Genomic DNA, 57,671 nt, shown 5'->3' with positions numbered 1-57,671 from the left:
GAGAGATTTGTAAAGATTGGTTTCCACTGTTTTGTTGGACTTCATCAGCGTCAAACAAGCTGAAATTCCGGCCAATAGGACCAATAAAATCAGAAATAAAATAAAACTTCTCAGTCGTTTTCTGCTGACATAAGCCCAAGCTCTTTGGATTGGATTCATTTGTCACCTCCATATTTGTAAGACTATTATAAAATCCAAATATGAAATGTTTATGAAATCGAAAAAAATTTTTGATTTATTTGTTGAAAAAATGAAGAAAGCTAGCAAGAGCTAACTTTCCTCATATTAGAACACGTTTTACCAATCAAAAATCGACTCCATTCTATAATTGATAGTTCTTGATGCCGATAGCTTTCGATATCCAAAATGCTTTCTCTAGTCTTCTTTAGAAAAACAAAAAGAGCTAGCCAAAGCTAACTCTTACCCTATGCGGAGAGAGGGACTTGAACCCTCACGACCTAAAGCGGTCACAGGATCCTTAGTCCTGCGCGTCTGCCAATTCCGCCATCCCCGCGTCGATTACTTTACTAGTATATCAACTTTCAAAATCTTTGTCAACACTTTTTTCAGATTTTTTTCATTTTTCCAAGGGAATCATTCTTTAATTTCATCAAGATTTTCATCCAATAATTTGGCTCCCAGAGTGTTCTTAAAATGCCCAAGAGCAAACTGATGATTTTCTGGCCAGATAGAAGCAACCGCAGGTTTGACAACCTCGATTTTATAACCTAGATTATAGGCATCAATAGCAGTATGAAGAACACAAATATCCGTCAAAACACCAGTTAAGATGACGGTATCGACCCGACGTTCTCGCAAGCGAATATCGAGGTCCGTTCCTGAAAATGCTGAATAGTGACGCTTGTCCATCCAAAAGACGCGACTATCGTCCTTATTTTCCGCATAGAAATCAGCTAGGGGGCCATAGAGGTTACGGCCACTAGTCCCAATGATGTTGTGCGGTGGAAAGAGTTTACTCTCAGGATGAAAATCATCCCCTTCCTCATGAGCATCAATGGTGAAGAAAACATAGTCTCCACAATCAAAAGCCAGTCTGGTCACCTGATTGATTGCCTCTGATATTGCTTGAGCAGGTGCTCCAGCAGTTAGCTTTCCGTTGTCTGCTACGAAATCCTCTGTATAGTCAATCGAGATTAAAGCCTTTGCCATTAGTAGTCCCTCTTTTTCACTTCCTCAAAAATATCACCAATTAGAACTTTGAGATAAGTCCCCTTCATTCCGAGCGAGCGACTCTCAATAATTCCTGCCGACTCTAGCTTACGGAGAGCATTGACGATTACTGAGCGCGTGATTCCGATACGGTCAGCAATGACAGATGCAGTCAATTGTCCTTCATTCCCATCCAACTCAGCTAAAATAGCTGATACGGCACGAAGTTCTGAATAGGAGAGAGTATTGACCGCCATGGTAACAGCCGTACGACGGCGAATATTTTTTTCATCTTCTTCACGTTGGAAGTTCAAGAGTTGAATCCCTACCACCGTGCTCGCAATCTCAACGAGAATCAAATCCTCATCTTCAAATTTCTTATCATTACGCCAAATAATCAAGGAACCTAGGCGAATCCCTGATACATGAATGGGAGCAATGGTTGTCAAACCATCTGGAAAGTCCGCACGGCTCTCAACAGGGAAAATGGTCAAATCATGTTCAACAGGAAGATTGGCTTCCGTGTCATAGATCATGTTTGCCCCTTGTACATAGTCATCTGGAAACGTCTTGGTTTGGAAAAACTGCTCTACGCGATCGGTATTGGTTTTATAGCGCATAAAATAGCCCAAAAGTCGTCCCTTGCTATTGACAATACAGGCATTGCAATCAATAATGTCTGCTAGTTGACGTGTAATGGCATTGTATGGAAGTTCATCCTGCATTTGCTCTTCAGAGCGTTTCAAAATTGATGTAATTTTTCTTGTCTTTTCTAATAAATGTGCCATTTTTCACCTCGCATTTAATCGCTACCATTATAACATAAAGAACCTAAAATTTCAATAATTATCTGAAAATTGCTTATTGAATTGCAATTTTTAAAAGCAAAAATATTTTAGAAAAAATCATTATTTTTCATTGACAAGACTTCATTTTTTTGATATTATAACATTATAAGAAGATGAATTAAGGATCCCTTCCCATCTCACCTTTCCTTTACTATTATCCATCTTCTTTTCCCCTTGGTCTCCTTATATATAAAAGCGATTCACATTGTGAATCGCTTTTTCCTATTTATCTCCCTTGTTACGAATAACAAAGCCTGTTTTCTTTTCGCTTGAAGTGTTGCGAGGTTTTTTATTGTCTTTATTTCGGTAACGTCTGTCTTTATCAAAACGATCGTTCTCACGACTACCTTTCTTGAACTCATCACGACGACCATTGCCACGGCGATCACGGTCTCGACGATCCTCCCCACGACGGCCTCCACGACCTCCCTTAGCTTTTCCACCGAAGCCATTACCTGATGGTTTAAATGGTAGTGGTTTTTCACGTGCAATCTCAACTTCCGGAAGACTGTCAGGATCTTGGACAGTCAGACTCAAGATATACATAGCCAATTCTTCAGGACTAAATTCAGCAGCCAACTTACGAGCATCTTTAGCAAACTTCTCAAAGTTGGAACGAACGCTTTCATCTGCGAAATCACGTTCGATTTTCTTGAGAGCCACTTGCTTTTTAGCTTGGAAGGCTTCGTCTGCTGTCGCTGGTTTGAGACCTTTCATGCGTTTCTTAGTCAAGTTTTCAATAATTTGAAGGTAACCCATTTCATTTGGAGAAACAAAGGTAATAGATTGACCTGACTTACCAGCACGACCTGTACGACCGATACGGTGAACATAACTTTCAGGATCTTGTGGAATATCGTAATTGTAGACATGGGTCACACCTGAAATATCCAAGCCACGCGCTGCTACGTCTGTCGCAACCAAAACATCGAGATTCCCATTTTTAAAATCACGTAGGACACGAAGACGTTTGTTTTGGTCCAAATCACCATGAATGCCTTCTGCACGGAAGCCACGGATTTTAAGTCCACGAGTCAATTCATCCACACGGCGTTTGGTACGACCAAACACGATAGCGAGTTCTGGTTGTTCCACATCCATGAGACGGGTCATGGTGTCGAATTTTTCTTGTTCTTTGACACGAATATAGTATTGGTCCACCAGTTCTGTTGTCAATTCCTTAGCAGCAATCTTCACATGCTCAGGTTCTTTCATAAACTGAACACCGATACGTTTGATAGCATCTGGCATGGTTGCTGAAAAGAGTAAGGTTTGACGACTTTCAGGAACACGAGAGATAATAGCTTCGATATCTTCAAGAAAGCCCATGTTGAGCATTTCGTCCGCTTCGTCAAGGATAAGCGTTTCAATATCGTGCAATTTCAAAGCCTTACGTTTGATCAAGTCCAAGAGACGGCCTGGTGTTCCTACCACGATATGGGCACCCGATTTAAGGGCTTTGATTTGTTTTTCAATGCTTGAACCACCGTAAACTGAGCGAACTTTCACTCCCTTGCTACGGCCAAATCGGAAGAGTTCTTCTTGGCTTTGAACAGCGAGTTCACGGGTTGGAGCGATGACCAAGGCTTGGATGGTCGCTTCTTCTGTACGGATTTTTTCAAGGGTTGGCAAGCCAAAGGCTGCAGTTTTCCCTGTACCAGTCTGAGCTTGACCGATAACGTCTTTTCCTTCGAGAGCCAAGGGAATGGTCTGTTCTTGGATGGGACTGGCTTCTACAAATCCAGCTTTTTCAATCTCTGCTAGCAATTCAGCAGACAAGTTAAATTCATTAAATTTCACGTTATTCTTCTTTCTAAAGGTGGTGCGAAGCCACCCTATAGGGCTTTAGTTTATACTTTTCTTTTCATGACGTATCTTCAACAAAAACGAGATACCGTGTTGCTTCTTTTCCACGAAAGAAAAGTACGAGTTTCTTTGCAACTTATCTAGTATAACACAAGAGCGGGGCAAAAGATAGTAGAATCTTTAAGGAAAATCATGTAAACGATTTTTCTATTTTTTGAACTTGATTCCCGAAAGCTTTCGTTAGACTATTTTAGTCCAATATTTTTTCCCGTAGCAGATTTGTGCAAAAGTTTTTTTCTTGTGCTAGAATTAAATCAAATAGGAGGATTTAAAAATGTTAACATACGATTTAATTGTCATTGGATTTGGTAAAGCCGGTAAGACTTTGGCTGCTAAGATGAATGCGGCTGGAAAAAAAGTTGCTGTCATCGAGCGCAGTAAAGCGATGTATGGTGGTACTTGCATTAATATTGCTTGTATCCCAACCAAGACTATGATTGTAGCGGCTGAAAAGGGCTGGTCATTTGACGATACCATGAAAGAGCGTGGTGCGGTGACTGGTCGTCTTAACGCTAAAAATTATAAAATGTTGGCCGATAATGGCGTTGATGTCATTGATGCAGAGGCACATTTCGTGTCAAATAAGGTGATCGAGATCCAGGCTGGTGACGAAAAACAAGAAATGACTGCTGAAACAATTGTCATCAACACTGGCGCTGTTTCAAACGTCTTGCCAATTCCTGGACTTGCTACAAGTAAAAATGTCTTTGACTCAACAGGTATCCAAAACTTGGACAAATTGCCTGAAAAACTTGGAGTCCTTGGTGGTGGAAACATCGGTCTTGAATTTGCTGGACTCTACAACAAACTTGGTAGCAAAGTCACAGTCCTAGATGCCTTGGATACATTCCTTCCTCGTGCAGAACCTTCCATCGCAGCTCTTGCTAAACAATACATGGAAGAAGACGGTATTGAATTGCTTCAAAACATCCATACTACTGAAATCAAAAACGACGGTGATCAAGTCCTCGTCGTAACTGAAAAGGAAACTTACCGTTTCGATGCCCTTCTCTACGCAACTGGACGTAAACCGAATGTAGAACCACTTCAACTTGAAAATACAGATATTGAACTAACTGAGCGTGGTGCTATCAAGGTCGACAAACATTGTCAAACAAACGTTCCTGGTGTCTTTGCAGTTGGGGACGTCAACGGTGGACCTCAATTTACTTACATTTCACTTGATGACTTCCGTGTTGTTTACAGCTACCTTGCTGGAGATGGCAGCTACACACTCGAAGACCGGCTCAATGTACCAAACACCATGTTCATCACACCAGCTCTTTCTCAAGTTGGCTTGACGGAAAGTCAAGCAGCTGATTTGAAACTTCCATACGCCGTTAAGGAAATCCCTGTTGCTGCGATGCCTCGTGGTCATGTAAATGGCGACCTTCGCGGTGCTTTCAAAGCTGTTGTTAATACTGAAACCAAAGAAATTCTTGGTGCAACTATCTTCTCAGAAGGTTCTCAAGAAATTATCAACATCATCACTGTTGCTATGGACAACAAAATTCCTTACACTTACTTCACAAAACAGATCTTCACTCACCCAACCTTGGCTGAGAACTTGAATGACTTGTTTGCTATCTAAGTTGAGACTGATTTGTTAACCAACAGCCCTCTTTGGGCTGTTTTTGTTTCTGCGAAATCTCAAATCTGTCTTTTCCCTCTTTTATGATATAATAGAAACATGAAATTAAAAACTACTTTGGGCCTTCTTGCTGGGCGTTCATCTCACTTCATCTTGAGCCGTCTTGGCCGTGGAAGTACGCTCCCAGGGAAACTTGCCCTTCAATTTGATAAAGATATTTTACAACATCTAGCGAAGAACTACGAGATCGTCGTGGTCACTGGAACCAACGGAAAAACCCTGACAACTGCCCTCACTGTCGGCATTTTAAAAGAAGTTTATGGTCAGGTTCTGACCAATCCTAGTGGCGCCAATATGATCACAGGGATTACGACAACCTTCTTGACGGCCAAATCCTCTAAAACTGGGAAAAACATTGCCGTTCTAGAAATTGACGAGGCCAGTCTATCTCGTATCTGTGATTACATCCATCCTAGCCTTTTTGTCATCACTAATATTTTCCGTGACCAGATGGACCGCTATGGTGAGATTTATACGACTTATAAGATGATTTTGGATGCCATTCGTAAGGTGCCTACGGCTACTGTTCTCCTCAATGGCGACAGTCCGCTTTTCTACAAGCCAGCTATTCCAAATCCTGTACAGTATTTCGGTTTTGACTTGGAAAAAGGACCAGCCCAACTAGCTCACTACAATACCGAAGGAATCCTCTGTCCTGACTGCCAAGGTATCCTCAAATACGAGAACAATACCTATGCCAACTTGGGTGCCTATATCTGTGAAAATTGTGGCTGCAAACGTCCTGAATTGGACTACCGTCTGACAGACTTGGTTGAGTTGACCAACAATCGCTCTCGTTTTGTCATTGACGGCCAAGAATACGGCATCCAAATCGGTGGGCTTTACAATATCTACAATGCGCTAGCTGCGGTTGCCATCGCCCGTTTCCTCGGGGCTGATTCACAACTCATCAAGCAAGGATTTGACAAGAGCCGTGCTGTCTTTGGTCGTCAGGAAACCTTCCATATCGGCGACAAGGAATGTACTCTCGTCTTGATTAAGAATCCAGTCGGTGCAACTCAAGCCATCGAGATGATTAAACTAGCTCCTTATCCATTTAGCCTATCTGTCCTCCTCAATGCCAACTATGCAGACGGAATTGACACTAGCTGGATCTGGGATGCAGACTTTGAACAAATCACTGACATGGACATTCCTGAAATCAACGCTGGTGGTGTTCGTCATTCTGAAATCGCTCGCCGTCTTCGGGTGACCGGCTACCCAGCTGATAAAATCACTGAGACAAGCAATCTGGAGCAAGTTCTCAAAACCATTGAGAACCAAGACTGCAAGCATGCCTATATCCTAGCTACCTATACTGCTATGCTTGAATTCCGCGAACTACTGGCTAGTCGTCAGATTGTTAGAAAGGAGATGAACTAATGGTTTATACTTCACTTTCCTCAAAAGCTGGCAACTACCCTTATCAGCTTAACATCGCCCACCTCTATGGAAACCTCATGAATACCTACGGGGACAATGGAAATATCCTCATGCTCAAGTATGTGGCTGAGAAACTCGGAGCTCATGTAACAGTTGACATCGTTTCTCTCCATGATGACTTTGATGAAAACCACTACGATATCGCCTTTTTCGGTGGGGGTCAAGACTTTGAACAAAGTATTATCGCTGGCGATCTTCCTGCTAAAAAAGAGAGCATTGACAACTACATCCAAAACGATGGTGTTGTTCTAGCCATCTGCGGTGGTTTTCAACTATTGGGACAATATTATGTTGAAGCTTCAGGCAAGCGCATCGAAGGTCTAGGGGTCATGGGCCACTATACCCTCAACCAGACCAATAACCGCTTTATCGGTGATATCAAGATTCACAATGAAGAATTCGATGAAACCTACTATGGATTTGAGAATCACCAGGGTCGTACCTTCCTCTCAGATGACCAAAAACCACTCGGTCAAGTTGTTTACGGAAATGGGAACAACGAAGAAAAGGTCGGTGAAGGGGTTCATTACAAGAATGTCTTTGGTTCCTACTTCCACGGACCTATCCTCTCTCGTAATGCCAATCTAGCTTATCGCCTAGTCACTACTGCTCTCAAGAAAAAATACGGTCAGGACATCCAACTCCCTGCCTATGAAGATATTCTCAGCCAAGAAATCGCTGAAGAATACAGCGACGTCAAAAGCAAAGCTGACTTTTCATAAATTAATACTCAATGAAAATCAAAGAGCAAACTAGGAAGCTAGCCGCAGGTTGCTCAAAGTAACGCTTTGAGGTTGTAGATAAGACTGACGAAGTCAGTTACATATATCTACGGTAAGGCGACGCTGACGTGGTTTGAAGAGATTTTCGAAGAGTATAAGAAAAACTATATCAAAGAACTCCCCTATCTTGTCGGAGTTCTTTTTGCCTGTTCTTTTACCCTTCTCCCTTGCATTTTCTCTCATTTTTTGCCAAAATAGAGGGGTAGAAAGAAGGTAGCATATGTCTAAATTACAACAAATCCTAACATATCTTGAATCAGAAAAACTAGACGTCGCTGTCGTATCTGACCCCGTCACAATCAATTACCTCACTGGCTTTTACAGTGATCCCCATGAACGCCAAATGTTCCTTTTTGTCCTAGCGGATCAAGAACCGCTTCTCTTTGTCCCAGCCCTTGAGGTTGAACGTGCAAGCAGCACCGTTTCCTTCCCAGTTGTAGGCTATGTGGACTCTGAAAATCCATGGCAAAAGATGAAACATGCTCTTCCACAACTTGACTTCAAACGTGTCGCTGTTGAGTTTGATAATCTTATCTTGACAAAATACCATGGTTTGAAAACAGTTTTTGAAACTGCTGAGTTTGAAAACCTCACTCCTCGTATCCAACGCATGCGCCTCATCAAATCAGCTGATGAAGTCCAAAAAATGATGGTTGCAGGTCTCTATGCTGATAAAGCTGTAAAAGTTGGTTTTGACAATATTTCTCTTAATAAAACCGAGACAGATATCATTGCCCAAATCGACTTCGCCTTAAAGCGTGAAGGCTATGAAATGAGTTTTGATACCATGGTCTTGACTGGCGATAATGCTGCAAATCCACACGGAATTCCTGGGGCAAACAAGGTCGAAAAAGACGCCCTTCTCCTCTTTGACTTGGGTGTTATGGTCAATGGCTATGCATCAGATATGACTCGTACAGTCGCTGTCGGCAAACCAGACCAATTCAAGAAAGATATTTACAACTTGACCCTTGAAGCACAACAAGCTGCTCTTGACTTTATCAAACCTGGTGTGACTGCTCATGAAGTAGACCGTGCTGCCCGTGAAGTCATCGAAAAAGCTGGTTACGGTGAGTACTTCAACCACCGTCTCGGTCACGGTATCGGTATGGATGTCCACGAATTCCCATCTATCATGGAAGGAAACGACATGGTCATCGAAGAAGGCATGTGCTTCTCTGTTGAACCAGGTATCTATATCCCTGGAAAAGTTGGTGTTCGCATCGAAGATTGCGGTGTTGTCACTAAGGATGGATTTGACCTCTTTACCAGCACCAACAAAGATTTGCTTTATTTTTATTAAACTTATAGACAATCAAAAAGTCAGCTATTTGAGCTGACTTTTTTATTTTATCTTTTTAATACTTTGATAGAGAAGAAATCCTGCAAACATTCCAACAAAATTCTGCAATAAATTGTGAGGAACATCTGCCAGAGCTATACCCCATCCCTTCATCCAAGCAGTAGCGAAGGCATAACCAGCTACCATGACGATAGTAGCCAAGACAAGGCCTAACCATTGCCATTTGCCTTTAAAACCTGCAAAATAGCCCTGTGAACCATGGAAAATCAAGCTGAAGATCATCCAGTGAGGATAACCTGAAATAAGGTCAATGATAAAACCTCCTAGACCTCCAACGATGGCTCCTTCACGGCGCCCAAAATAAAAGGCGGTAAAGAAAATTCCAGCATCCAAAAAAGTGAGGATTCCAGTAGCTGTTGGGATTTTCACCACATAACCTAAAGCTACGGATAGGGCTGTTAAGATAGATACTAGGGCGATTTTAGTTGTTTTTGTTTGCTTCATATTGTCTTACTCCATATTGATCTGCTTGTGCAATAGCACGGTAAACGAAAGCTTTAGAACTTTCCACTGCTGCTAATAGTTCATCCCCTTTTACCAAGTGACTGGCAATGCTTGAGGCAAAGGTACAACCTGCACCAGCATTTTGCTCCTGGACAACGGAATTTTCTAGGATCGTAAAATTTTGTCCATCATAAAAGACATCTACTGCCTTATCCTGACTGAGACGATTGCCTCCCTTGATAATGACTGCTGGCGCTCCCAAGTCATGCAATTTCTGCGCTGCTGTCTTCATATCTTCCAAGGTTTTAATCTCTTGATCTGCTAGCAATTCTGCTTCTGGGAGATTAGGCGTGATCACACTGACATGAGGGAAAAAGCGAATCAACTCTTGACAGAGTTGGCTGACTGCCACATCATGCGTCTCCTTGCAGACCAAAACGGGGTCCAATACCACAGGCACTCTCGGACGTTGCTTGATAAAGTCCAGTGTCTTCTCAGCCACACTGACAGTAGGGAGAAGACCAATCTTGATCCCTGCAAAGTCCACGTCACGCAAACTATCCAACTCATGTTGAAAAATAGTATCGTCCGTCGGAAAGACTTCAAATCCCTTTTCTGTCAAGGCTGTCAAGCAAGTCACCGCTACAAAACCATGCAAACCATTCAAGGTATAGGTTGCCAAATCAGCTGACAAACCACCACCACTAAAAATATCATTTCCAGAAAGTGCTAAAATACGATTATTCTTCATAACGAATCTCCTTCAAATACAAGCCATTCGGTGCTGCAGTGGGACCAGCAAGTTGCCTGTCCTTTTTCTCCAAGATGAGGTCAATCTGCTCAACTGGCATGCGGTTGTTGCCGATTTTGAGAAGAGTCCCCACCATATTGCGAATCTGTTTGTAAAGAAAACCATTTCCAGAAAAGGTAAAGGTCAAAAACTGGCCTGTATCATCCACCCTAAGACTCGCTTCTGTGATGGTGCGAACCTTATCCTCCACACTAGTCCCAGAGGCTGTAAAACCAGTGAAATCATGGGTTCCTTCTAGCCTTTTGATTGCCGTCTGCATCCGTTCCACATCGAGCGGATAAGGAAAGTGAGTGGCATAGTGACGGCGCATAGGATTTTTGGGACGTCCTCTATCCACGATAAACTCATAGGTCTTGCTATGCTTGGCGTAACGACAGTGAAAATCATCCGCCACAAGCTCCATCGAGATTACATCGATATCTTCCGGAGATTGGGTATCCAGAGCAAAACGGAGTTTTTCCTCATCCATCTGATAGGGCAGGTCAAAATGAATGACCTGTCCCAGAGCATGAACCCCACTATCTGTCCTACCCGCACCGTGAACAGTGTTTGCCTGTCCTTTATTGAGTCTCGTTAAGGTTTTTTCTATTTCTTCCTGAACACTACGCGCATGAGGCTGGCGCTGAAAACCAGCAAAGGCATAACCATCATAGGAAATGATTGCTTTATATCTTGTCATAGCTTCTATTTTATCAAGAAAGTAGTCTGTAAACAAGGTCCTAAAACAAGTATTGTCTGGGTACAATCCCTAAAAAGAAAAACTTAGGAAACCAATCCTAAGCTCTTTTTTGAAGTGCGTACATAACAAAAATAGAAGTGACAATCAACCAGCATCCTAGAATGGTGAAGACCAACATACCGTTTTGAGTCACCAAGCCAATCGCCCCAAGAATGAAAGGTGTCGTAAAGGCTCCAAAGCTACATCCTAGCACTGCAAAAGATGTTGCCTGATTAAGGAGCTTGGCTGGGATTCTTTCAGAAAGAAGCTGAAAGACAGTCGTCAAGGCCACACTGTAAGAAAAACCTGCCACAACACTTCCAACTACCATCACACCCAATGACGGAGACAAGGCAATCACAATCTGCCCCAATCCAAAGGTGATACCTGACCAAAGGAGCAACCTTTCTTTAAACAGAGAGATAAAGAAAGAAAAACTCACACCTGCCAAGATACCAATCAACTGCATGATACTTAAAACCAAACTCGATAACTGGGCATCCCCTAGACCTCTTTCCACCATCAGACTAGGAATACGAATGGTGATAGCTGTGTTGGTACAGACAACAACTGCTGCTTCGACAGCCAATAGAAAAATTAAGCCTTTCATCTGTCCTGTCAAACGAATTGTTTCGGCCTCTTTTTTCTTTGTTTCTTTCTTTTCTTTCCCATAAGGGACAAAGAGCAGATAAAGGATCAATACTAAAAATCCCGCACTGTAGGCCAAGAAGGTCACTGTCCATCCCAAGGATAAGAGTTGACCTACCACTAGAGTCAAAATCGACGCCCCGACAACTTCTGCTGATCCGCGGAGACCCAGCATCTGAATCCGTGTCTTTCCATGATAGCGTTCGCTGATGATGGAAATAGCCTTGGCATTGATCATCCCCACACCCAAACCAAATAAAATCCGCATCGCAAAGACAAAGTTGTACTCCTGATACCAGAAGGGAGCTGTTCCACCGATAGAGAGGATGAGAAGTCCCAGACTAATCTGAAGTCGCTCAGGAAGCAAACGCTCCAAAAACCCATTTAAAACCAGCATAATCATGATTCCAAAAGAAGGGAGACTGACCAGGAGCTCGATTTGTTCTTTGGGGTAGCCTTGATAGTAGTCAAACATGGCTGGCAGAGCACTTGAGATGGAAAAGGAGGTAATCAAAACGAGGGAGAGAGCCAAAATACTAGCCCGTTCTAAAAATTGTTTCATGAATTTTCTTTCTGTATATTTCTCACTGTTGACCTTTTTAAAAGGAAGGTGGCAAGAAAAGAAGGAGCCCGATTGAACTAAAGACTCCGTCCTAACTTTCCTAATAGGAAGACTATTTTCGCTTGATTTGCTTGATCAGATAGAAGATAAAGCCTGCAACCATATACGCCGCAAAAATGATCAAACACCATTTGATAACCACGTCCCAACCCTTGTTCACATTTAAAAAGAAATAAGGGAAGGGATTGTCCTTGGAATTCGGAATATTGAGTTTTAAGACCAGGCCGTTAAACAAGGCAAAAATCATATAAACCAAGGGCAAGATGGTCCACAAGACTGGATCCCAGATCTTGTATTGACCCTGTTTATCAAAGAAGAGGGTGTCGGCTAAAAACCAGAGTGGAACGATATAGTGGCAAAGGAAATTTTCCACTCTGTAAAAGTCTGTCGCAATCGGAGCAAGCATAAAATGGTAAATCACACAAGTAATCATGATACTCATGGTAACACCACCCTTGAGACGAAGCAAGGTCGGACTTTGCCAATTTTCACCTGAACGGCTCATCACACGGAGCAGATAGCCGGTGAAAATCGTTACCAAAAGATTGGACAACACTGTGTAGTAAAGGAGCATACCAAAGCCACCGTGCTTGGTAATCTCCAAATAAACTCCTGTAAATGCCGCTAAGAACAAGAGCACACGACTATAAAAGATAAATTTATAATTCAGTTTCATGGCTAGATTTTCTTAACAAACTCTGACTTCAATTTCATAGCTCCAAAACCATCAATCTTACAGTCGATGTTGTGGTCACCTTCTACGATACGGATATTTTTAACGCGAGTTCCTTGTTTCAAATCCTTTGGCGCACCTTTTACTTTCAAGTCCTTGATAAGGGTTACAGTATCGCCGTCAGCCAATTTATTTCCATTGGCATCGATAGCAACAACACCTTCTTCTACTTCTGCAACTTCTGCAGGATTCCACTCATAGGCACACTCTGGGCAGACCAAGAGACTTCCGTCTTCGTAGACATATTCTGAATTACATTTTGGGCAATTTGGTAAGTTGTTCATAAGTCCTCCTTAAACTAACAATTATTCTTTAAAATTCATATGTTATTGAACAGCAACTATTATACCGTAAAATCCTACTTTTGACAATGTGTCCTAAGTCCAGCAGACAAAAAATCATGCAACTTTTTTACAGTTACATGACTTTTAAAAGATGATTGGTCATGGGTACTTATCAAGCACCTCATGATAAAAGGGGTAGCAACTATATCTTACAAACCAGGAGCTTGTCCAAGTTCTGCCGCAAGCATCCAAACTGTTTTCTCAAGTTCAGCCTTAGCCCCAACAAAGATATCGTTTGTAACATCATCGCCTTCTTCGTCAGTTACATCCAAAGCTTTTTGGAAAAGAGTGATGAGGTAGCGATAAATAGCTAGAACACGTTCCAAGCTTTCTTCAACATTACGGAATTCTCCTTCTTCTTCTTCGATTTCACTGTGTTGAAGGAACTCTGTCAAAGTTGAGTAAGGTTTACCACCAAGGGTAATCAAACGTTCACTGATTTCGTCAAGATAGCCATCAAGACTGTCCATGTATTCATCCATTTTTGGATGCCATACGAGGAAGCCACGACCACGCATATACCAATGAACTTGGTGAAGGGCAATATGAGCCACATACAAATCCGCTACTGCTTGGTTCAATACTTCCTTTGTTTTTGCCAATGCCACTGGCGCTGCTTTAGATAATGTTGTTACGTCTTTTACTGCTTCTTTTTTCAATTCAACCATATTTCTTACCTCTTTTCATTTTTTTATAACCACTTCACAGTAGCTATAATACAAGTATACTACTCCCAGAAAACAATAGCAAGGAAAATGTACTATCTGAGAAAAGTTGAAATAGACTGATAATTTAAGAAAAATCTAGCCTTATTTTATTAGCTGACTTGATCGGATTTACTCGAAAATTGACTTTGATAAAGGTCGTAATAGAAGCCTTTTTCTTGGAGCAAGCTTTCATGATTTCCCTGCTCAATAATCTGTCCATCTTTAAGAACGAGAATCTTATCCGCTTCTTGAATGGTCGAGAGACGATGGGCGATAACAAAGCTGGTTCTCCCCTTCATCAACCGTTTCATGGCTTTTTGAATCAAGAGTTCCAAACGGGTGTCAACAGAGGAAGTTGCTTCATCCAGAATGAGAATTTTAGGATTGGCTAAGAGAGCACGCGCGATGGTCAAGAGTTGCTTTTGCCCGAGGGAAATATTGCTGGACTCTTGGTTCATCTCCATATTGTAACCACCAGGAAGAGTTCGAATAAAGTGGTCTACATTTGCTGCTTTGGCAGCTTCTATTATTTCTTCATCACTGGCGTCTAGATTTCCAAAACGTAGGTTTTCTTTGATAGTCCCTTCATAAAGCCAAGCATCCTGCAAGACCATCCCAAACTGACGGCGGTAGTCTTGTCGTGACAACTCGCGAATATCCTGCCCGTCAACCAAGATTGCACCTGCCGTAACATCGTAAAAGCGCATGAGTAGATTGATCAAGGTAGTCTTACCAGCTCCGGTCGGACCAACAATCGCTACCATCTCTCCTGGTTGAACTTCTAGATTAAAGTTTCGAATCAATGGCTTGTTTTCGACATACTGAAAATCAACCTGCTTAAAGGTTACCTGACCCGTTAAAGGGGCAAGAATTTCGAGTTCTTCTCCCTTGACTTCCTCTGTCTCATCCAAGATATCGAAGATACGATCAAGCGAAGACTTAGCACTTTGCATTTGACCCGCAAGTTGTGTGATGTTTTGGATAGGCTGGCTAACCTGCCAAACATACTGAACAAAGGCCTGCATATTCCCCACTGTCAAACGGCCCGCAATAACCTGCAAACCACCAAGAACTGCAACGATCAGATAAGTCAAGTCTGATACGGCATGGAGAGCTGGCATCATGAGTCCAGAGATAAAGCTGGCTTTAAAGCCAACACGTTGGAGGTCGTCCGTAATCTCAGAAAATTCTTTATGAGAGGATTCCTCACGACCATAGAGTTTCAAGACATTAAAACCTGTAAGATTTTCCTGCACATAGCCATTCATCCGTCCTAAAATAGCCGCCTGCTCTTTAAAATAAGGCTGAGAACGTTTCAGGATACTTCTTGCACCAAAATAGGTCACTGGAATGGATAGAATCACCACTATAGCCAGCTGAAAGTTTAAGTATAATACCATTCCCATGACGAGGACAATCGTCAAAAGGGCATTTACAATTTGAAGAAAAGACTGCTGAAGGGCATTGGAAACTGTCTCAACATCACTGGTAAAGCGTCCCAATAAATCACCAAACTGGTGTTTGTCAAAGAAAGACACAGGGATACGATTGATCTTTTCAGTCATTTCATTTCGCAGATCTTGGGTCATGGACTGTACCGCATTGGTCATGAAATAGTTGGAATAATAAGAACCAAGTTCATACAAGAGACCTCTAAAGAGATAAATGATTAAAACAGTTCCGATGTAGCCAGTATTGATACCAGCACCTGAAAGGCCCTTAGCCATATCTAAGATGTTTTTTGTCAACTCCGTAATGGCCAGCCCCAAGACAAAAGGCTCCAAGACACTCATGACCACACTTAAAACTTTTAGAAAGACTGCAAAAAAGACAGAAAAACGGTAGGCTTTTAAATAGCTCCACAAACGAGCCAAACTAGATTGTGTTTTCATGTTTCCTCCTATTCTTCTGTTAGAGATGCATTTTTCAACTGCGACTCAGCAATTTCACGATAGATGTCATTTGTCTTCATCAATTCCTCATGTCGACCGCGACCTACGATTTCTCCCTTATCAAGAACGATAATCTGGTCCGCATCCATAATGGTCCCAACACGTTGGGCAACGATTAAGACTGTAGCATTTTGAGTGACTTCCTTGAGACGACGGCGTAGAATGGCATCTGTGCGATAATCCAAGGCTGAGAAGGAATCGTCAAAAATATAGATATCAGGATTCTTTATAACCGCTCTGGCAATTGAAAGACGCTGTTTCTGTCCCCCAGAAAGATTGCTTCCGCCTTCAGCTAGATGAGTCGCAAATCCTTCTTCTCGACTTTCAATAAAATCTTTAGCTTGCGCCACATCTGCCGCCTGATTTAAGTCTGCAGAACTAGCGTCTTCTTTCCCATAGCGAATATTCTCAGCGATGGTTCCTGTAAAGAGTAAAGCCTTCTGTGGGATAAATCCAATCTTTTGACGAAGAGACTTAAGTCGATAATCCCTCACATCGACACCATCAACTTTGATTTTCCCAAGGGTAACATCGTAAAAACGGGGAATCAATTGCACAAGAGAGGACTTACCAGATCCGGTCGAACCGATAAAGGCAATGGTTTCACCCGGTTTGGCACAGAACGAAATATTGTGCAAAACAGGACTTTCCGTCTCCCCTGGATAAGCAAAGGTGACATTTTCAAATTCCAAATAGCCGTGAGTTTCAGTTTCTCTGACACCTCCTTCATTTGGATCAATAGAAATCGGCATCTCCATGACTTCTTTCAAGCGCTCACTCGAAACCGCTGTACGAGGGTACATGGTAAAGAGGCTAGATAAAAAAAGGAAGGACAAGAGGGCGTGGAAACTATATTCGATAAAGGCCACCAGATCCCCAATTTGAAGAGAACCTTGTTTGATAGGATCCAGAGCAAACCAGACAATAGCCATAATCATAGCAATGATAATTTGAACAAACAAGGGTTCTGTCAAGCCAGTTAGTTTAAACAGACGATTGGAATTAGCTGCATAGACCGCATTTTGCCCTGCAAAGCGTTCCTCTTGAAACTCCTCACGGGCAAAGGCACGAATGACACGGAGCCCCATCAGATTTTCTCTAGCGTATTGATTGATCTTGTCTAAGGTAGCCTGCTGTTTCTCTGACAAAGGGCGAGTCTTGACAGCCACATAAATAACCACCACAGCCAAGAAAGGTACTGCAAAGGCTACTATCCAAGCTAATGACGGGCTGGTCAAAAAGATCATTAAAATACTAGACAACATCATCATGGGAGTAATGACACCCAGTTTTAAGGTCTGTTCTGCAAACTGAATGAGAACAAAGGCATCACTGGTGATACGAGTAACCAGTGAAGATACTCCTATCTTTTCATATTCATGATGAGAATACTCTTGTAATTTGGCATAGAGATCATCCCTCATATCCTTGACCATATGGGTCGTCAGCTTACTAGCTGCGTAGGCCAAGACTATACGCCCTAAGGTTCCACATAGGATAATCACCAGCATAATAGCGGCCCAAACATACAATTGATGTTCATTCCCTTTATTCACACCTTCATCAATCATCCGAGCCAGAACTGTTGGCAGTCCAAGATTGACGATAACAAAGAAAATAGCGCCAAAGAAATCCAAGAATAACCACTTGGGATATTTTTTCAAATAAGACCAAATATAGAGCATGACTCCTCCTTTCATAACTTTTTGATACAGAAAAGAGCGCGCATCCGCACGCCTTTCCTTCCCTAAGGAATTTTCCTAGACCAGAAAATTTCTCTTTCACAAGAATACTCCAAGTAAAAACAAGACAGGCAGTCAAAGTCACCTGGTACTTTTGACTGTCTGTCTGGAAAAAACTAGATTATTTTACAAAATCAAGCAATGCCAAGAAGCTTTCAGCTTCAAGTGACGCACCACCAACAAGGGCACCGTCAACATCTGGGCAAGCCATGTATGAAGCAACGTTTTCAGGTTTAACTGAACCACCGTATTGAACACGAACTTTGTCCGCAACTTCTTGACCAAAGTCAGCCGCTACAACGTCACGTACAACTTTACACATTTTTTGTGCGTCGTCTTGTGAAGCTGATTTACCAGTACCGATAGCCCAGATTGGCTCATAAGCGATAACTGATGCAGCAACTTGCTCAGCAGTCAATCCTGCAAGAGCAGCAGATACTTGAGCACCTACGAATTCAGCCGCTTTACCAGCTTCGTAAGTTTCAAGTGACTCACCACAACAGATGATTGGAAGCATACCATTTGCAAAAATTGTTTTTGCTTTTTTGTTGATATCTTCGTCAGTTTCATGGAAGTAGTCACGGCGTTCTGAGTGACCGATAACAACGTAGTCTGTACCGATTTCTTTCAAAACTTGTGGGCTTGTTTCACCAGTGAAAGCACCTGCATTTTCAAAGTAGCAGTTTTGAGCAGCAACTTTAAGGTTTGAACCTTTAGCAGCAGCAAGAACAGTTGTCAAATCAAGAGCTGGAGCTGCGATACCAGCTTCAACAAGGTCTGATGAAGGAAGTTTTGATGCTACAGCTTCAACGAATGCTTTTGCTTCTTCTGGGTTTTTGTTCATTTTCCAGTTACCAGCGATAAATGGTTTACGTGACATTTCACATACCTCTTTTTTCATTTTATTTTCTACTTATTTTATCATAAATATAGGGAGCTTGCAAATCTTACTCTAATTTTCAAGATTTTTCAAGCGACTAATCTTGCCACAAATTCATGGCATCGAGGAAATCAGCCGAAGCTTGAACTTGTTTGGGATTGTTGGCTTCTCGCTCTGCTCGTTTGGCCTCTACCTGAGCCACAGACTGAATACCTTCATGGCGCCAGTTTCGTAGGATTGCCTGAATATATTTCCAGTTTGGCTTGCCATTGAGAACAGCCTCTCGGAGAGCTTCCTTGATCAAATCCGCCTTAACTCCGTCTTCTTTGACAGTCTTAGAAAGATCTTCGATTTCAAATGGTGTTAATAAGCGTCCCAATTCTTGCTGAAAAGTTTCAACCAGATCCTTCAATTGATTCTGCGGGTTGGGGGCAGTTGTATCTGGAGTTTGGTTGTCTAGCAAGCTATCCAAGCGTTCAAAAGCCAAACTAGCATCAAAAATGAGTTCAATCTCCCCATTTAGTTCAATGGTCCGATATTGTAGCAAACCATTTTCAGTCAAGTTTGAAATGGATTGGTTGACATCTGCAAGTTCTTTTCCAATAGTTTCTGCAATTTGGCTTGGCGACAGCTCATCCAAAGCAGATGTATTTTGTAGATAGAAAAATTGCCAGACGAGAAAATCATCACTGGAAGGAAAGAGTTCCTTGAAATGCAAGAGAAGGGCACTTGGTAAAACCAAGTTCCCTGATTTAAAAGCGTCAAAATATGTCATAATTCCTCTTATAAATATCCAAATGAAGCCGCATCGTCCTCTACCTTTTTCCAGTCAAAAGGAGTTTCCTGATAGACAGCATAGTTAACCCAGTTACTGAAAAAGAGGGCAGCTGATGAAGACCAACAGAGACACGGTGTCTCATTCACATCATCATTTTTGAAGTAATTTTCTGGAATATGAGGATTAAGTCCTGCCTCACAATCACGAAAATACTCTTTTGCTAGAGTATCACGGTCATATTCTAAATGACCAAAACTATAAATCTCACGAAGATCCCGACTGGCTAAAATAGAAACGCCGACTTGTTCTCCCTCAGAGAGGATTTCCAGATTGGTTTTTCCTAATATCTCTTCCTTATAGATTTCTGTATAACGAGAATGGGGAGCTACATAGCTATCATCAAAACCACGAAAGAGAAGATGGCCCTCTTTCAAGGTATCCTGCGGGTAAATGCCTGACAATTTCTGCTCCATCTGGTGTTTATCAACTCCATAGCGAGCATAAAGACCTGCTTGGGCACCCCAGCAGATATGAAGGGTCGAATAGACATGGGTCTTGGACCACTCAAGCACTTGACTGAATTCCTCCCAATAGTCCACTTCCTCAAATGGTAAATGCTCAATCGGAGCCCCTGTGATAATCATCCCATCAAAATACTCGTCCTTGACTTCAGGAAAAGTTTTATAAAAAGTCTCCATATGCTCTGCACGAGTCGTCTTGGAACGGTGGCTCTCCATATAGAGAAAGTCTATGTCCAATTGCAAAGGAGTATTTGCTAAATGCCGTAACAACTGGGTCTCTGTGACCACTTTTTTGGGCATTAGGTTTAAAATCAAAATTTTCAAGGGACGGATATCTTGGTGGGCCGCACGTTGATCATCCATGACAAAGATATTCTCTGTCCGTAAAATCTCAACAGCTGGCAATTTTTTATCAATTCTAATCGGCATAACCTTCTCCTAACTGTACTCTTTTAGAAATAATTGAATGTGTTTGAAGTCAAATCTCAAACACTTAGTCCTTTTATTATACTGCAAGAAGATATAGTTTTCAATTATAGTTTTTCTCTAACTAGCTATAGTTTGTTTATATAGCAGATGAAGAGAAAACAGCCCCAAGGACTGTTTTTCATTAATAATGCATAAGTACCTTGTAATCGTAATCTCCGATCTTTTCACGGCCTTTAAGCTCATCAAGTTCAATCAAGAAAGCACAACCTGCTACAACTCCACCAAGTCTTTCAATCATCTCAATCGTAGCTTTGACAGTTCCACCTGTTGCCAAAAGATCATCTACGATGAGAACACGTTGACCTGGCTTGATCGCATCAGCATGCATGGTCAAGGTATCAATACCGTACTCTTTTTCATAGTCAGCAGAAATCACTTCACGCGGTAATTTCCCTGGTTTACGAACAGGAGCAAATCCAATCCCCAACTCAAAGGCAACGGGACAACCGACAATAAATCCACGGGCTTCTGGTCCCACGATCATGTCGATTTTCTTGTCCGTTGCATACTGAACGATTTCACGAACAGCATAGCTATAAGCATTACCATCTGCCATCAATGGGCTGATATCACGGAAGGTGATGCCTTCCTTGGGATAATTTTCAATCGTTGCGATATAATCTTTTAAATTCATCTTTTTCTTTCTTTCAAAGTTTTTTACTCTCTATTATACCATATTTTCTGTGAAAGAAGAAGGAGAAAGCACTATTCTCTTGCTCCATCAGGCTATTAATGGACTTATTTCCCCTGGAATGAATTTATCATCAAAAAAAACGAGCACATTGGTACTCGTTTTTAAAAATCTGTTGATTAAAGTGAGTTTACGTCAACCTTGATACCAACACCTTGAGTAGTTGTGATTGTCAAGTTTGTTACGTAAGTTCCTTTAGCTGTAGCTGGTTTTGCTTTTTGGATTGTTTCGTTGAAAGCTTTGAAGTTTTCAACCAATTTTTCAGCTTCAAATGATACTTTACCGATGATAGCTTGAACGTTACCTGCACGGTCAGCACGGTAAGTAATTTTACCACCCTTAGACTCTTCAACTGCTTTAGCAACATCCATTGTTACAGTACCAGTTTTAGGGTTTGGCATCAAGTTACGTGGTCCAAGGACACGTCCAAGACGTCCAACAAGAGCCATCATGTCAGGTGTAGCGATAACTACGTCAAAGTCCAACCAACCGTCGTTGATTTTCGCAACAAGGTCATCTTCACCAACAAAGTCTGCACCAGCAGCTTTTGCTTCTTCAGCTTTTGCACCACGTGCAAAAACAAGAACACGTGAAGTTTTACCAGTACCGTTTGGCAATACCATTGCACCACGGATTTGTTGGTCAGCTTTTTTAACGTCAATGTTCAAGTTGTAAGCAACTTCTACAGTTGCATCGAATTTTGCAAAGTTAGTTTCTTTTGCAAGTGCTACAGCTTCTTCTACGCTGTATGCTTTTGTGCTGTCGATTTTCTCAAGTGCAGCACGAAGTTGTTTGCTTTTTTTAGCCATTTTCTATTCTCCTTGTAAGTGGTTCAATCGATTTTCATCTCCCACGTCACTTCTCGAAATGATGAAGTCTTGCGGGTTATCAGTCTATTATTTTTCTTTTCCTACTTCGTTAAGTTCCTTTGCTGTACCTAAGTACAAGCCTCAGTCACTTGCCTAGTATGAAAAGTAACTAATAGACTGCTGTGAGATTTTCTACTGTGTTATTGATTAGTCAACAACAGTGAATCCCATAGAACGAGCAGTACCTTCGATCATACGCATTGCAGACTCAATGTTTGCTGCGTTCAAATCTGGCATCTTAGTTTCTGCAATTTCTTGTACTTGTGCACGAGTAACTGTAGCAACTTTAGTTTTGTTAGGTGTACCTGATCCTTTTTCAACACCTGCAGCTTTTTTCAAAAGAACAGCAGCTGGTGGCGTTTTTGTAACGAAAGTAAATGATTTGTCTTCGTATACTGAGATAACAACTGGAATGATCATACCAGCTTGGTCAGCTGTACGAGCGTTGAACTCTTTTGTGAATCCCATGATGTTGATACCAGCTTGACCAAGAGCAGGTCCAACTGGTGGAGCTGGTGTAGCTTTACCAGCAGGGATTTGCAATTTTACAAGTTTTTCGACTTTTTTAGCCATTTTTAAATCCTCCTTTGTGGTTTTGGCGGTAATTAGAGATTTTTACCTCCCACAAGTATGCTTTACACATACCTTTCCATTATACACTATTTATCTAAAAATGCAAGAGAAAACTTTCGTTTTTAATCGACGTAATCTCCGCCTTCAAAGCCATAGTACTCTTCCAAACTGAGACCACTTGCAGCAATCTCTTTGGCTTCTTTTCCGACATAACGAAGGTGCCATTCTTCTGCCATGTAGCCAGTCTCTTTTTCCTTGCCTTTGAGATAGCGAACGACAAAGCCATAGTCAGCTGCATGATCTAAGAGCCACTGAGCCGCCTTCTCCTCTGTAACTAATTCTCCGTTAGTCCCAATCAAATCAAAAGCCAGACCTGTCTGGTGTTCACTGTAACCAGGGCGAGCTGAGTAGCGATCTGCAGCTTCCTTACCGTCTTGATTCACATAGTCTTGATAAAGTTTGGTTTGTGTTTCATAACTTCTAAAGCCACTGTAGTGGTCACTGATTGGGTAGCCCTCGGCCTGCATGGCTGCGATTAGCTTGAGTAACTCCGCTTTTGCTGTTGGATTTTCTCCTGGATTATAGTCTTTTGACAAAGGATAGTGCTTATTAGCTACGACGATTTCATCGTATTTCCCTTGAATACTATAGTAGTCTCCCTTATTCACAACTTGTGCCTTTTTCTGACTAGAAGATTGAGATTTGCTCCCTACAGTTCCTTCAGGTTGACTAGTTTGTTCTGTTTTTTGAGTATTTTCTTCATTTTTAGGTTTTTCTTGAGAACAAGCTGCAAGGGTCAATGCTAGTAAACCCGATAAAATGACATATCTTTTTTTCACTTCTTTCTTCCTTTCTCTTAGGCTAAATGTTTCTCCAATTCATCAGATAAGGTTTTAATCATCTCTTCCAGCTCTGGTGATTGTACTTGGCAATCTTCTGCTGCCATTTCTTCCCAGGGCACCCACCATACTGGGCCACGGCCATTAAGTCCGTAACCTTTCATATCACCTGTCCGCCTCGGAAACAGGTGCCAATGAGCGTGGGCATCTCCATTTCCTAGCAGTTCAATATTCATCTTTTCAGCCTTAAATGCTTTGGCGACTGCTTCTTGAACCAAACTCATTTCCTCTAAAAAACGAAGTTTTACAGGATTCTCCATTTGGTGGAGTTCTGTAACATGCTCTTTTGCTAAAAATAAGGTATAGCCCTTAAAGTATTGGTGGTCTCCAATGACCACATAACCTGTTTCTAGTTCTTTTACAAAGTAGGGATTTTCTCCTGCTTTGATCCATTCAATTCTCTGACAGATTAAGCACATATTAGTCTACCAACGCGCTCTTGAGATAGGCATCAACCATACGCTCAGTCGCCACTACTGAATCGATGTGGGTACGCTCATAAGAGTGACTGGACTCGATACCCGCTCCAAGGAGGGCGTGCTTGACCTCTGCACCTGCTGACATAGCTGCCGAAGCATCCGAACCGTAAAATGGATAGATATCCAGCTTAAATGGAATATCTTGCTCTTTCGCTAAGGCTACTAAATGTTGACGGAAGTCATAGTGATAAGGACCGGAAGCATCCTTGACACAGATAGATACTGTGTACTCATCTGTCTGTTGGTCATCACCCATTGCTCCCATATCTACTGCTAGATATTCGACAACTTGACTTGGGATACCTGAGTTAGCACCATGTCCCACTTCTTCAAAGACCGAAAAGGCAAAGTGCGTAGTGACAGGAAGTTCAACTCCTTCTTCCTTATAGATTTTAAGGAGATTGAGGAGAATAGCTGCGCTGACCTTATCATCCAAATGACGCGATTTGATAAAACCAGTTTCCGTCACAACTGTTCGCGGATCGAAACTAATAAAGTCTCCAACCTCGATGCCCAAGGCACGCGTTTCTTTTTCATTGGTCACTTTTTCGTCCAAACGCACTTCCATATTGTCCTGTGTGCGTTCTGCAGTTCCTGCATCTTTGTAGACATGGCAAGATGTCTGGTGGATGAGGATAGTTCCAGATACCGTTTGAGCTGTACTAGCCACATGAACAGTACAGTTTTCTCCCTCAATCATGTTCCAAGGAAAACCACCGATACGATCCAATTTGAGACGACCGTCAGATTTAACAGCACGTACAATGGCTCCGAGTGTGTCCACATGAGCAGTCACATAACGCTGTTGTTCATCATTCTGACCTTTGATTGTTACATTGACACCACCCTTGGCTGTGCGAACAGGCTGGTAACCAAGTTCTTCCAAAGTAAGGACTAGGTAGTCTGCAATCTCACGAGTAAAGCCCGTTGGAGATGCAATAGCGGTTAATTCTTTGATATAGTTTACAGTTTGATTCATTTCTTCACCTCTTCCTACCATTATATCACTTTTCTAGCTGAATCCCTTTGGAAAAGGGTCTTATCCTCCTAGTTGATTTCACTATGGATCCATGTTATAATACAAATACTTTAATTATGAAAGGAAAGTAAAGGATATGAAATCTTACTTTAAAACCTCACTTGCCCTTGCTGCTGCTTTGCTCATTCTAATGGGATGCTCTAAACAAGTATCAGCACCTACTAGTAACAGTGCCAAGGAAGATAAAACTGCTCAGTCAAGCGAGACCAAGCAAAGCACTGAACAATCTTCTGAGAAGAAAGAAACAGCCAAGACACATACTTTTGTCAACAAAAGCAATCCTGGAATCACTTCTACCTTGGTTTATACTGTAGAAGGCGACAATGTTACCAAGCAAACCGCTCAGAATGTTGCAGATCCTGAAATCCTTGGTGCAACTCCAGAAGATGTCAAGAGTTTTATTGAAGAAAAGTACAAAGGTTATAATGGACTCAAAGGTGTTAAACAAACCATTGAAATCAAAGATGGAAAAGTTGTTCAAGATCTAGAAGTTGATTTCTCAGTTGCAAGCATTAGCGAACTTAGAAAAGCACTTCCTGAAGAATATTCTGGTATCGGCAATCGTGTCAGTTTCTCAAACTCTAAAAAAGCACTAGAGAAAATGGGATTCACTGAAAAGACGAACTAATCCCCTAAAATTTCATATAGACTAGTGTAGGACCACCCCAAAAGTTAGACACAGATCTAACTCTTGGGGTATTTTACTATATCCCTAACCGATGAGTCCAATAGACTCTTCCCGATTCCATAAAAAATTCATTTGAAACTTTACCCCCTTTTCAATCCATACGATAAAAGACCTTTGAAACAGATAGAGACAAAACTTTAATCGCCAGACTAGTTTCTATTCGTTGTCATGTCAAGTCAGATGAGAGGGTAGATCAAGTTGATTTTGCAGTAGAATCATGTTATAATACAAAATACTTTGATTATGAAAGGAAAGTAAAAAATATGAAATCATACTTTAAAGTATCACTAGCCCTTGTGGCTTCACTTGTCCTCCTACTCGGATGTTCCAAACAAGCATCTACACCTGCTAGCAGCAGTACCAAAGAAGACAAAACAACTCAGTCAAGCGAGACCAAACAAAGCAGTCAACAATCATCTGAAAAGAAAGATGAGACAGAAATCCACACATTTGTCCACAATAGCAAACCTGGAATTCATTCTACCTTGACTTATACTGTGAAGGGAGATGACGTTGTAAAACAAACTGTTCATAATGTACTTGACCCTGAAAAACTAAATAATACCGCAGAAGGTATTAAGGAAATTGTTGACGACACTTATAAAGGTTATGAAGGAATCAAAGGGGTAACACAAAAAGTCGTAATCCAAGACGAAAAAGTTATCCAAAACATCGAAGTTGACATGACTGTCGCAAGTCTGGACGAGCTGAAAAAAGCAATGCCAAACGAATATTCTGGTATTGGAAACCGTGTTAGCTTTGCTGCTTCGAAAAAAATGCTTAAAGAGGCTGGTTATACCGAACAAACCAATTAATGCCCCGTTCTCATACAAAAAATTCTTGGTCGTTGACCAAGAATTTTTTTATTCCATCTCAAAAACATCACTCTCTTGTTTGTTTGGTAGAACCAGTGAAAGCAAGATCCCGATAATAGCTGGCACTAGCCATGGAAGAGAGGCTGACGCCAACGGAAGGGCATTAACCAGATTTTCTAGAAATTCAATCTTAAAGGAACTTCCAAGGACGCTTGCAAGAGCAATCGCTGTAACAAGCCCAATGGTTAGCTGCATGCCCGGTTTTGATAGGGCGACAAACTTGTTAACAATCACGATCATCACAATGGCGATGGTGATTGGGTACAAGATTACCAGTACCGGAACTGAGTACTTGATGATTGCATCCAGACCAAGATTTGCAATAGCAAATCCAATCAAGGTAAAGGCAGTTGCATAGACCTTGTAGCTGATTTGTGGGAAACGTCCGTTAAAGAACTCTGCTGTCGACACAATCAATCCAACTGTCGTTGTGAAGCAGGTGACAGTTACCATAACAGCAAGGAAGAGTTGAGCTGTTGAACCAAAGATTTCCTGAGTTGCTTGTGACAAGATATAAACACCTGGTGTTCCACCCTTCATTGCTTCTGCTGGTACCGGGAAGTGATTTCCAAGGAATCCTAGACCAATATAGAGAGCACTAAATGCAAGAGCTACCACAATACCAACAACCCAAATAGTTGAAATGTATTCTTTCTTACTTGAGAATCCAAGTTGTTTCAAGGTTTGAACGGCAATCACACTGAAGGCCACTGAGGCTAGGGCATCCAAGGTATTATAACCCTCTAGGAAACCTGTTCCGAAAGCAGATGCTTGATAAGCTTCTGAAGCTACTTGAGGATTTGTTCCACCATATTTAAAGGCACCTAGTACAACTAAGATAACGATAAGCAAAGCAAATACTGGCGTTAAGATGCGTCCGATTCGATCCAAAATTTTTGATGGATTGAGCGAAATCAAATAAGCCGCTGCAAAATAAAGTACAGTAAAGATAATCAATCCTAGACCTTTATTTGCTTCAGACAAGAGGGGGCTAATCCCAACTTCGTAAGCTGTTGTTGCTGTACGTGGGATAGCAAAGAAGGGGCCAATCGATAGATAGAGGACTGCAAGATAAAGCGTCGCAAACCAAGGTGAGATTTTCTTAGAAATCTCGTGAATGTATCCTTTCGGGTTTAGAGTTCCAATAATAAGTGTCAAGACGGCAATACCGACACCTGAAAAGACAAAACCTGCGATGGCAGGAAGAAACTGTTCTCCAGATAAAGCACCTAGAGAAGGTGGAAAAATCAAGTTTCCCGCACCAAAAAATATTCCAAACAGGAGCAAGCCTGTTAGAGCACCTTTTTTAGTCATAAAAATCTCCTTCATATTTATAAAATACTGACCTAGTATACCATGATTAAAACTTTGAAAAAAGTATCCAAAATTAATCATTGAATGTTTTCAATATTTTAAAAAATAAGAATTATCTAAAAACAAAATCCCTCACTCAGACGGAACCGAGCAAGGGAAGGTTAGGATCTATCACCATATAGGTTTAAAGTTCTTCAAATGCTGTCATTCCACCTTGCACATTAATGATCTTGTATCCCTGTTCCTCTAGAAATTGACAAGCACGAGCTGATCTCATCCCAGATTTACAAATGGCATAATGCAACTGGTCCTTGTCCAACTTTTCATAGATATAGGCCAATTGACTAAGTGGAAGATTCTGAGCACCTTCTAAATGAAGCGTCTCGAACTCTTCTACTTCTCTTACGTCTAAAACTGAAAGGGACTCTTTCTGATAGAGCTGGTAAAATGCATCAAAGGAAATTTCTTTTATTCTTTTTCTTCTAAAATGGTTTTAATTCTTTTTTTCAAATCTGGCACCACTTCTACCTCAAACCATGGATTTTTGGCCATCCAGATTTGGTTTCGCGGTGATGGGTGTACAAGAGGGAAAAATTCTGGCAGATAATCCTGATAGCGTCGAACTCTATCTGTTACCTTGCCACTAACTTTCTCATGAAGATAATAGGCCTGGGCATATTGTCCAATCAAAAGGGTCAATTCAATATTTGGACATTCCCTGAGGAGTTGTGGGTGCCATTTTTCAGCAAAGCCTTTACGGGGTGGAAGGTCGCCTGATTTTCCATGCCCTGGAAAATAGAAATCCATGGGAATAACTGCAAACAAACCTGAATTGTAAAAGGTGTCTTCATCAACACCTAACCACTCACGCAAGCGATCGCCACTTTTATCTTTCCAGTAAATTCCAGCTTCTTGCGTTTTAAATCCTGGCGCTTGACCGACAACATTGATGCGAGCCGTTCTTGGCGCTGCAAAGAGAGGCTCAATCCCCTGCTCTGTATAGCTTTTATTTTGCGAATCTGCCATAATGGCTTGTTTGATCTTTTCGATTTGAGACATCTAGTTTCCCTCCAAAAAGAAGTCCAAGCATAAAGTCTCAGACTTCTAAAGGCTTATTTGATCAATTCATAGATAGCTTCAGCATAGATTGCTGCTGCTCGGAAGAGATCGTCCAAGGCGATAAATTCATTGGCTTGGTGCATAGTGTCAATAGAGTCTGGGAACATGGCACCGTAGGCAACGCCACGTTCTAGCAAACGACCAAAGGTTCCACCACCGATGACTTGCTCATGACCTTGAAGTCCAGTTTGTTTTTCATAGACATTCAACAAGGTTTGAACAAGTGGATCTTCCATCGGCACATAATGAGGCGTATGACCGTGTTCTGACAAGCTGACAGAAGCAACTGACAAGTTTTCTAGGATTGACTTAATCTGCTCTGGGCTTGTTCCTTTTGGATAACGGAAGTTGAGGGCAATGGTATTGTCAGCACTTGCTTCATCAAAGCGGAAGACACCTGCATTCATGGAGAGGGCACCCATTTTTTCATCCACATGAGCAACCTTGAGATTTTTACCCTCGTGGTCATTCAAGAGAATCTTACCAGCAATGTCCAGATAATCTTTTGCAGGACCTTCAAAGGCAAACTGGCTGAGGAAGAGGGCAAGGTAAGTTGCACCATTGACACCTGAAGCAGGCATAGCACCATGGGCTGATTTACCAATCACAGTCACCTTGTACTGACCGTTTTCTTCTTGGATTTCTCCTCTAAGCTTGTGCTCTGCAACAAAGGCATCTAGTTTCCCTTGCAAGTCAGTCAAATCACCTGAAACAACTGCTGTTGCTGATTCGGGTACCATATTTTCACGCAATCCACCTGTGAAGCTGTGAAGACGGGCTGCACCTGTATTTTCACCTGCAAAGTGGAGGTATTCTGTAATGTTTCCTTTTTCACCATTGATGATTGGAAATTCAGCGTCCGGAGAGAAACCGAAGTCTGGTTTCGCAAGTCCTACATGTTCAAAGTAGTAGTCCATGTCTGCCCAGCCTGATTCTTCGTCTGTTCCGACGATGAAACGAACTTTCTTAGAAGTTGGAAGGCCCAATTCTTTGATGATTTCCAAACCATAGTAACAAGCTGTTGTGGGTCCTTTGTCATCTGAAGCTCCACGCGCGTATAGGCGGCCATCTTTGATAGTTGGTGTATATGGATCTGTGTCCCAACCGCTACCAGCAGGCACTACGTCCATATGGGCAAAGATTCCGAGAACTTCTTCTCCATCACCAAACTCAAAATGTCCTGCATAGTTGTCGACATTCTTAGTTGGGTAGCCATCGCGGTCTGCGATTTCAAGGAATTTCTCCAAGGCTTTTACCGGACCAGGCCCAAATGGATGCTGAGCGTCCGCCTTGCTGTCGTCACGTTCAGAGTTGATTTCCAAAAGACTAAACAAGTCAGCCAAGAGGTCTTCTTTTCGTTTTTCTACTTCTGCTGTAAAATCAATTGCTGTCATTTTTTCTTCTTTCTATCTTTTCTCGATGATTTCATCTACTGGCAAGCGGTAGCTTGGTTCCAATTTTTCATCTGTGTAACCCACTGTAATCAAGAGTTCTGGACGGAAGCGGTCTTCAATTTCCAAAATTTCGTTGACTTTTGATTTGTCAAATCCAAGAATAATGTTAGAACCAATCCCTTGGTCTGTCAAAGCGAGAACCAAGTTCATGGCAACCAAACCAGCATTGAGAGCCAGGTAGTCACTGACCTGCTGCTCATTGTAACGCGCAAATTCGGCAGGCAAATTTTTCATGTAGTATTGAAGTTGCTCTTCTGAGAAATTCTTTGCACCACCAACACGGGCAATCTTGCGAGCACGTTTGGCCAGGTCTGTATCTGTAAACAGGGCAATGGTTACAGGTGCTGATGATACCTGCTCAAAGTTGGAACCATAGGCCAATTTTGCCAATTCAGCATTTTTCTCACGAACCACTACAAATTTCCATGGCTGGCTATTGTGGGCACTTGGAGCCAAGGTTGCGATTTCGATAGCCGTACGTACATCTTTTGGATCAACTGGCTTATCAGTGAAATGCTTGGTCGCATGACGTTTTTTATTTAATTCAAGAAATTTCATAATCGATTTCCTTTTCTAATTCTACTGCTTCCATTCTACCATATTTTGAAAGAGCTTGCAGATATTTTTCATAGAAACAAACTGGAACAAGAATAAGCAACCGAATGAAGCATATCATTTAAATCAGGGACTCCCCTCACCCAGTTCCAACTATTTTCAGCGGCTTAAAGAAACTAGTCTATCTTATATTCTGACTTTATAGTCTCCAAAAAACCTTTCACATCCTCTACATACCCATGCTTTTCGATTAAACTAGCCAAAAGTTCCAAATTGTGCCCCTGATAGTTGTCTTCTCGGCGCAGTTCTTCATACATTTCGATAAAGGGAAGCTCCTTGGACTTGGCTAATTCTAACTCAGCCTCATAATCATAAGCGACTTTACGAAATAGGATATTGACCAATTCCCCATCTTCAACTTCTATCACAGCATACTGGGCACGGTGATTTTTTAACGCCTCCCAATCAAAATAGGGCATGCCTATCGTACCTGGATTGATGATTTGTTGTCCTTGACTGCCGTAACGAAGCAACTGCTTGTGGACATGACCATAGACTGCCACATCTGTCTCCTCATCAAGTAGCTGGTCAAAGTTGTCCGTATCATTGTCAACTAATAAGTCACTCCCATAATTCTTGTCAGGCAAGTTATGCGAGAGCGAAAAACGCAGGCCATCAATTTCTTTCTTCGCAACCATTGGCAGACTCCGCAACCAAGCGATCTGATCGGGATCCATTCGCTCCATCAAATACTGCGTCATACGCAAGAGCTGGACTTCCTGTAGATCTTCCAAACCATATTGCCCATCTAAGGCCTCCAAGACACAATCATCCCAGTTTCCACGGACAGTCGCTGTGATAGGAAGGTCTTTTAGCAAGGCTAGCAAATCATTTTCCCCAGGACCAGGGAGAAAAATATCCCCTAGAAGCCAATATTCTGTCGCTTCCTGTCTTTTAGCATCTGACAGAACTGCCTTCAAGGCTGTGGTATTCCCGTGTATATCAGATAAAATCGCGATTCTGTGTTTCATATTATTACTTTCTATTGTTCATTTTCAAATGATTGTATTGATAATTCAAACTATTTATTTACAAACTTATTTATCCGCATCGGCATTACTTATATTTGCTTTAATCATTGCTCTGACCTGCTGGCGTTGTTCCTCATTCAGATTCAACTTCTGTAGTTGCTTTTCAATACTAAATTCTGAGGTATTGTATTTCTTATCATACATCTCTAATAATTTATTACGAAGAATAGGCTCGCTGATTAAATGAATTTCTTTTAATAGTTCTTCTTCATTTCCTTCCTGCTCCTCTTTTTCATTAAGTCTTTCAATCATAGAATTAATCTTCGCTAAGGCAAAATCACCATAAATATTATCAATCAAATTTTCCTTCATGATTTCTTGTATATTTTTAGCGAAAGTATTTTGTAAAACTTTTCCTTCTGAATATCCCGTTTCTTGATTCTTTTCAATCATAATCACATTTCCTGGTTTAATATCCGAAAGCATGTAAGGAGAATGAGTTGTGAAGATGAGTTGAATCTTCCTACCCTTTCCCTCGTCTTCCAATATTTCAGAAAGATTATCAATGAGAATTTTAATTAATCTCCTAGACCATTCTAAGTGCATTCCCGATTCTAATTCATCAACTAGCAGTATAATATCCTCGGAACTTTCTTCATGCATAGATAGATACGTATAAAGTTGTGAAAATATTTCAATTAAGTTCCCTTCCCCAGTTGACATATGATAATTAGGAGTCTCTTTTATCAAATTATAATTATTAAAGCTTTTATTTAAATCATAACATAAATCACGCATTAATCCTTTCAATTTTGTATACTGAAGTAGTCTGTCATTAAGGTCTTCAAATAATCTTCTATTATTGTTGGAATATTTTAACAAAATGTATTCACTATCATCTTCAATTTTAGTTGATACGTATCGAAATTTTCTAAAAACTTTAACTATGCTAATTATTGATTCAACATACTCTTTTCTGATTTTCCTTGTTTCAGCCTTTACTTCATTTTTGTCTAATTCTTTTACTATCTCTAAAAGTAAATTAAATCCATAATTCTCATAATCAGAAACATCTTCCTTTAAATATTTTTCACATTTAGACAGTAAAGATTCAGATAATAGTTTCTTTATAAATTCATCTTCTTCATAAAAAATATTATGTATGGACTTATATATTAAAAATCCTATGGCTTTTATCCCTATCGGAATTGAGTTACTATAATCTTTTAAACCATAAGGACTAATATCTAATGAACAAGATAAAACTGAACTAATAATTTTACGATCGCTCAACCACAGATATGAATGTATAAACATTGCCAATCCTTCTTGATTCAACGTTGTCCGAGATTCAATAACTCCTCCTTTGCCTTTACTTGGCAGATTAACGTATAATATATTTCGAGTCACATCATAACCTTCTGGATCACAATCAAAACTTCCATCTTGATTCCTGTAAAAAGTACGTTCACGATATGCCGGTAAATTAGCAACAGATAAATTATTGTAAGAAAGCTTAAATCTTACTCGGTCTTCCTGTTTTCCTATTTCAAAAAGGAAGAAATATTGATTATCAGAGTCTTGCTCGCGTTTACCTGGTGAGTAGCCACTAATTATGTTTAAAACTGTTGTTTTCCCAATCCCATTTATCCCAACTATTGGCGAAATATTATAAATAGACTCTCCATAAAAATTTTCAATATAGTCTGAATTTTTATCAATTTTTAATTCATTCGTTTCAAAATTAAAATTTACTTTATATTCATCTGAAAAATTAAAAATCTGTTCTTTAAAAAGCTCATCATACTGTTTAATCACCAAAGCAATTAATTTCATCCTTCTTCTCCTACTAGTCCAATTTCTTTGCTAATATCTGTAACCATTTTTGAAAGTGGTCTTTTCCCATAATTTTCTTTGTCTGTATAATAACCAACTATCATTCTATCTATTTCAGAGTCTGAAAAATATTTACCTGAATCCGCAAATATTTGACATAAACCTGATTTATAATCTTTATTATAAATTTCATGTTTCCATAGCAACTCTTGAACTATATCCGCATGTAGTTTGTATAAACTTCTTGTATCAATCACATATTTGTCTTTCAATAATTTCTGTCTAACACTTAATTTATCCTTGCTTTCTAATTGTTTTAACTCCTCTTCCGATATGTCATCCTTGATTATAATATCAATACTTTCTGAATTATTAATAAAATCTGCAGACTTTATATTCAAAGAAAATTTCAACAATTCATCAATATCAGTTATACTTTCATCATAGGGAGAGATATAAAATTTACTCGTACTCTTTTTATTATTGCAACCATAACAAGAAGGAATCAGATTGTAAAAACATAAAGCGAATAGAGGATATTCATTCTTAGGGAAAAAATGGTCTAACTGACTTGTATTAGCCTCCTCGGTTACATTAATAAAATTTCTATTACAATATGGACAAACTGTGACACTAGTTATGCGAACTAACTCTTTTTTGTCTATTTTATTATAATAGGATTCCAACTTTTCTTTGTATCGTTCAACAACATAATCCTTCAATACTGTATGAGATTTTTTAGTATGAATTCCATCAAACTTGTAACTTTGCACTAAATCATTAAACGATTTTTTTGAGCTCATCATTTCAACCAAAGTATCCATTTTATCCGGAAATATATCTTCAAAGTCCTTTAAGAATTCAGATTTTAAATTCTTCTTAATCAAGTCGATAAATTCTCTTGTATTCTTTGTTCTATCAACAATAATCCGTATATTATCAGTCAAATTTTTCTTTTTTCGGATTTTATCTAGATTATCATCAGTCTCATATGATAATATTCTTTTCAGATTAATACTAGTACTTACTCCTCTAATATGCCCTATTTTTAACTGCTTAATTTCCTCATCACACTTTTCTATAAAATCGTTTTTTAAATGACTATAAATTTGATTAACCAAATCAGAAAATTTCTCCACATGTATTTTAAAAACCCATTCAACATCAGATGAGCTATCTATTTTTTCCTTTACGTTTAGTAAGGTAGAGTAGTCCGCCATCATAAGTTTTAGAAAGGCTCTATCTTGTTGTGTAAAATAGTCTTTCAATCCATTGTGAGATCCAAAATTCTTAAAAATTAACATATCTAATTCGTCTTTTTCTGGTAATTTCTCATAAATATCACGACAAAATTCATATACTTGTTTAGAATTGCTCTTTTTTATCGGAATCATTTTTCACCTCTAAACCTTAGTTTAATCATAATTATACCACAAAAGACCGTTTTCACGGTCTTGCTTTATATATTAACTATCAAACTCTACTAAAGGCTCCGTAACTTCTAACAAAGAGCGGGATGGTGAATATGTAAGCTATATCTAGCTTCAACTAGTTGTTGTGCTACGACATTTAAATACTTCACCGCATTCTCAACTAAATCATACATAAAATGGATTGAAATGATCATTTCATTAAAGTTGTCTCCATACTTTTGAACATACTGCTTACTATCAAGGTAAAGAAGATAATGATTGAGTTTGTCTTCGAGCAAATCAAAATGTTCATCTTCATATTTTCAATCACAGGTATCTATAATCAATAACTCCAGATTCCCATTCGTAATCCCCATTGTATCAATTTGTTCTGTTTCGAATACACTCATTTTCCTAGCCTTTCGTTACAATAATCCACGATAGATTCATTGATCCATTTACCCTTATTTTGGAATTTTCCATGTTTACGATTTTCAATCAAATCTTCAGTCATTTGGAGTGCGCCTTAGTATTGCTCCCGGTGAATCATCAAAAGCATCCCTATTAATAGGAACTGCCCCTTGTTTTGCTTTTCTTTCTAAGTATCTTTCGTAACGAGCTTGAACCTCAGGATCAGTAAATTTACCATCTAAAAACTCAGGACTTGCATGCTTGCCTGCTTCCCCACCTCTTCCTTCAAAGTTCTGAATCTTTTGTCTGTGTTCGACAGAAAATTGCTGAATCTTTTTAGTCAGGTTCTCCAGTTTTTCTGAATAGTTGGCGGTCACCCCAATTCCAGGAGTTTCTCCTGATAATTGAAACTCTAGTTCTCGGTGTCCTTGCATGGCTGCTAGATTTCGCTGGAAATTTTGCTTTCGAACTCCCAACTCTGCATTGAGATTCTCGAGTTTTTCAGATACCTTCTCTGCCCCTGAAGCCATGGCTCGATTCTTCACATTGGAAACACGGTTCTTGAAGTTATCAAAACCTTCTCCTACTTGAACCTTGACATCACCTGTCTTAGTCTTGATATCCGTCCAAGCTGTGCGGACTCGATCTTTGAGGTTGGTTTTAAAGCCAGTCGCTTCACCACTACGGATATCGACATTGCCAGTTTTACTTGCTCGGAAAGCTTTGTATTTGTTTCCAAGGTGACCAATGGTACGACCAACTAGCTGACTAGTCGCAAGGTTGGTCAGCGCCATTTTCGGATCTTCATTGAAGTCATGACCAAACTGGGCGACATCGTAGGCATTGGCTCCATAACGAGCAGCCTTATCCGCATTTAGCAAGCCTTGCGAGACAGTGCGCTCTGTCAGGTTGGCACCCTTCATATAGGTACCGATACCACCTGATGCTAGAGTCGTAACTGCCTCTGCACCGGCCCACAATCTCTGCTCTGTTGACAGAACCTCACCTGTAATGGTCTCTCCTGAAATCGCTCGATAGGCAGCTTCGTCCCCTAAAAGAGTCGTGCCTATAGCTAAGCTCGCAGGGGCTAAGAGACCACCTGAGGCAACTGTGCCGACGATCTAGATATCAAAATCCGCCTCTGAAGTGTAACCTATATCATCGTTAGTGGAGAAATAGAAGAACAATGAAAATGTGATAACACTAGGCTATCACATTTTAAAAATAAACTTAGAGTCAATTGTAATTTTTATTTTATTCCTCTCCAGAAATCTTCAAAAATGCTTGCTTAAAGTCCTCATACATTTCAAAAGCGATTTTCATGACATCCCGAAAATCAACGTAGTCGGAAATAACTGGCTGTTTTATAATATAATCACGCGCAATCATCAACCTAGCATATCTAGTCCAAGGAGAACCAAGAAGCACTTCCTCTCCTTCATAAACAACCCAAATTAATTCTAATCGACCAAACTCAAGAGCAAAATGGAAACCAAATCGAAATTCTTCGATTGATTCCAAATCAATATAGAAAAAATGTTCTCGTTTATCATAATGAACTTTATAGCCTAATAATTCCACAATCTCCATCAGAAAATCGCCATCAAAATAGTCTAACTCCTCTCCCTTTGGAGTTCTTTCTCTACTGTATTTTTTAGAAATATTTTCATATCTTTCTACAAAATTAATTTCCTTTAAAGCTTTTTCAACTTTTGGATTCAATACCATTCTATTCCTCCGTAAATCTTAATTCAACATCGTACTCTCTCGCAATATTTTTATATCTCTCAATATCTGGCAAAAATCTATTACTCGCGGGAACTTCCAATATATATTTACCTTTTAACTTCAGGCCATCCAGCTCTGGATATGCATTTGAACGAATAGTTTCACCAACAAAATATTTTTTGTGAATTTCTTCTAAATACCCTCTAAATGTCTTCTCTTGAATCTTATCTAAATCTGTAGCTTTACGAGATATGATTTCCCCAAAATCAGGATCATAAGAATCTAGACGTTTTCCGCTCTCTAAATTCAACTCATGATATTGATACAAATCGCTTTCCTTAACTGTCTTATTAAATCTGTTTCCTCGAGCAAGAGGAGAATTTTGAGTATAATAATCGCTTGCCTCTTTCCAATCCAAACGATCCCGAATTTTTTCAGGTTCAAGCCCCAATTTTTGTTTACCTTGTACATATTTTTGATATCTCTTTTCAAGATCAGGATTATCAAAAAGACCTTCTTGATTTAACAATTGTTTTGAAGTATTCTTTCCCCCACCTCTTCCTTCAAAGTTCTGAATCTTTTGTCTGTGTTCGACAGAAAATTGCTGAATCTTTTTGGTCAGGTTCTCCAGTCTTTCTGAATAGTTGGCGGTCACACCAATTCCAGGAGTTTCTCCTGATAATTGAAACTCCAGTTCTCGTTGTCCTTGCATGGCTGCCAGATTTCGCTGGAAGTTCTGTTTTCGAACTCCCAACTCTGCATTGAGATTCTCAAGTTTTTCAGATACCTTCTCTGCCCCTGAAGCCATGGCTCGATTCTTCACATTGGAAACACGGTTCTTGAAGTTATCAAAACCTTCTCCTACTTGAACCTTGACATCACCTGTCTTAGTCTTGATATCCGTCCAAGCTGTGCGGACTCGATCTTTGAGGTTGGTTTTAAAGCCAGTCGCTTCACCACTACGGATATCGACATTGCCAGTTTTACTTGCTCGGAAAGCTTTGTATTTGTTTCCAAGGTGACCAATGGTACGACCAACTAGCTGACTAGTCGCAAGGTTGGTCAGCGCCATTTTCGGATCTTCATTGAAGTCATGACCAAACTGGGCGACATCGTAGGCATTGGCTCCATAACGAGCAGCCTTATCCGCATTTAGCAAGCCTTGCGAGACAGTGCGCTCTGTCAGGTTGGCACCCTTCATATAGGTACCGATACCACCTGATGCTAGAGTCGTAACTGCCTCTGCACCGGCCCACAATCTCTGCTCTGTTGACAGAACCTCACCTGTAATGGTCTCTCCTGAAATCGCTCGATAGGCAGCTTCGCCCCCTAAAAGAGTCGTGCCTATAGCTAAGCTCGCAGGAGCTAAGAGACCACCTGAGGCAACCGTGCCGACGATCAAGGCAACTGTACCCACCACCTTGATACCAGTATCTACCCAGCCCAGCCACTGTTCATTGTCCTTAGACTAGGTAGACTTAAGGCGCTTATACTCACCCATTTCGGTCGGGTAGAAGGTTTCTACCAGCTCCCGTTCAGTCACATCCTTGATTTTATCATACGTTTCTTTGTCTGATTTTTCAAGCTCTTTTAAACGCTCCTTGGCAACTCTCAACTTTTCGCTGTATTTAGCTGCTGCAGCTGGAATCGGACTTTTATCACTATTTAAAATATCAGATAGGGTAAAATGTTTGGTTTGTGTTGTAGTAGTCTGTACCTGTCCTGCCATCCCATTATTTATATAAGTGGTCGTTTTTTCCTGATAGGTCAGGTGGTCTGACTTGTATTGATTCTTTCCTTCATTGACCTTATTGAGAGACTCCATAGCATCTTCAAGTCCGCTAATATATTTATTCTCAATATTTTGAACGACTTCGCGGTGAATATCCTTCAAAGCGTCCATAATTTTAAGAACCTTGTGTTCAGCCTCCGTAAAGTCATTTTCTGGCATATCTTTGCCTAGTGTAGCACCACCTTGGGCAATATAAAGGGCTGATAGATCATTTTCTTGGACAATGGTTGCGGCTTTAGAAATATCATTGAGCAAGTCAACAACTTGTTGAACATTGTTCTCCAAAAAGCCTAAATTCTTGCCATTTTCAAAGTCGCTTTTATTCGTGTAATACTCTGTCATCAAGCCCCTCCTTCATTGGTACGTCCACTGTATAGGATGGCATCTTCTGACTTTGGACCCTTGTAATCCGGTTTGGACTGAGTTTCCTTGATATTATCACGCGTCAACTCAAAAGCCTTTTGTGGATCTTGCTCCAGTGCTCTACGAGTCTCAGCATCAAGTTCTTTATTTACCAAGGCAGCATTAACAATATCAGCCGCTAGGAGTTTGTCCGTATCTATCGTAGCTCGATAAGTCGTCTGGATATGATTATAAAGGAGTTCTGTCAAGGATTGAAAGGTTTGGGCTTTTGCTGTAAATCGACTTAATTGTAATTCATCTAATCGTGACTGAAGAGAACCTTCTTTACAGACAGCAGGTATTTTTTCAATCACTCCCTGTAGCTGACTTGTCAAATTGCTAGTGCTCGTAACTAACTCACGCGCTGCTAACAAGAGTTCCTCTTGCTCTGTCAAGGAAATACTAATCTTTGGCATGGTTTTACCCTCACTTTCAACTACTTGATGATTTCTTTTTTCATTTCTTCTGTATTTAAAGAACGAATTTGTTGCTTCATCATATCATATTGATAGATACCTGAAGGAGCTTCTAAATAGAGATAAGCCGTGGACCTTTTCCTAGCAGAATATGTTAGCACATTCAGCGCAGGTTTTTCTCTATAGTAAATCAACAATCGTTCATGTGAGTACGATTCCCAAGATGAAGCCAATGGATTGGTATCCCTTACGGGATGTTGACCACTCAAAAAATCATGAAGTTGAATCGTCATCCCAAGAAATTGTAAACTATGGATTCGCTTAAGTGTAAAAGCATTGTCATCGACTTTCTCAATGACAATATGATACCAAGAATTAGAGTCCACCAGCTGAGCGCAATAATAGCGTTGATCCACTTCACAATGGGATATAGCTTTTTGATATTGCTCAAGATACAGACCTCTTGCCATACAAGCTGTCGTCGGTTCATTACTCTCATCTATCAAGTCCATAGATTTAAGGTCCTCATACCCCTTCTCTAAAACTTGTTGTAACTGTTCTAGTTTTTCTTCTTCTGCTCTTCCAGGTAAAGGTAACAGAAAAAGGTCTTCGCTATAGCCATCATTTGTAATCATATACAAGGCATATAATGCTTCCAATGAAAAAATCATATACTATCTATTTCCTTAATCTTGTTCGCATCTTTTATGTGATAAAAAAGAGTTTCTAAACCGTCGACCGCTTCATGCAACTCGCCTATTGCATTCGCAAAATCAACCTGATACTGCTGGATAAAATCCTTTAATCCTAGATACTTTTCCTTTGTTTCACCAGACCAGAGAGATTCTTTTTGGGACAAAGCTCTGACTTGTGCAGGGATAGTCGAGTTAATCAGATTATGTAGACTCTTAAGTTGTGAAATTAAGTCATTTAGTTCACTATCATCATAGAGAATTGTATCATGGGTAAAACGGTCTGTAATGCTATTAATATTCGTATCCATTGATTAAAATAATCCTCCAAATACATCCGTCCAATTTTCTTCCAATCCCAATCTGTCAAATCCTATTTTGCCTTTATTATACTCAATCCTAACTGCATCCATCTGGGATTGAAGTGAGGTTATTTGACTATTCAACTCATCATAAAGATCCATAAAAGAAGAGTTCGAATTTTGGACAAAATCAACATACTCTTGAAGGATATTTCGATTGGTCTTTAGTTTACTTGAAGCACTTTCTATATAGGAATAACCACTTTGCTCATCAATTTTTTTAGTAATACTATCGATATAGTCAATGTAATCATCCATTTCTGATGTCGAACGCTTATAATTCAACTGATTATCAGAAATTCCTTTGGCAACCTTCTTATAACGGTCACGCTTGGCTTTGAGACTGTCATATTGGCTTCTTAATACTGCGTCACTTGTCATCTTACACCTCACATCTTCTGTTGCTTCTAGTTTAGCATAATTATAGTTTCTTTAACACTTTTAACAGATTTTTTAGTAACAATATTTTTTATTGTTCACTCACGTAATGATTGAAGTACTTCCATATTTTCTTCCGCCACTTGAGCCAATTCCACTTCTTCCTGTGGGTTCAACTTCCTCTGCACGGCCTCTGCGACAAGTCTTGGCACTCCAACTTCTACAATCTCATCCACACTGGCTTCCTTGATTTTAGTCAAAGACTTGAAATGCTTCATGAGATTTTGCTTGCGTTTAGGCCCTAGACCGTCAATCCCATCCAATTGGGATGAAAAGGAGTTTTTGGAGCGCAGTTGGCGGTGGAAGGTGATGGCAAAGCGGTGCACCTCATCTTGGATGCGTTGGAGGAGGAAAAATTCCTGAGAATTGCGAGATAACTCCACCACCTCAAGCGGATCGCCAAAGAGCAATTCATGGGTTTGGTGCTTGTCATTCTTTTGCAGACCTGCAATTGGAATATCCAAGCCCAGTTCCTCTTGGATGACTTGCTTGGCAATATTGACCTGACCTTGTCCCCCATCGATGACAATCAAATCTGGAGGAGTCAAACTGTCACGCTGTACTCGGCCATAGCGTCTGCGAATGACCTCTCGCATACTGGCATAGTCGTCTGGTCCAACCACAGTCTTGATTTTATACTTACGATAATCCTTCTTGCTAGGCTTGCCGTTGACAAAGACCACCATGGCCGAAACAGGACTAGTTCCCATGATGTTGGAGTTGTCGAAGGACTCAATACGGACTGGGGTCGGGATTTGGAGCAAACGACCTAGATTTTCAATAGCTCCCTGAGTCTTTTCGACAGATTTTTCTAGAAGATTGAACTTCTGCTCCAGACTAACACGGGCATTTTTTATGGCTAGATTAACCAGCTGTTTTTTCTCTCCACGCTGGGGTTTGACAATCTTGGTATCCACCAAAGCCTTGACAGCTTCTTCGTCAACATCCTGCGGAATCAATACTTCATTGGGAACCAGGTGAGATTTTTCTTGATAGAATTGTCCCACATAGGTCAAGAAATCCTCATCCGGATCATTGTAGTAGGGAAAGAGATTGACGTCTCGCTCGATGAGCTTGCCCTGACGGACAAAGAAAACCTGAACACACATCCAGCCCTTGTCCACATAGTAGCCAAAGACATCACGGTTTTGGAGGTCCTTGGCCATGACCCGTTGCTTGGTCCGAAGCGTCCCAATAGCTTGAATCAGATCACGGTATTCCGCCGCACGTTCAAATTCCATACTTTGCGCTGCCACTGTCATTTTACCCTTGAGGTCATCGATGATTTTGTCATCCTGTCCTTTTAAGAAGTCAGAAACCTCCTGAGCCATGGACTTGAAATAGGTCTCATCTTTTTTACAGATAGTGTGGGCCATACATTGACCGATATGGTAATAAAAACAGACCTTAGACGGCGGATTGGTACATTTCCGAAAAGGGAAAATTCGATCTAGTAGCCGCTTGATTTCATTGGCCGCACCGACATCTGGATAAGGACCAAAATAAAGACCTCCATCCTTTTTGACCTGACGAGTAATAATCAAGCGTGGATAACGTTCGTTGGTAATCTTGATGAACGGATAAGACTTATCATCCTTGAGCATGATATTGTATTTAGGCTTGTTTTCCTTGATCAGGTTGATTTCTAGGAGAAGCGCCTCAATATTTGACTCAGTGACGATAAATTCAAAATCCACAATTTCAGATACCAGAGCCTCTGTTTTGGTATCATGACTCCCACGAAAATAGGACCGCACGCGATTGCGCAGATTTTTAGCCTTTCCTACATATATAATAGTGCCATTTTTATCCTTGTGAATGTAACAACCAGGGCTGGTCGGCAAGAGCTCTAGTTTTGATTTGATCAAGTTGTTCATAGTTCCATTATAGCAAAAAGGCCGTAACAGGACGAACAAAAAGCCCCACCAAACGCTTGATGGAGGAGCTTTGATTTCTTTTCGGATTGCACCGACTTCATCTAGTCCCTACCGGTATAGAGTTCTTGAACAGCCTTCACATCCTGGGGTTGAATCCCATAGTAGGAGCCTGCTGGCTGCATAACAGAAGTCTCGTTTGTATGATCCAATCCGATAGCATGTCCCAGCTCGTGCTCCGCTGTATGCACGATCCGTTCATAAGAATAACCATAACTTGGATTGGATAAATAATAATGATTCAGACGCACCGTTACAGATATAAATTGATTGGTCAACAGATTGGTTTGACTCTCAGCTTGACCAGCTACGGCTGTCGATCCATCGTTCATTTCACTTGCCACAATATCTGCTTGACTAGAATCCGCGACCACCTCAAAGGTAAAGGCGCCCGTTTGATTCCAGTTCTTTATAGCTTCTGCATAAGCGCCTTGGAAGGTCTCATCCATTTGAGGCTCAATATAGATGCGAGCTGAGGCTTGAGCCCACTTTCCTTCCGCGTGTTGGTGACTGTCTGTCTGAGACAAGACTTCCAGCGTTCCCGTTTCCTGCCATTGATTCCAGCCACCTTGACCAATCTGGCTCATTTTTTCAACCTGATTGACCGCAGAATGAAAATCACCTGTCAGATACCATAGCACTCCAAAAGCAAGGAGAAGGATGATGACCAAGGTCCAGACCAGACGCCAAAAGAAACGCCAAATTCCCAAAAGAAATCGGAAGAATAATCGAATAATCCAGAACATGACGCTCCACCTTTCATAAAAATAAGAACCTATCTTAAAATCGATGGTCTCCCATAATCAAGATAGATTCTCTATTTTACTCAAAAAAACTGAAAGAAACCTAAAACTAAGATAGACGCTCTTCCAAAACAAAGTTAATTGGTAGAGTAGCTAAAAAACGCTCCAATTGTTTTTCCCAGTAGTACCACTCGTGAGTGCCAGCACTATGACTATAGGTTACTTCAAAACCAAGCTTTTTAAGGTTTTTCACAGCGAGGTTATTGGCTGAGTAGAGATAGTCTTGTTCCCCACACCAAGCCCATAGTTTAGTTTTTTTATCCGATTTCGCAGCGATACTTTCAAGCGAATGAGGGCTAGCTGTCCAGTCTTTGATTTCTCCAAACACTCCTCGCCAGTATGCAAGAGAGCCCAAATCCTGACTTTCAGGAGAAAATTCTTGGAAACTGAGTGCACCAGAAAAACTAGCAGCATGTGAAAAACGATCGGTTGCGAGAGCTAGCTTGAAGGAACCATAGCCACCCATAGAGAGACCTGCAATGAAGGTCTTTTCACGCTTGCTAGTCATATTGGGGAAGAAGCGTTTCATAACCTGAGGCAACTCTTCTGCTAGAGCTGTATAGTAGTTATAGCCATACTGAGTATCTGTGTACCAGCCATTATTTGTATTGGGCATGATAACAATGAGATTGGTTCCCCGCAACAAGCGCTCGACATTGGTCCGCTTGAGCCAGCTATTCTGATTTCCGGACATTCCGTGCAAAAGATAAAGGACAGGAATATCTTTACAATCTGGTTCAGTTACCCGACTAGCATCTGGATAGAGCACAGTAACGCCCCACTCCATATCCAAAACTTCAGAGTAATACTCGATATTCATAACTGCCATGGTTGTCTCCTTTATACTATTCTATAAGAAAAAGCCGAATTTCGACTTTTTCTGTAGGTATACTGCTTATTATTTAGCTTCCATCACGACAGGCAAGATTGCTGGGCGACGCTTGGTTTGATCAAAGAGGTACTTGGTCAAATTATCACGAACCTTGCCTTTGAGATCTGCCCAGTCAAAATCATCACCTTGAAGATATTCTTCTACCGTTTGGTTAATCAATTCAGAACTTTCACGGAGAATATCACGGCTCTTCTTGAGATAAACAAATCCGCGCGTATGGACGCGAGCCTTAGCTACAATTTTCTTCTCACGACGGTTGACAGTGATAGCCACGATAAAAATCCCATCCTCTGACAAAACCTTACGGTCACGAAGGACAACATTTCCAACATCTCCGATAGCATTTCCGTCAATCAAAACATCACCTGCGGAAACTCCGCCAGCAGGGACAAAGTCCCCGTGTTCGTAGGACATGGTGGTTCCCTTTTTAGGAATAAAAATGCGCTCTGGCAACATTCCAACCGCCATGGCAGCCTTGGCATGTGCATCCAATTCACGGTACTCCCCTTGGATAGGGAAGAGATACTTGGGTTGCAAGAGATTAATCATTAACTGCAAATCACGCGCATTCCCGTGTCCTGATACTCGCAAGCTTTGGGTAATGAGTTTTACCACACCACCAGCTTGATAGATCATATTTTCAACACGTGCCATGACAGCTTCTTTAGCGATAGATGGAGTCGTTACGATATAAACTAGGTCACCGTCCTTGATTTCCACATAACGGTGGCGACCGATCGACATCTTACGAAGACCGTTGATAGGCTCACCCATACGACCTGTCTCAAGAATAATCAACTCATGGTCTTCAAAACGAGACATTTCTTTGGGTTTAATCAAGAGACTTTCGTTGGCCAAAGACAATTTTTTGAGACGAATCGCTGTGCGGACGATATTTTCAATATCAAATCCAGTCAAAACAACTCGGCGACCTGTATCCGCAGCAGCATCAAAAACCTGCTGGATACGAGAAAGGTTGCTGGCAACTGCTGCAACGATAATACGACCTTCCCAGTCTGCAATGGTCTGGGTAATTTCATCTCCAACTTCACTCTCGCTTGCCACCTGGATATTGCTGTCCGCATTCGCCGAGTCACTAAGAAGAGCTAAGACACCTTCGCGGCCAATCTCTGCCAAACGAGCAAAATCCGTCGCATAGGATTCGCTAGCCGTCTGGTCAAACTTGAAGTCACCTGTATAAACGATGCTACCTTCACTTGTTTTCAAGACAACTCCCAAACTTTCTGGGATAGAGTGAGTTGTACGGAAGAATGAAACCACAGTCCCTCCAAAATCAATCTCTGTATCCTCATCAATCACATGGAAGTCATTGAATTTCTTAACCGTATCATTTCCTTTGACAAAGAGCTTCGCCAACTCAATAGTCAACTCAGAGCCAAACACAGGCACCTTAGCCTCTACCAAGAGATAAGGCAGAGCACCAATGGCATCCGCATGCCCGTGGGTCAAGAAGACCCCAGCGATACGATCACTATTTTCAAAAAGATAGTCCATATTTGGAATGACGACATCAACTCCAAGTTGTTCATTTTCAGGGTATTTAAGCCCTGCATCCAAAACAAAAATAGAATCATCGATTTCAGCGATGTACATATTTTTCCCATTTTCACGTACACCACCAAGTGTTGTTAAACTAATATTACTCATTTTTCCTCCGAAACTTAATTTATCTTGATTATAGGGTAGATTTACCCTCTTATTCTAAAAGTTCTAAAACTTTCAGCCGAATCTTTTCCTACCATTATACCATTTTTTTGATTATTTTCAAAATGAAGATAAGTTTTCAACAAGAGATTAGTCACTACTGTGAATCAAATCCTTTTACTTTGACTTCTCTTTTGGAGGCTTCATCTAAGGTAATGGAAGGATTGCACCATCAAAAATATGGGCTTTTTGAATCAATTTAATTTCAGATACCTTTCTAGAACCCTAAATTTCTTTTTTAGTTCAAAATAAACTTGTTTTTACCTCTCGACTTGAGAACTATTTTCTACAAAGACATGGTTTATCTGCATCTAAAAGCGAGAATTTCCTGTTCGCTACAGAATCTAAAAATTTAAGAAATTAGCCATTAATATAGAGGATAACGTTAGGAAATTTTTTCAAAAAGAAAAAAGACTTAGAAATTCTAAATCTTTTTATCATCTTTAGTTTGGATAGATATAAGTGACGTTACCTAAAAATTCATGAGGATTAAAGAAGCCACGATAATTTGCAATCTGCTTTTGACGTCTGTAGTTGGCTTCCAATACCTGGATAGAGTTTTCACTTTGAACATCTGTTACATAAGCAACGTGGCCATATTCACCACCGTCCCAAACGGCGATAGCTCCTACTACTGGAACACTACCTGTCTTATAGCCTTGAGCACTCGCGTAAATTGCCCAAGTGTTAGCATTTCCCCACCAGTTACTAGCCCAAGGTGCCAATTCTTTCACACCCCATGTACACTGGCCAACAGGATAAGAGTTCCCATAGTTTGTTGGTGTCTTTTCGACAACATTTTCTGTATCTGATACCACATTCGCAGTGCTAGCTGGAGCGCTATAGGTAGAGTTAGCCTTAGCAGAACCACTCACTTCCAAAACATCCCCTGGGTGGATAGTATCAAAGATGGTTTTTCCATTCAAAGTTGCCAACTCATGCGGATCCATGCCGTTAGCGGTTGCAATGGCATAAAATGAATCACCGTCTTGGACAACGTAAGAGTTGGCATGAACCGTTTGAGCCCCAACTGTCGCCAAGAAGGCGGTAGAAGTCAAGCCAAAAATCAGTTTTGTAACTGTTTTTTTCATAACTATATTCCCCTTATATTTTCTTAATAAGAAAATCATACTTGATTTACATGTCAGTTCGTTTAGAGTTATATTTTAGTCATGTTACAAAAATTTATACTTTTACTACATAAGGTTTAAGATATGACAAAGAAAAAAGCTGAGATTGGTTACCTCAGCCTCTTTCCATCTATTTTTTCATTAAAAAATCATAAATCTCTTGCACGGTACCCAGCGCCATGATTTCTTGATTTTTTACGGTTTGTTTGAGATTTTGGTATATCTGACTGTCACCAATTTCCCTTTTCGGCGCTTCTTTATTGACTGTCATGATACCATCTTTGATAGTTACAAAGCCCAGTTCCTCAAAGACTTGAATCATCTTGACCAGCAAGATTTGTTGGATATTGAGATAAGTCGCTAGATCCTTCAGCTTATAGCGAATATCAAACTCTGGAAACTGGTAAATAGTCTTGTACAATTTTGCAAACTGTTCTCTAGTCCCGTAACCTGTCAGATAGTAGGCCTTGTCAATGTCGTTCTTGAAATAGACAGCGGAGAAATTCTGTTCCTGAAAAACGGTCTTCAGCAGGCTAATATCCTCAGGAATGGTTTTTACAACCACAGCATCACTGGTCGCTAATTCTGGCAATTCTCCAGCAAAATCTAAGACCGGAACCCCTTCTGGCAAGGCTGCATTCTTCCCACGAATGTTAAAGAGTTGAACACCTTCCACACGCGCATCCACCATCATCAACTGGAGGGCAGTTTGGCCATTCCATTGATTGACAGACAGGGTGACTGCCAATTCTAGGTTTTTTGTTTGAGCAAACTCCGTCGCCCATCTGCCTTGTCCGAAGACCACCACTTCAAAACTCGCTTCTCCCTTAGAAATTTTTAATTTGAGGTGAGTATTTCCCGCACCCATACTACGAGCACTCTCGACATTGAAATCCCTGATATAAAAAACAGGCTTCTGATTGTCCATCCCAAAAGGTGCCAAACGTTCAAAACTTTTAACCGTTTCTAAGCTAAGTGTCTCCAAATCCAACTCTTCATCTAGATTTAACTTGTTCTTACCACTAGCATCTGCACCTTTTTCACGGATATAGTCTTCCAAGACCTGAGATAAATCTGAAAGTTTCTCCACTTCTAGCGTCATGCCCGCTGCGCCAGCATGGCCTCCAAAGGCGATGAAAAGCTCTCGATGGGGATCCAAGGCTTCAAAAATATCGACTGCTTCCACACTACGAGCACTGCCCTTGGCACGACCGTCTTCAATATTAAGAATGATAACTGTCTGCCCTATTTCTTCCAGCAAGCGTCCAGCAACGATTCCTAGAACTCCAGGATTCCAACCTTCTTTGGCTAGGACTTGTACCTTTTTCTCAGAATCCACCATGGTCTTGGCTTCTTCATAGATAGATTGAACGATTTCCTTGCGTTCTTCATTTTTCTGGTGAATCATAAGGGCAATCTCATGAGCTTCCTCGTCGTCAAACCCAGTCAGCAAATCAATGGCTGGGTTGGGATCGTCTAAGCGACCCAAGGCATTCAAACGAGGGGCAAGCTGAAAACCAATCGTTTCTTCTGTCACTTCATTAGCAGCAATTCCAGCCATGTCCAGCATTTCTTGCAGACCGATGCGTTGAGTATGCCCCAACATTTCCAAACCATATTGGACCAAGATACGGTTTTCATCCGTCAGACTCACCATATCGGCAATAGTTCCGATGGCGACCAAATCAAGCAACTCCACTTGTACTTCTTCTAAAAGGGCACAAGCTAGCTTGAAGGCCACTCCGCAACCAGCTAACTGTTTGAAAGGATAGTCCGCATCTGGATGTTCAGGATGGATAATCGCATAGGCTTCTGGCAGGGTTTCAGGCATGGAATGGTGGTCAGTCACAATGACATCTACCCCCATAGATTGGGCCAGTTCAATGGCTTCGTGACCCGCAACTCCATTGTCCACTGTCACAATCAAGGAAATCCCCTCTTGCTCGATAAAGTATTTGTAAACACTGGCATTGGGGCCATAGCCGTCTGTAAAACGATTGGGCAGGTAAACACGGCACTCAGCACCAAGCTGTTCCAAACTTTCCTTAATAATCGAAGCCGAAGTCATACCATCCGCATCATAGTCACCGTAGATGAGGATATTCTCCCCTTCTTCAATAGCCTGACGAATCCGTTCCACTGCCTTATCCATATCATGGAGCAAGTAGGGGTCATGTAAGTCCTCCAAGGAAGGCTCTAAAAACTTCTTCAGACTTTTCTCATCCTGAATCCCTCTCTCAAATAATAATCGAGCCACCTCGGGACCCAGTCCAGCCTTCTTGGCTATCTTTGTAAAATCCGCATCTTCAACTTGCGGAGCAAACTGCCATTCATAAGTAGGAGTTATCAAAAAAACATCCACTCTTTCTAAGAATTCTATCGTTTCATTATAACATGATTTAGACTTTTTCACTATTCAGATTGCTTTTTTATAACATTTTAGTGAATTTTTTCAGATATAATTTGACAAGGCGATTCTTTTGGTGTAAAATCATGTTATAAAATCTAACACAAAGGAGATCTCTCATGGCTTTAGTAGAATTTAAACACGTCGAAAAATATTACGGAGACTACCACGCACTCCGCGACATCAATCTCCGTTTTGAAAAAGGGCAAGTTGTTGTCCTCCTAGGACCTTCAGGCTCTGGGAAATCCACTCTTATCCGTACGATCAATGGTTTAGAGGCTATTGACAAAGGAAGTCTCCTAGTCAATGGACACCAAGTAGCAGGTGCCAGTCAGAAAGATTTAGTTCCTCTTCGCAAGGAAGTTGGCATGGTTTTCCAGCATTTTAACCTCTATCCACACAAAACAGTGTTAGAAAATGTAACACTTGCTCCCATAAAAGTTCTAGGGATTGATAAAAAAGAAGCTGAAAAAACAGCCCAAAAATATCTGGAATTTGTAAATATGTGGGACAAAAAAGATTCTTACCCAGCCATGCTATCTGGTGGACAAAAACAGCGGATAGCCATCGCTCGTGGCCTTGCTATGCATCCGGAACTCCTCCTCTTTGATGAGCCAACATCTGCTCTTGATCCTGAGACTATCGGAGATGTTCTAGCAGTTATGCAAAAATTGGCTCAAGACGGGATGAACATGATCATCGTTACCCATGAAATGGGCTTTGCCCGAGAGGTTGCTGACCGCATTATCTTTATGGCTGATGGAGAAGTCTTAGTAGATACGACAGATGTCGACGACTTTTTCGACAATCCAAGCGAACCTCGTGCCCAACAGTTCCTCAGCAAAATTATCAACCACGAAAGTGACAAAGTCAAATAAGGAGGCGCCTATGAAAAAGAAATTCTTTTTATCCGCATTATTGATTAGCCTTTTCAGCCTTGCTACTGCCAAACCAGTTCAGGCTGATACCAGTGTCGCAGACATTCAAAAGAGAGGCGAGCTAGTTGTAGGTGTTAAACAAGACGTTCCCAATTTCGGCTACAAGGATCCCAAGACAGGGACTTATTCTGGTATCGAAACTGACCTTGCCAAGATGATTGCGGACGAACTCAAGATCAAGGTTCGCTATGTTCCTGTTACCGCTCAAACCCGTGGCCCCCTTCTAGACAATGAACAAGTTGATTTGGATATCGCGACCTTCACCATCACTGACGAGCGTAAAAAACTCTACAACTTCACAAGTCCCTATTATACGGATGCTTCTGGCTTTTTGGTCAATAAATCTGCCAATATCAAAAGCATTGAAGACCTAAATGGCAAAACCATCGGAGTTGCCCAAGGATCCATTACCCAGCGCTTGATTACTGAACTGGGCAAAAAGAAAGGTCTAACCTTTAAATTCGTCGAACTTGGTTCCTACCCAGAATTGATTACTTCCCTCCATGCTCACCGTATTGATGCCTTTTCCGTGGACCGCTCTATCCTATCTGGCTACACCAGTAAACGAACAGAGCTCCTAGATGATAGTTTCAAGCCATCTGACTACGGTATCGTTACCAAAAAATCAAACACTGAACTCAACGATTATCTTGATAACTTGGTCACCAAATGGAGCAAGGACGGTAGTTTGCAGAAACTTTATGACCGTTACAAGCTCAAACCATCTAGCCATACTGCAGATTAAGGAGGACACCCCATGACAGATTTATCATCTTGGACAGCCTATTTTCAGGATTTTGGACAATTTTTCAATGGTTTCCTCTTCACTCTCGCCCTAGCAATTGGATCCTTTATCCTAGCCATGGTTTTGGGCATCTTCTTTGGGGCCATGTCAACTAGTAAACGCCCATTCTTGCGCGTTTTGGCTCGTATCTTTGTCGAATTTTATCAAAACACTCCCCTCTTGGTGCAGTTTGTCATCGTTTTTTATGGTCTACCTCTTATCAGCGACCACACCATCATGATTCCGATTTATTGGACAGCTGTTCTCTGCGTCGGACTCTATCACGGTGCTTATATCGCTGAGGTTATTCGTTCAGGGATTCAGTCTATTCCTAGTGGTCAAATGGAGGCGGCCTTATCACAAGGTTTCACCTATATCAGTGCCATGCGCTTGATTATCTTGCCTCAGGCCTTCCGTATCATTCTCCCTCCTTTGACCAACCAAATCGTTAACCTTATCAAGAATACTTCAACTGTTGCTATCATCTCTGGAGTGGACTTGATGTTTGTGACCAAGTCTTGGTCAGCTCTCAACGGAAACTACATCCCAGCCTTTCTAGGTGCTGCTCTACTCTACTTTGCCCTTTGCTTCCCTGTCGCCCAGTTTGGTCGCAAGATGGAGCAAGCAAATAAAAAAGCCTATTCACTTTAGGAGGTTACTATGGAATCTATTTTAGAAGTTTTGACCCCAGATAACATAGCCTTTATCTTTAAAGGATTTGGCTTGACCCTCTACATTTCTCTTATTGCCATCGTCCTCTCTACCCTGATCGGGACTGTACTTGCTGTCATGAGAAATGGCAAGAATCCTATCTTGCGAATCATCTCCAGCATTTACATCGAATTTGTGCGTAATGTTCCCAATCTTCTCTGGATTTTCACCATCTTTTTGGTATTCAAGATGAAGTCGACACCAGCTGGCATTACCGCCTTCACCCTCTTTACATCAGCAGCCTTGGCTGAGATTATCCGAGGTGGCCTCAATGCCGTAGACAAGGGACAATACGAAGCAGGAATGTCTCAAGGATTTACCTCTGTGCAAATCCTCTACCATATCATTCTCCCACAAGCTATCCGTAAAATGTTGCCAGCCATCATTTCTCAGTTTGTGACCGTGATTAAGGACACCAGTCTCCTCTACTCTGTTATCGCCCTACAAGAGCTCTTTGGAGCTAGCCAAATCCTCATGGGACGTTATTTCGAACCAGAGCAGGTCTTCAGTCTTTATATCCTGATCGCCCTCATCTATTTCAGCTTTAACCTAGCAATCTCTAGCCTATCCCGTATGCTTGCCAAACGCTGGCAACAAGCCGCAGAATAAAAAAAGAAATGTGAACTCAAAAAAGGGTTCACATTTTTTGCTACAAATGAAAAAGAGTAACTCAATACTATGCAAACGTTTTACTTTTTGGTAAAATGACTTTAAAACCATAAAGCTAGGAGAAAAACAATGATCCAAGAACTTTACAAAGAATTCTCTCAACTGAAACAAGTAGAGGCCATCGCTCTAGGCGGTTCACGTGCAGGACAAGACTATGATCAAAATTCTGATTATGATGTCTATATCTACCTCAACTCACCTATTGACGAGGAAACTCGTCAAATCATCCTGAGCAACTATTGCTCCTACATGGAAATTGGAAACCAGTTTTGGGAGTTAGAGGATGACTGTGTACTAAACAACGGAATCGAAATCGAGTTGATTTATCGTTCGCTGGATTCTTTTGAACAAGAATTGAACACAACTGTTTTTCAACACAAAGCTCAAAATGCTTATACAACTTGCATGTGGCACAATCTACTCCACAGCAAGATTCTATACGACCCGAATGGGCGCTATACTTCTCTTCAAAGAGCCTACCAGATTCCCTACCCTCAAGAACTCAAAAAACATATCATCGAAAAACAGCTCCTTTTGCTGGATCAGGCCATGCCCGCCTTCTCTCACCAAATTAAAAAAGCTATCAAACGCCAAGATCTTCTCAGTATGAATCATCGTACGAGTGAATTTTTTGCTTCCTACTTTGACTTGTTGTTTGCGCTCAATGAGCAGACCCATCCTGGTGAAAAACGAATGCTGGAGTATGCAAAAACCCATTGTACTCTCCTCCCTAAGCAATTTGAAGAAACTATTCGCGACTATTTCCAACTACTCTATCAACCGCAACAAGAAGAACAAGCGGTCGTAACCTTACAAACCATTCTGAACCAACTAAAGGCCATTTTACCATGAGTAAAAAAGAAAATGTGAACCTGAAACCGAGGCTCACATTTTTTTATAGTTCACTGTAAAGCATCTAGTCTACTCATATGCAGTTGCTTATTTTTGACCCTCTCTGAAAATCTGTAACTAGGTTAAAAATTGTCCACTTGATTGACGAGTAACCACCAAGCTATTCCAAAACCTCACCTACAATCTCCTGACCCGCTCTGCCATTGTTGCTACTAATGGAACTTTCATTTTTTCTTTAAGTTACTGTAATTTTTTTAGAGAACCTAACAATTATTACAATATGAATTTTGCAAAAATCACCCAACGATGAGTTCACATATTACCATAAAATACCCTTATAAGAGAAAATCAAAGCTAAAATCAATAGAACATAGAAAGCGATAAAAAGCCATTTCATCTTCACACATAGAGCAATATACTCTCTGATAAAGGCCGATGGAATGTAGTAGGCCGCTGTTCGACAGCCCAAGCCATCTCCTTTCATACGGAGTTGTCTAGCATAGGTACTGGTTCGAAAAACATGGTAGTCATTGGTCACAAAGAGAAAACGTGGACTTGCCACCAGTTTCTCTCCCATTTCTTTTGAGAAGAGAAGATTCTCATAAGTCGTTGTCGAGTCTTCCTCTAGGAGAATTGCTTCTCTCGGAACATCCGTCTCTTCCAGCAAATAATTACAAATTGCCTGAGCTTCGGAAATTTTCTCATCCCCACCTTGGCCACCACTAGCGATCAATTTGACATCTGGATTATTCGAATTGTGGTAAGCCTCAACAGCCTTGTCAATCCTACGCTTGAGCAAAGGACTCACCCTTTCTCCATCCAACAAACCAGCCCCATGAATGATGATAAAATCATAATGTTTTTTCTTAGGAATGAAGAGATACAAGATAGAATATAGTAGAAATCCTGCAAAGGCAAAACCAAAAATCAAATACGAATAAATCAAAAAGAAAAAGATGATATTCACTAGATGATTGGTGTAGAACAAGCTCTTGGTATCGCTCACTCGAATCGCCATGATTACAAAAAAGAACAGAATCACACAACCTAGTCCCAGAGACAAATAATTTGCCTTGGATTTCCCCTCTTTCTTCAACAACACAAATCCGTTATAAATAAGGAAAAAGCCACTTAGAAAAACTAAAAATGGAAGCAAGAGAAAAATCACTGCAAAGAAAATCATGTGCAATTCTTCTTGCCCAGCCTCGTAAAAAAAATTGGCAATAGACAGGTAAGAAAAGAGCAGAGACAAAAGCAAAAGAGCCGGATTCCAGAGGCTACGATTGTCCCTAAAAAATGAAATCAGAAAAAGTAGGACAAAAAATCCTGTAATAAAGTACATAATCTTCTCCTTTGATGACTACATTGTACCATAATTATGGCAATAGAAAAAGAGAACCTTAGTCCTCTTACTTGATCATTTTATCCTGAGTATCAGCCACAACCTGAGCCAGGCTCGTCTGACCAAGTTGATTTTCCATGGCTGCTTGAACATCAAACAGCTTTTGATCCAAGATCGCATGGATATTAGCACCAATTGGACAATTAGGATTTGGATTATCATGGAAACTAAAGAGCTTACCAGATTTTCCTAAACACTCTACAGCTTGGTAGACATCCAACAAGCTGATATCCTGAAGGTCTTTTATGATCTCAGTGCCTCCCGTACCACGAGCAACTGAAATCAATCCTGCTTTTTTGAGTTGGGACAAGGTTTTGCGGATAATGACCGGATTTACTCCGACACTGGCCGCAAGAAAATCGCTGGTTATTTTGCTGTCTGTATCCTGCATTGCAATACTAATCAACATATGAGTCGCAATTGTAAATCGGCTTGAAATTTGCATCTTCATCTCCTTTCACTGATATTTTATTCATCTTTTCCCGTATAAACATTATACCTTTTTTGCTTATCCTGTCAAATATTATCGACTGATTATCTTCTACATGCAAAAAGTCCTGTATCCCTCTTGGTAACCAATGCGGTAGAGGACATACAAAGACTTATTTTTTATGCAATTTTACGGACAATCCCTTTTGTTTTATGACTTGACCAAACCGAGCTGACAGAAACCCCAGCACCAACTAAGGTAAACACAGCTAACATAGCTAGATTATAAAAATAGTTATCTGGGAAATCACCGCTAAAGATTAATTCATTCACCACTCGGAAAGCATAGGCAAACTCAATTCCTAGTTGGGCAACAACCTCCATCGCCAAATCGATTTGATTCACTAGAAAAACGGTAATCACCATCAAAACAGCTGAAATTAGAATCCCTTTTCGAGATAGCTTTCTTCCAAGGATTTCATATCCTTTAATGGTACAAATCCCCAGAACAATACCCGCTGCCATAGCTACATAACCTAGACGCGCGATAAATAGAGCAACTGCTCCACCAATCAATGCTCCCAGCAAGGCACCAGCTGCTCCAAGAAGAACATTTTCCTTCTGATTTTGATAAGAATCCAACTCAATCTGAAGATTGCTCTTCAGCAATTGATAGCTTTCCTCGTTGATAAGGAAAATTGAATCACCTAATTGATAGAGACCAACTGGACCCTCCTGACCACTGTAGCCACAAACTTGAACAAAGTGATGGGATTCAAGGAAAGCTACCAAGTCTCTTATAAGTGTCTGTAATTTTTCAATTGTCTTTGATTTGCGCATCGCACCTTTAACAACAATAGATACAGTGTACTGGTTAATAGATAAGGTTGACAAGTTTGGAAGTGATTCGCTCTTAAATTCATCCCACACCAACTCGTTTTCTTCTGAATCCGCAGGATTGCCATCCAAACTCACACTGACACTAAGCCGAAACTGATTTTTTACATCTGCTTCATGTAGCAATAGTAAGTAGCCTGATTGCACGCCATAAATGCTTCCGGACTCCTCATCAAACTGCAAGCCTAACTCCGAAGCGATAGCATGTAGCTCTTCTGGTTTCATAAATAATCTCCCTATTATTTTGAGCATCAATTAGTATGGTGTTCAAATTATATATTTTTTCATATTTTAGCATAAACTTTATAAACCGTCAATTCGTTTCCTTTTTGACTTTCCAAGAAACAGCTGCCGCTATACTATCTTATTTCTAGTCAAACCTCCTCTTAAAACCAATCTTTCTTTTCTCTTTCCATCCAGAGTTCAACATCTTGATCATAACCTTCTTGTTCGCTAATCTGACTCAACAATTCCTGATTATGAGTATGGTGAATCCCATTTACCAAGCTTT

At 40.8% G+C, this 57,671-nt stretch carries 59 protein-coding genes, 1 tRNA gene and 1 pseudogene (2 of these 61 cut by a window edge); 11 read left to right on the top strand and 50 right to left on the bottom strand.

Translation table 11 applies throughout. The annotated features are described in order from the left end of the window. From DF216_RS06205 to DF216_RS06185, 5 genes are all read right to left on the bottom strand, one after another. On the bottom strand, positions 1 to 159 hold the 5' portion of the coding sequence (locus DF216_RS06205; RefSeq protein WP_129326288.1) for an ABC transporter permease. 1,119 nt of this gene lie to the left of the window's left edge; 159 of the gene's 1,278 nt are visible here — the first part of the coding sequence; the start codon lies at positions 157 to 159; the stop codon falls past the left edge of the window. A 269-nt stretch (positions 160 to 428) separates the two neighbouring features. Further along, positions 429 to 514: transfer RNA gene (locus DF216_RS06200), tRNA-Leu, on the bottom strand. Between the two features lie 80 nt (positions 515 to 594). Beyond that, positions 595 to 1,170: a cysteine hydrolase family protein gene (locus DF216_RS06195; protein WP_129326287.1), complete on the bottom strand. Its 576-nt coding sequence runs from the start codon at positions 1,168 to 1,170 to the stop codon at positions 595 to 597. Beyond that, positions 1,170 to 1,958, bottom strand: coding sequence for a GTP-sensing pleiotropic transcriptional regulator CodY (codY, locus tag DF216_RS06190; RefSeq protein WP_061453377.1), 789 nt, complete (start codon positions 1,956 to 1,958; stop codon positions 1,170 to 1,172). The genes DF216_RS06195 and codY overlap by 1 nt, the downstream gene beginning before the upstream one ends. A gap of 282 nt (positions 1,959 to 2,240) precedes the next feature. Next, positions 2,241 to 3,818 (bottom strand): DEAD/DEAH box helicase, encoded by a 1,578-nt coding sequence (locus DF216_RS06185; protein WP_129326286.1) that lies wholly within the window; start codon positions 3,816 to 3,818, stop codon positions 2,241 to 2,243. Between the two features lie 340 nt (positions 3,819 to 4,158). Here DF216_RS06185 and DF216_RS06180 point away from each other — a divergent pair, with 340 nt between their 5' ends. The 4 genes from DF216_RS06180 (at position 4,159) to DF216_RS06165 (ending at position 9,063) form a co-directional block, all read left to right on the top strand. Continuing rightward, entirely contained in the window at positions 4,159 to 5,475 is a 1,317-nt protein-coding gene (locus tag DF216_RS06180; protein ID WP_129326285.1) for an FAD-containing oxidoreductase, read from the top strand. A gap of 99 nt (positions 5,476 to 5,574) precedes the next feature. Then, positions 5,575 to 6,918, top strand: coding sequence for a lipid II isoglutaminyl synthase subunit MurT (gene murT / locus DF216_RS06175; RefSeq protein ID WP_129326284.1), 1,344 nt, complete (start codon positions 5,575 to 5,577; stop codon positions 6,916 to 6,918). Next, positions 6,918 to 7,700, top strand: coding sequence for a lipid II isoglutaminyl synthase subunit GatD (gene gatD, locus DF216_RS06170; RefSeq protein ID WP_049549950.1), 783 nt, complete (start codon positions 6,918 to 6,920; stop codon positions 7,698 to 7,700). Before murT ends, gatD begins: the two co-directional genes overlap by 1 nt. 280 nt (positions 7,701 to 7,980) lie before the next feature. Next, positions 7,981 to 9,063, top strand: coding sequence for a M24 family metallopeptidase (locus DF216_RS06165; RefSeq protein ID WP_129326283.1), 1,083 nt, complete (start codon positions 7,981 to 7,983; stop codon positions 9,061 to 9,063). Between the two features lie 42 nt (positions 9,064 to 9,105). On the opposite strand, the gene DF216_RS06160 is transcribed toward DF216_RS06165, so the two are convergent. The 18 genes from DF216_RS06160 to DF216_RS06075 form a co-directional block, all read right to left on the bottom strand. Further along, positions 9,106 to 9,567 carry an ECF transporter S component gene (locus DF216_RS06160; protein WP_084971565.1) on the bottom strand — a complete coding sequence of 154 codons (462 nt, stop codon included), beginning with the start codon at positions 9,565 to 9,567 and terminating at the stop codon, positions 9,106 to 9,108. Beyond that, positions 9,545 to 10,318 (bottom strand): bifunctional hydroxymethylpyrimidine kinase/phosphomethylpyrimidine kinase, encoded by a 774-nt coding sequence (locus DF216_RS06155; protein ID WP_084971563.1) that lies wholly within the window; start codon positions 10,316 to 10,318, stop codon positions 9,545 to 9,547. The genes DF216_RS06160 and DF216_RS06155 overlap by 23 nt, the downstream gene beginning before the upstream one ends. Beyond that, complete coding sequence (gene truA / locus DF216_RS06150; RefSeq protein ID WP_129326282.1) at positions 10,308 to 11,057, bottom strand: tRNA pseudouridine(38-40) synthase TruA; 750 nt, start codon at positions 11,055 to 11,057, stop codon at positions 10,308 to 10,310. The genes DF216_RS06155 and truA overlap by 11 nt, the downstream gene beginning before the upstream one ends. Positions 11,058 to 11,154: 97 nt before the next feature. After that, positions 11,155 to 12,306: an MFS transporter gene (locus DF216_RS06145; protein WP_129326281.1), complete on the bottom strand. Its 1,152-nt coding sequence runs from the start codon at positions 12,304 to 12,306 to the stop codon at positions 11,155 to 11,157. A gap of 112 nt (positions 12,307 to 12,418) precedes the next feature. Then, positions 12,419 to 13,042 (bottom strand): Pr6Pr family membrane protein, encoded by a 624-nt coding sequence (locus DF216_RS06140; RefSeq protein ID WP_000775202.1) that lies wholly within the window; start codon positions 13,040 to 13,042, stop codon positions 12,419 to 12,421. A 2-nt stretch (positions 13,043 to 13,044) separates the two neighbouring features. Further along, positions 13,045 to 13,383 carry a zinc ribbon domain-containing protein YjdM gene (locus DF216_RS06135; RefSeq protein WP_001061600.1) on the bottom strand — a complete coding sequence of 113 codons (339 nt, stop codon included), beginning with the start codon at positions 13,381 to 13,383 and terminating at the stop codon, positions 13,045 to 13,047. 209 nt (positions 13,384 to 13,592) lie between these two features. Further along, positions 13,593 to 14,111, bottom strand: a complete 519-nt coding sequence (locus DF216_RS06130) for a Dps family protein (RefSeq protein ID WP_061417343.1) — start codon at positions 14,109 to 14,111, stop codon at positions 13,593 to 13,595. 149 nt (positions 14,112 to 14,260) lie between these two features. Then, a complete protein-coding gene (locus tag DF216_RS06125) occupies positions 14,261 to 16,042 on the bottom strand; it encodes an ABC transporter ATP-binding protein (RefSeq protein WP_129326280.1) in 1,782 nt (593 codons plus the stop codon). An 8-nt stretch (positions 16,043 to 16,050) separates the two neighbouring features. Continuing rightward, positions 16,051 to 17,787 (bottom strand): ABC transporter ATP-binding protein, encoded by a 1,737-nt coding sequence (locus DF216_RS06120; RefSeq protein WP_129326279.1) that lies wholly within the window; start codon positions 17,785 to 17,787, stop codon positions 16,051 to 16,053. A gap of 178 nt (positions 17,788 to 17,965) precedes the next feature. Then, positions 17,966 to 18,724 (bottom strand): triose-phosphate isomerase, encoded by a 759-nt coding sequence (tpiA, locus tag DF216_RS06115; RefSeq protein WP_129326278.1) that lies wholly within the window; start codon positions 18,722 to 18,724, stop codon positions 17,966 to 17,968. A 97-nt stretch (positions 18,725 to 18,821) separates the two neighbouring features. Beyond that, positions 18,822 to 19,499, bottom strand: a complete 678-nt coding sequence (locus DF216_RS06110; RefSeq protein ID WP_129326277.1) for a DnaD domain-containing protein — start codon at positions 19,497 to 19,499, stop codon at positions 18,822 to 18,824. A gap of 8 nt (positions 19,500 to 19,507) precedes the next feature. Next, positions 19,508 to 20,452, bottom strand: coding sequence for a homoserine O-acetyltransferase MetA (metA, locus tag DF216_RS06105; protein WP_125449204.1), 945 nt, complete (start codon positions 20,450 to 20,452; stop codon positions 19,508 to 19,510). Positions 20,453 to 20,633: 181 nt separating this feature from the next. Next, entirely contained in the window at positions 20,634 to 21,146 is a 513-nt protein-coding gene (locus tag DF216_RS06100) for an adenine phosphoribosyltransferase (protein ID WP_001049316.1), read from the bottom strand. Positions 21,147 to 21,322: 176 nt separating this feature from the next. Further along, positions 21,323 to 22,012, bottom strand: a complete 690-nt coding sequence (gene rplA / locus DF216_RS06095) for a 50S ribosomal protein L1 (RefSeq protein ID WP_001085675.1) — start codon at positions 22,010 to 22,012, stop codon at positions 21,323 to 21,325. Between the two features lie 207 nt (positions 22,013 to 22,219). Next, positions 22,220 to 22,645, bottom strand: coding sequence for a 50S ribosomal protein L11 (gene rplK, locus DF216_RS06090; RefSeq protein WP_001085808.1), 426 nt, complete (start codon positions 22,643 to 22,645; stop codon positions 22,220 to 22,222). Positions 22,646 to 22,767: 122 nt separating this feature from the next. After that, positions 22,768 to 23,484: an LD-carboxypeptidase LdcB/DacB gene (gene ldcB / locus DF216_RS06085; protein ID WP_084971545.1), complete on the bottom strand. Its 717-nt coding sequence runs from the start codon at positions 23,482 to 23,484 to the stop codon at positions 22,768 to 22,770. Positions 23,485 to 23,501: 17 nt separating this feature from the next. Beyond that, on the bottom strand, positions 23,502 to 23,963 hold the full coding sequence (locus DF216_RS06080; RefSeq protein ID WP_129326276.1) for an HIT family protein: 462 nt from the start codon (positions 23,961 to 23,963) through the stop codon (positions 23,502 to 23,504). 1 nt (position 23,964) lies between these two features. Then, complete coding sequence (locus DF216_RS06075) at positions 23,965 to 25,002, bottom strand: M42 family metallopeptidase (RefSeq protein ID WP_129326275.1); 1,038 nt, start codon at positions 25,000 to 25,002, stop codon at positions 23,965 to 23,967. 136 nt (positions 25,003 to 25,138) lie between these two features. On the opposite strand from DF216_RS06075, the gene DF216_RS06070 reads away from it, so the two are divergent. Together DF216_RS06070 and DF216_RS06065 are read left to right on the top strand one after the other, a co-directional pair. Beyond that, positions 25,139 to 25,690: a DUF1307 domain-containing protein gene (locus tag DF216_RS06070; protein WP_061453359.1), complete on the top strand. Its 552-nt coding sequence runs from the start codon at positions 25,139 to 25,141 to the stop codon at positions 25,688 to 25,690. 323 nt (positions 25,691 to 26,013) lie between these two features. Beyond that, positions 26,014 to 26,565, top strand: coding sequence for a DUF1307 domain-containing protein (locus DF216_RS06065; protein WP_129326274.1), 552 nt, complete (start codon positions 26,014 to 26,016; stop codon positions 26,563 to 26,565). Between the two features lie 48 nt (positions 26,566 to 26,613). On the opposite strand, the gene brnQ is transcribed toward DF216_RS06065, so the two are convergent. The 23 genes and pseudogenes from brnQ to recJ form a co-directional block, all read right to left on the bottom strand. Continuing rightward, positions 26,614 to 27,939, bottom strand: a complete 1,326-nt coding sequence (gene brnQ / locus DF216_RS06060) for a branched-chain amino acid transport system II carrier protein (protein ID WP_164979012.1) — start codon at positions 27,937 to 27,939, stop codon at positions 26,614 to 26,616. 184 nt (positions 27,940 to 28,123) lie between these two features. Beyond that, complete coding sequence (locus DF216_RS06055; protein WP_129326303.1) at positions 28,124 to 28,411, bottom strand: rhodanese-like domain-containing protein; 288 nt, start codon at positions 28,409 to 28,411, stop codon at positions 28,124 to 28,126. Then, complete coding sequence (locus DF216_RS06050; RefSeq protein ID WP_129326272.1) at positions 28,408 to 28,998, bottom strand: uracil-DNA glycosylase family protein; 591 nt, start codon at positions 28,996 to 28,998, stop codon at positions 28,408 to 28,410. Before DF216_RS06050 ends, DF216_RS06055 begins: the two co-directional genes overlap by 4 nt. 53 nt (positions 28,999 to 29,051) lie before the next feature. Further along, positions 29,052 to 30,452 carry a dipeptidase PepV gene (pepV, locus tag DF216_RS06045; RefSeq protein WP_129326271.1) on the bottom strand — a complete coding sequence of 467 codons (1,401 nt, stop codon included), beginning with the start codon at positions 30,450 to 30,452 and terminating at the stop codon, positions 29,052 to 29,054. A 12-nt stretch (positions 30,453 to 30,464) separates the two neighbouring features. Then, positions 30,465 to 31,070 (bottom strand): nitroreductase family protein, encoded by a 606-nt coding sequence (locus DF216_RS06040; RefSeq protein WP_125827977.1) that lies wholly within the window; start codon positions 31,068 to 31,070, stop codon positions 30,465 to 30,467. Positions 31,071 to 31,243: 173 nt separating this feature from the next. After that, positions 31,244 to 32,098, bottom strand: a complete 855-nt coding sequence (locus DF216_RS06035; protein WP_129326270.1) for a metallophosphoesterase family protein — start codon at positions 32,096 to 32,098, stop codon at positions 31,244 to 31,246. Positions 32,099 to 32,164: 66 nt separating this feature from the next. Further along, positions 32,165 to 33,934: an AAA family ATPase gene (locus DF216_RS06030; protein ID WP_129326269.1), complete on the bottom strand. Its 1,770-nt coding sequence runs from the start codon at positions 33,932 to 33,934 to the stop codon at positions 32,165 to 32,167. Beyond that, positions 33,931 to 35,328, bottom strand: coding sequence for an HNH endonuclease (locus DF216_RS06025; RefSeq protein ID WP_129326268.1), 1,398 nt, complete (start codon positions 35,326 to 35,328; stop codon positions 33,931 to 33,933). The genes DF216_RS06030 and DF216_RS06025 overlap by 4 nt, the downstream gene beginning before the upstream one ends. A gap of 107 nt (positions 35,329 to 35,435) precedes the next feature. Then, positions 35,436 to 35,651: pseudogene (locus DF216_RS11045) on the bottom strand (DUF6572 domain-containing protein); the annotation flags it as partial. Between the two features lie 201 nt (positions 35,652 to 35,852). Next, the gene (locus DF216_RS06015; RefSeq protein WP_164979011.1) at positions 35,853 to 36,737 is read right to left on the bottom strand and encodes a hypothetical protein; all 885 of its coding nucleotides are present in this window, start codon (positions 36,735 to 36,737) and stop codon (positions 35,853 to 35,855) included. Between the two features lie 274 nt (positions 36,738 to 37,011). Continuing rightward, on the bottom strand, positions 37,012 to 37,485 hold the full coding sequence (locus tag DF216_RS06010; RefSeq protein WP_129326267.1) for a hypothetical protein: 474 nt from the start codon (positions 37,483 to 37,485) through the stop codon (positions 37,012 to 37,014). Position 37,486: 1 nt separating this feature from the next. Then, positions 37,487 to 38,905, bottom strand: a complete 1,419-nt coding sequence (locus DF216_RS10835; protein ID WP_164979010.1) for a hypothetical protein — start codon at positions 38,903 to 38,905, stop codon at positions 37,487 to 37,489. A 48-nt stretch (positions 38,906 to 38,953) separates the two neighbouring features. Beyond that, positions 38,954 to 39,619, bottom strand: coding sequence for a hypothetical protein (locus DF216_RS10830; RefSeq protein ID WP_164979009.1), 666 nt, complete (start codon positions 39,617 to 39,619; stop codon positions 38,954 to 38,956). Beyond that, entirely contained in the window at positions 39,619 to 40,095 is a 477-nt protein-coding gene (locus DF216_RS06000) for a hypothetical protein (RefSeq protein ID WP_129326266.1), read from the bottom strand. Before DF216_RS06000 ends, DF216_RS10830 begins: the two co-directional genes overlap by 1 nt. A 20-nt stretch (positions 40,096 to 40,115) precedes the next feature. Next, complete coding sequence (locus DF216_RS05995) at positions 40,116 to 40,766, bottom strand: hypothetical protein (protein WP_129326265.1); 651 nt, start codon at positions 40,764 to 40,766, stop codon at positions 40,116 to 40,118. Continuing rightward, a complete protein-coding gene (locus DF216_RS05990; RefSeq protein ID WP_129326264.1) occupies positions 40,763 to 41,098 on the bottom strand; it encodes a hypothetical protein in 336 nt (111 codons plus the stop codon). Before DF216_RS05990 ends, DF216_RS05995 begins: the two co-directional genes overlap by 4 nt. 3 nt (positions 41,099 to 41,101) lie before the next feature. Then, on the bottom strand, positions 41,102 to 41,530 hold the full coding sequence (locus DF216_RS05985; protein ID WP_129326263.1) for a hypothetical protein: 429 nt from the start codon (positions 41,528 to 41,530) through the stop codon (positions 41,102 to 41,104). A 95-nt stretch (positions 41,531 to 41,625) separates the two neighbouring features. Beyond that, on the bottom strand, positions 41,626 to 43,464 hold the full coding sequence (uvrC, locus tag DF216_RS05980) for an excinuclease ABC subunit UvrC (protein ID WP_129326262.1): 1,839 nt from the start codon (positions 43,462 to 43,464) through the stop codon (positions 41,626 to 41,628). Between the two features lie 101 nt (positions 43,465 to 43,565). Beyond that, complete coding sequence (locus DF216_RS05975; protein ID WP_125827974.1) at positions 43,566 to 44,267, bottom strand: M57 family metalloprotease; 702 nt, start codon at positions 44,265 to 44,267, stop codon at positions 43,566 to 43,568. 106 nt (positions 44,268 to 44,373) lie between these two features. After that, a complete protein-coding gene (locus tag DF216_RS05970) occupies positions 44,374 to 45,153 on the bottom strand; it encodes an alpha/beta hydrolase (RefSeq protein ID WP_061453348.1) in 780 nt (259 codons plus the stop codon). Between the two features lie 69 nt (positions 45,154 to 45,222). Further along, positions 45,223 to 46,884, bottom strand: coding sequence for a ribonuclease J (locus DF216_RS05965; protein ID WP_125827973.1), 1,662 nt, complete (start codon positions 46,882 to 46,884; stop codon positions 45,223 to 45,225). A 500-nt stretch (positions 46,885 to 47,384) separates the two neighbouring features. Further along, positions 47,385 to 48,032 (bottom strand): COG3942 and LysM peptidoglycan-binding domain-containing protein, encoded by a 648-nt coding sequence (locus DF216_RS05960; protein WP_125827972.1) that lies wholly within the window; start codon positions 48,030 to 48,032, stop codon positions 47,385 to 47,387. Positions 48,033 to 48,201: 169 nt separating this feature from the next. Continuing rightward, positions 48,202 to 50,421 carry a single-stranded-DNA-specific exonuclease RecJ gene (recJ, locus tag DF216_RS05955; RefSeq protein WP_164979013.1) on the bottom strand — a complete coding sequence of 740 codons (2,220 nt, stop codon included), beginning with the start codon at positions 50,419 to 50,421 and terminating at the stop codon, positions 48,202 to 48,204. 176 nt (positions 50,422 to 50,597) lie between these two features. Here recJ and DF216_RS05950 point away from each other — a divergent pair, with 176 nt between their 5' ends. The 5 genes from DF216_RS05950 (at position 50,598) to DF216_RS05930 (ending at position 54,432) form a co-directional block, all read left to right on the top strand. Next, positions 50,598 to 51,356 carry an amino acid ABC transporter ATP-binding protein gene (locus DF216_RS05950; protein WP_061453346.1) on the top strand — a complete coding sequence of 253 codons (759 nt, stop codon included), beginning with the start codon at positions 50,598 to 50,600 and terminating at the stop codon, positions 51,354 to 51,356. A 10-nt stretch (positions 51,357 to 51,366) separates the two neighbouring features. Then, complete coding sequence (locus tag DF216_RS05945) at positions 51,367 to 52,161, top strand: transporter substrate-binding domain-containing protein (protein ID WP_129326260.1); 795 nt, start codon at positions 51,367 to 51,369, stop codon at positions 52,159 to 52,161. Positions 52,162 to 52,173: 12 nt separating this feature from the next. Beyond that, complete coding sequence (locus DF216_RS05940; protein WP_049501479.1) at positions 52,174 to 52,851, top strand: amino acid ABC transporter permease; 678 nt, start codon at positions 52,174 to 52,176, stop codon at positions 52,849 to 52,851. A 9-nt stretch (positions 52,852 to 52,860) separates the two neighbouring features. Further along, entirely contained in the window at positions 52,861 to 53,520 is a 660-nt protein-coding gene (locus DF216_RS05935; RefSeq protein WP_129326259.1) for an amino acid ABC transporter permease, read from the top strand. A gap of 129 nt (positions 53,521 to 53,649) precedes the next feature. Continuing rightward, the gene (locus DF216_RS05930; protein ID WP_129326258.1) at positions 53,650 to 54,432 is read left to right on the top strand and encodes a DUF4037 domain-containing protein; all 783 of its coding nucleotides are present in this window, start codon (positions 53,650 to 53,652) and stop codon (positions 54,430 to 54,432) included. A 319-nt stretch (positions 54,433 to 54,751) separates the two neighbouring features. Here the strand turns inward: DF216_RS05930 and DF216_RS05925 are convergent, their stop codons facing one another. From DF216_RS05925 to DF216_RS05910, 4 genes are all read right to left on the bottom strand, one after another. After that, the gene (locus tag DF216_RS05925; protein WP_129326257.1) at positions 54,752 to 55,774 is read right to left on the bottom strand and encodes a YdcF family protein; all 1,023 of its coding nucleotides are present in this window, start codon (positions 55,772 to 55,774) and stop codon (positions 54,752 to 54,754) included. Positions 55,775 to 55,841: 67 nt separating this feature from the next. After that, positions 55,842 to 56,279, bottom strand: coding sequence for an Rrf2 family transcriptional regulator (locus DF216_RS05920; RefSeq protein WP_061453341.1), 438 nt, complete (start codon positions 56,277 to 56,279; stop codon positions 55,842 to 55,844). 164 nt (positions 56,280 to 56,443) lie between these two features. Further along, positions 56,444 to 57,385 (bottom strand): hypothetical protein, encoded by a 942-nt coding sequence (locus DF216_RS05915; RefSeq protein ID WP_061453340.1) that lies wholly within the window; start codon positions 57,383 to 57,385, stop codon positions 56,444 to 56,446. 161 nt (positions 57,386 to 57,546) lie between these two features. Further along, on the bottom strand, positions 57,547 to 57,671 hold the 3' end of the coding sequence (locus tag DF216_RS05910) for a metallophosphoesterase family protein (RefSeq protein WP_129326256.1). Its footprint extends 727 nt past the window's final position; only the last 125 of its 852 coding nucleotides appear in the window; its start codon lies beyond the right edge, outside the window — the gene reads right to left on this strand; the stop codon is at positions 57,547 to 57,549.

The organism is Streptococcus oralis, assembly GCF_004127215.1.
Taxonomy (GTDB): domain Bacteria; phylum Bacillota; class Bacilli; order Lactobacillales; family Streptococcaceae; genus Streptococcus; species Streptococcus oralis_BD.
The sequence above is the reverse complement of the archived record's forward strand: the minus strand, read 5'-3'. Positions and strand labels throughout refer to the sequence as shown.

Excerpts from the sequence above, each read along its gene's own strand:
- DF216_RS06195 (WP_129326287.1), bottom strand. The coding sequence starts at position 1,170 with ATGGCAAAGGCTTTAATCTCGATTGACTATACAGAGGATTTCGTAGCA.
- codY (WP_061453377.1), bottom strand. The coding sequence starts at position 1,958 with ATGGCACATTTATTAGAAAAGACAAGAAAAATTACATCAATTTTGAAA.
- DF216_RS06180 (WP_129326285.1), top strand. The coding sequence starts at position 4,159 with ATGTTAACATACGATTTAATTGTCATTGGATTTGGTAAAGCCGGTAAG.
- murT (WP_129326284.1), top strand. The coding sequence starts at position 5,575 with ATGAAATTAAAAACTACTTTGGGCCTTCTTGCTGGGCGTTCATCTCAC.
- gatD (WP_049549950.1), top strand. The coding sequence starts at position 6,918 with ATGGTTTATACTTCACTTTCCTCAAAAGCTGGCAACTACCCTTATCAG.
- DF216_RS06165 (WP_129326283.1), top strand. The coding sequence starts at position 7,981 with ATGTCTAAATTACAACAAATCCTAACATATCTTGAATCAGAAAAACTA.
- DF216_RS06160 (WP_084971565.1), bottom strand. The coding sequence starts at position 9,567 with ATGAAGCAAACAAAAACAACTAAAATCGCCCTAGTATCTATCTTAACA.
- DF216_RS06155 (WP_084971563.1), bottom strand. The coding sequence starts at position 10,318 with ATGAAGAATAATCGTATTTTAGCACTTTCTGGAAATGATATTTTTAGT.
- truA (WP_129326282.1), bottom strand. The coding sequence starts at position 11,057 with ATGACAAGATATAAAGCAATCATTTCCTATGATGGTTATGCCTTTGCT.
- DF216_RS06145 (WP_129326281.1), bottom strand. The coding sequence starts at position 12,306 with ATGAAACAATTTTTAGAACGGGCTAGTATTTTGGCTCTCTCCCTCGTT.
- DF216_RS06140 (WP_000775202.1), bottom strand. The coding sequence starts at position 13,042 with ATGAAACTGAATTATAAATTTATCTTTTATAGTCGTGTGCTCTTGTTC.
- DF216_RS06135 (WP_001061600.1), bottom strand. The coding sequence starts at position 13,383 with ATGAACAACTTACCAAATTGCCCAAAATGTAATTCAGAATATGTCTAC.
- DF216_RS06130 (WP_061417343.1), bottom strand. The coding sequence starts at position 14,111 with ATGGTTGAATTGAAAAAAGAAGCAGTAAAAGACGTAACAACATTATCT.
- DF216_RS06125 (WP_129326280.1), bottom strand. The coding sequence starts at position 16,042 with ATGAAAACACAATCTAGTTTGGCTCGTTTGTGGAGCTATTTAAAAGCC.
- DF216_RS06120 (WP_129326279.1), bottom strand. The coding sequence starts at position 17,787 with ATGCTCTATATTTGGTCTTATTTGAAAAAATATCCCAAGTGGTTATTC.
- tpiA (WP_129326278.1), bottom strand. The coding sequence starts at position 18,724 with ATGTCACGTAAACCATTTATCGCTGGTAACTGGAAAATGAACAAAAAC.
- DF216_RS06110 (WP_129326277.1), bottom strand. The coding sequence starts at position 19,499 with ATGACATATTTTGACGCTTTTAAATCAGGGAACTTGGTTTTACCAAGT.
- metA (WP_125449204.1), bottom strand. The coding sequence starts at position 20,452 with ATGCCGATTAGAATTGATAAAAAATTGCCAGCTGTTGAGATTTTACGG.
- DF216_RS06100 (WP_001049316.1), bottom strand. The coding sequence starts at position 21,146 with ATGAATTTAAAAGATTATATCGCAACGATTGAAAATTATCCCAAGGAA.
- rplA (WP_001085675.1), bottom strand. The coding sequence starts at position 22,012 with ATGGCTAAAAAAAGCAAACAACTTCGTGCTGCACTTGAGAAAATCGAC.
- rplK (WP_001085808.1), bottom strand. The coding sequence starts at position 22,645 with ATGGCTAAAAAAGTCGAAAAACTTGTAAAATTGCAAATCCCTGCTGGT.
- DF216_RS06080 (WP_129326276.1), bottom strand. The coding sequence starts at position 23,963 with ATGTGCTTAATCTGTCAGAGAATTGAATGGATCAAAGCAGGAGAAAAT.
- DF216_RS06075 (WP_129326275.1), bottom strand. The coding sequence starts at position 25,002 with ATGAATCAAACTGTAAACTATATCAAAGAATTAACCGCTATTGCATCT.
- DF216_RS06070 (WP_061453359.1), top strand. The coding sequence starts at position 25,139 with ATGAAATCTTACTTTAAAACCTCACTTGCCCTTGCTGCTGCTTTGCTC.
- DF216_RS06065 (WP_129326274.1), top strand. The coding sequence starts at position 26,014 with ATGAAATCATACTTTAAAGTATCACTAGCCCTTGTGGCTTCACTTGTC.
- brnQ (WP_164979012.1), bottom strand. The coding sequence starts at position 27,939 with ATGACTAAAAAAGGTGCTCTAACAGGCTTGCTCCTGTTTGGAATATTT.
- DF216_RS06050 (WP_129326272.1), bottom strand. The coding sequence starts at position 28,998 with ATGTCTCAAATCGAAAAGATCAAACAAGCCATTATGGCAGATTCGCAA.
- pepV (WP_129326271.1), bottom strand. The coding sequence starts at position 30,452 with ATGACAGCAATTGATTTTACAGCAGAAGTAGAAAAACGAAAAGAAGAC.
- DF216_RS06040 (WP_125827977.1), bottom strand. The coding sequence starts at position 31,070 with ATGAAATTTCTTGAATTAAATAAAAAACGTCATGCGACCAAGCATTTC.
- DF216_RS06035 (WP_129326270.1), bottom strand. The coding sequence starts at position 32,098 with ATGAAACACAGAATCGCGATTTTATCTGATATACACGGGAATACCACA.
- DF216_RS06030 (WP_129326269.1), bottom strand. The coding sequence starts at position 33,934 with ATGAAATTAATTGCTTTGGTGATTAAACAGTATGATGAGCTTTTTAAA.
- DF216_RS06025 (WP_129326268.1), bottom strand. The coding sequence starts at position 35,328 with ATGATTCCGATAAAAAAGAGCAATTCTAAACAAGTATATGAATTTTGT.
- DF216_RS06010 (WP_129326267.1), bottom strand. The coding sequence starts at position 37,485 with ATGGTATTGAATCCAAAAGTTGAAAAAGCTTTAAAGGAAATTAATTTT.
- DF216_RS10830 (WP_164979009.1), bottom strand. The coding sequence starts at position 39,619 with ATGACAGAGTATTACACGAATAAAAGCGACTTTGAAAATGGCAAGAAT.
- DF216_RS06000 (WP_129326266.1), bottom strand. The coding sequence starts at position 40,095 with ATGCCAAAGATTAGTATTTCCTTGACAGAGCAAGAGGAACTCTTGTTA.
- DF216_RS05995 (WP_129326265.1), bottom strand. The coding sequence starts at position 40,766 with ATGATTTTTTCATTGGAAGCATTATATGCCTTGTATATGATTACAAAT.
- DF216_RS05990 (WP_129326264.1), bottom strand. The coding sequence starts at position 41,098 with ATGGATACGAATATTAATAGCATTACAGACCGTTTTACCCATGATACA.
- DF216_RS05985 (WP_129326263.1), bottom strand. The coding sequence starts at position 41,530 with ATGACAAGTGACGCAGTATTAAGAAGCCAATATGACAGTCTCAAAGCC.
- uvrC (WP_129326262.1), bottom strand. The coding sequence starts at position 43,464 with ATGAACAACTTGATCAAATCAAAACTAGAGCTCTTGCCGACCAGCCCT.
- DF216_RS05975 (WP_125827974.1), bottom strand. The coding sequence starts at position 44,267 with ATGTTCTGGATTATTCGATTATTCTTCCGATTTCTTTTGGGAATTTGG.
- DF216_RS05970 (WP_061453348.1), bottom strand. The coding sequence starts at position 45,153 with ATGGCAGTTATGAATATCGAGTATTACTCTGAAGTTTTGGATATGGAG.
- DF216_RS05965 (WP_125827973.1), bottom strand. The coding sequence starts at position 46,884 with ATGAGTAATATTAGTTTAACAACACTTGGTGGTGTACGTGAAAATGGG.
- DF216_RS05960 (WP_125827972.1), bottom strand. The coding sequence starts at position 48,032 with ATGAAAAAAACAGTTACAAAACTGATTTTTGGCTTGACTTCTACCGCC.
- DF216_RS05950 (WP_061453346.1), top strand. The coding sequence starts at position 50,598 with ATGGCTTTAGTAGAATTTAAACACGTCGAAAAATATTACGGAGACTAC.
- DF216_RS05945 (WP_129326260.1), top strand. The coding sequence starts at position 51,367 with ATGAAAAAGAAATTCTTTTTATCCGCATTATTGATTAGCCTTTTCAGC.
- DF216_RS05940 (WP_049501479.1), top strand. The coding sequence starts at position 52,174 with ATGACAGATTTATCATCTTGGACAGCCTATTTTCAGGATTTTGGACAA.
- DF216_RS05935 (WP_129326259.1), top strand. The coding sequence starts at position 52,861 with ATGGAATCTATTTTAGAAGTTTTGACCCCAGATAACATAGCCTTTATC.
- DF216_RS05930 (WP_129326258.1), top strand. The coding sequence starts at position 53,650 with ATGATCCAAGAACTTTACAAAGAATTCTCTCAACTGAAACAAGTAGAG.
- DF216_RS05925 (WP_129326257.1), bottom strand. The coding sequence starts at position 55,774 with ATGTACTTTATTACAGGATTTTTTGTCCTACTTTTTCTGATTTCATTT.
- DF216_RS05920 (WP_061453341.1), bottom strand. The coding sequence starts at position 56,279 with ATGCAAATTTCAAGCCGATTTACAATTGCGACTCATATGTTGATTAGT.
- DF216_RS05915 (WP_061453340.1), bottom strand. The coding sequence starts at position 57,385 with ATGAAACCAGAAGAGCTACATGCTATCGCTTCGGAGTTAGGCTTGCAG.